Genomic DNA, 57252 nt, shown 5'->3' on the forward strand with positions numbered 1-57252 from the left:
TTTATAACGAACGGCGAATGCATTCGGCGCTAGGCTATCAATCACCCAATAAATTCGAAGCACAACTCGCTCGGCAAGCGGCTTAAATCTGGAAACCCGATTGGTCCAGCCCAAGGGGTTCAGTCCAAAAGTGAGTTAGTTTTCAGTGCAATCAACATTCTTTGGCACGGTATTCACAAAAAAAATCCCTCAATGCGATATTGAGGGATTTTAACAATTGGATGAATTTTCTACATTTTAATAGAACGGGTAAATTTTACAGATGCCGGTTTTTTTTATTTCCGGCTATCTAGATACTGCGGAAGGTTTAACGGCGGTTAGGATCGTTCGGTGCCCTGTCGACTGCGTTTGGCACACCGTCATGGTCGCGGTCGCCGCGTCCCCAGTTTCCTTGCTGGTAGTACCAGCGGCCTTCACGCTCGGTCCAGCGCGGTTCCTGATACACATAGCCGTGGCGTTCGCGTATCCATGTGCCACGTGCCCATACGTGGTGATTGCCGCGCCAGTCCCAATGTCCGGGAACCCAGATAAAACCGCGGCGCGCTTCCGGTATGGGCTCGCTGCGTGGTGGCGGAGGTGCAACCCTGACGACTATTTCTGCACTGGCAGGCATGGTCATGGCTCCCAGGGAAGCTGTCAGCATCGCTGCCAAAAGAATTTTTTTCATCATTATGATTCTCCTTATCAGGACTTTGGTATGGTATTTATACCCCTACCGATAAAGAAGATATGTGCGCTAGCTAGCATAGTGCTGAAAGAAACATTATTGCTTGCGAGGGACACTTTTCGCTGTTACGGCGGGCGCCAGCAAGACAGTCCCGGTGCATTCAGGAATGGACGTTCCATCAACATGCATCGTTTCCCACAAAGGAAAACGATGCCTGCAATCGCCGTCAGGCGGCCACGGCAACCAGCCTGCTCAGCGTATCCGTATCCTTGATCAGGCTGGCGCTATCGGACTGGTGCACGATCCTGCCGCGCTCCAGGACGATCGCCTTGCTGGTCATCGACAGCGCCAGTTTGGCATGCTGCTCCACTACGATCACCGCCAGACCTTCTTCGGTGATCAGGCGGCGTATCACCTTTGCCAGGTCTTGCACGATGATGGGAGCCAAACCCTCCATGGGCTCGTCCAGCAGCAGCAGGCTGGGATTGGTCATCAGCGCGCGCGCGATTGCCACCATCTGCTGCTCGCCGCCGGACAACTGGTTGCCCATATTGCTGCGGCGTTCCTGCAGGCGCGGGAATATGTCATAGATTTTCTTGATATTCCAGGGCCCCGGCCGCGCTACCACGCTCAGGTGCTCTTCCACCGTCAGCGATGGAAACATGAAGCGCTCCTGAGGTACCCAGCCCAGACCGGCATGGGCGCGCTGATAGCTCGCGACACGGCTGATGTCCTTGCCCTTCCATGATATTTTGCCGCCATGCAGCCGCGTGAAACCCATCAGGCTGACCAGCAGCGTCGATTTTCCAACGCCATTGCGGCCCAGCAGGGCCAGGCTGTCGCCCTGCTGCATGCTGAAGGAAACATCTTCCAACACGATGGAATCTCCATAGCCGGCAGTCACATTGTCCATCCTCAGCAGCTCAGTCATGTTCAGACTCCCCAAGATAGACTTCCTTCACGCGCGGATCGGAAGCAATTTCAGCAGGCGTTCCTTCCACCAGTACCTTGCCGCCAACCAGCACGGTAATTCTTTCGGCAAAACGGAAAACGAGGCCCATATCGTGCTCGATAAAAAGGATGGTGACGTCGCGCGGCAGCTTGGCGATAACGTCAAACAGCTCCGCGCTTTCTGCGGAAGGGATGCCGGCGGCCGGCTCGTCCAGCAACAACACCTTGGGTTTAGTGGCCAGGGCCAGCGCAATTTCCACCAGCCGCTGCTTGCCGTAAGGCAGGCTGGAAGTGATCTGGCCCGCATCCTGTTCCAGCTTCAGGCTGGCCAGCAGCGCCATCGCTTCATCGATGACAGCGTGCTGGCTGGCGACGGTAGAGGTCCAGCGGCGGCTGATGCCCTGCTGCTCGCAGATGGCCAGCACGACAGATTCCAGCACGCTGAGGCCGGCAAACAGCGTATTGATCTGGAAGGTGCGTGTCATGCCACGCTTCACTCGCTCGTGCTGCGGCAGCTTGCTGATGTTTTCCTCACCCAGGAAAACTTCACCGCTAGTGGCAGGGAAGGATCCTGTCAGCAAGTTGATGAAGGTAGTCTTGCCTGCGCCATTCGGCCCGATCAGCGCATGGCGGCTGCCTTGCTCAAAGGACAGCGAGATGTCGGTATTGGCCTTGAAGCCGCCCCACTGCTTGGACAGATTTGCGGTCCGCAATGCAATGGACTTCGCGATTGTTTTTTCACTCATGCCTGCGGCCCTCCTGTCTTGCCGACCTTGCCAGTCTTGCCAAACCGCGCGCTGACATGCAGATAGAGCTTATCCAGTCCGCCCAGCACACCGCCTCGCGCAAACAGCACGATCAGCACCAGCAACAGGCCTATCCAGAATTGCCAGTAGGCTGGGTTGATGCCGGCAATATAGTCCTGCGCCATCATGAACACCGCGGCCCCGATCAGCCCGCCGTACAGGCGGCCGCTGCCGCCCAGCACCAGCAGGATCAGCAGTTCGGCAGAACGCGGAAAACCCAGTACATCCAGCCCTACAAATTGCGTGGTCTGCGCCAGCAAGGCGCCGGCAACCCCGGCAACGCCTGCACTGACGGTAAAGATCGTGACCAGCTGACGGTTGACGTTGGCGCCTATCGCCGGCATGCGCTTGCCACCTTCCTTGATGCCGCGCAAACTTAGCCCGAAGGGCGAATGCACGAGCCGCCGCAATACGACAAACAGCACAAACAGCACGATCAGGCTGTACCAGTAGGCGGTCTGTCCGTTCAGGTCAAATTCAAAACCCAGCAGTTTCCACATCGCCATGCCGGACAAGCCGTCAACACCTCCTGTGAGGAAAGATGCCTTGTTGGCTGCTTCATACAGCATCAGGCCGACGCCTAGCGTCACCATCAGCCGCGTCAGGTCATGGCCACGCACCACGAGGAAGCTGACCAGAAAGCCGCATAGCGCCGCTACCAGCGCTGCCACCAGCAAACCGCTGACAGGTTCGCCCCAGCCGTGCACGGACAGCAGCCCCGCAGTATATGCGCCGAGCCCGAAGAAAGCGGCATGACCCAGGGATACTATGCCGGCATAGCCCAGGATCAGGTCCAGCGATACTGCCAACAGGCCGACGATCAGTATCTGGCTACCCAGGATCAGGTAGTTGGGGAAGAGGAAGAAAGATGCCACCGGGATCAGCCAGAAGATAATCTCCAGCCTGGTCCAGCGGTCATTGGGAAGTTGCGGCAGATTCTGCAGTCGGCTCATGATTTTTTCCCCATCAGGCCAGCTGGAAACAAAATCAGCAGGACGACCATCAATGCATAGATGACAAAGGCGCCAACGGAAGGTACGTAATATTTACCAGCCACATCGAAGATGCCCAAGATCAGTGCCGCCACCAGCGGCCCCTTGATGGAGCCGGCGCCGCCAACCGCGACGACCAGCAGGAAGTACACCATGTATTTGATGGGAAAAGTGGGATCCAGCCCCAGCACGTCTATACCCAGGCCGCCGCCCAGGCCCGCCAGGCCGGAACCCAGTGCAAAAGTCAGTGAAAATACGCGGCTGACATTGATGCCCAGGCCTGCGGACGCCACGCTGTTATCGACCGATGCGCGTATCTGCGCGCCAAAGCGGGTGCGCTCTATCAGATAGGCCAGCGCAGATGTGATGACGATGACGACACCGATCAGGAACAGGCGGTAAGAACCGACGTCCAGCCCCAGCAGCGATACCTGCCCGTGCAACCAGTCCGGCAAGTTTACCGGCTGCTGCGTAGGGCCCCAGATATAGGTGGCCGTGGCAACCGCCATGAAGGTCAGGCCGATGGAAAACAGCACCTGGTCCAGGTGTGACGCCTTGTACAGCCGGCGATATAGCACGCGCTCCAGCACCAGGCCCACAATAGCGCTGGCCAGGAAAGCCAGCGGCAGTGATAGCAGGAAAGGAATGCCCAGCCGGTTCATCACCACCACGCAGACATAGCCGCCAACCATCGCAAACGCGCCGTGCGCCAGGTTGATGAAGTTCATCAGCCCCATCGTGACTGACAGGCCGACGCTGATCAGGAACAGCAGTGATCCATAAGCGATGCCGTCGAATAAGACGCCTGCGAGATTGCCTAACATGATGGCAACCTTTGCGGCAGCCTAGATGAAATATCCATTTCTTGTCTCCTTGTTATATTTATGTCGCATACAAAGCCCCCTCACCTGCATTGGATGAGGTAGCCGCTGTTAGCAGGCGGAGGGCTTGTTGCAGTGAAGCTTTTTATAGACCGGGCGATTCGGTAAGCTTGGCAGCCTCGGCATCCATGGCCTTGAATATCTCTTCGGCCATGTGAAAGGCGGAATTGGCCGCAGGAACGCCGCAGTAGATACCTGTCTGCAGCAGCAGCTCCTTAATTTCATCGCGGCTGACGCCGTTGTTGGAGGCGGCGCGCAAATGCAGCTTCAGTTCTTCATTACGGTTCAGCGCCACCATCATCGCTATCGTCACCAGGCTGCGGGTATGGCGCGGCAGGCCCGGGCGTGTCCAGATTTCGCCCCACGCATAGCGGGTGATCAGCTCCTGGAATTCTTCATTGTGTTCGTTGATATTTTTTCTGGTCCGGTCCACATGCGCGTCGCCCAATACCGCGCGGCGCACTTCCATGCCCTTGTTATAGCGTTCACTTTCGTCCATGCTTAACCCTTAAAGAATTCAATGACATGCCGGTTGAATAAGTCAGTCTGTTCCCAGTTGGACAGGTGCGCCGCATCCAGCTCCACATACCGGGCGCCGGGTACGCGTTCGGCAATCAGCTTGCCGTCTTGCGGCGGCGTCGATTGATCATGCGTGCCCGCGATTACCATGACCGGCAAACTGATGCCGGCAATCTCCTCGCGCACGTCCAGGTCGCGCAAGGCGGCACAGCAGCCGGAATAGCCTATGCGGTCCGTGCTGGCCAGCATGTCGCTGACAAATTTGACGTTTTCAGGTTCTTTTTCCTGAAAGGACTTGGTGAACCAGCGGTCTATTACCATGGGCACGATGGCTTCCATGCCTTCACGCGTCACCTGGTCGATACGGGTGTTCCAGGTTTGCAGCACACCTATCTTGGCGCCGGTATTGCACAGTGCCAGTTTCAGGAAACGCTGCGGATGGTGCAGGCCCAGCCACAGGCCGGTCATGCCGCCCATCGACAGTCCGCAAAAATAAGCCTGCTGTATGCCGAGTTCATCCATCAGCGCGATGACATCGCCGCCCAGCTGTGCAAAGCTGTAGGGGGCCGGCGTCACCCAGGAGGATCCGTGGCCGCGGGTATCGTAGCGTAGCACGCGGAAGTGCTCCAGCAGGGCCGGCATCTGCGGCTGCCACATTTCCAGTGTCGTGCCCAGCGAATTGGAAATCACCAGCACCGGCGCATCCTCGCGGCCTTCCAGCTTGTAGTTGATACGTCCTGTCGTCATCATTGTCATCCTTGAATATTTTTATGGAAGATAATCGTCCGGCTTATTGATGTTATTTTTTACTAGCCCTCAGGCCTCGCGGCGGCCGCTCCAGGTTGCCAGAACCTTGTCAACAAACGCGGCGGCCTGCCCTGTGTAAAGCGCGGGATCCATCAGCCTGTCCAGTTCTTCAGCGGACAGGTGGGCCGTGACAATGGCATCCTGCGCCAGCACTTCGAGCAAGTGCTGTTGCCGGCTGCCGGCTTCACGGCAAGCTTTCTCCACCAGCTGGTGCGCCGGCATGCGGCCTATGCTGCCGCCCAGCGCCAGCGTGACAGCCTCTGCCATGATCTGACCATGGGTGGCATCCAGGTTCTGCCGCATGCGGTCGGTGTCCACTGTCAGCCCTGCCGCCACTTGTTTCATCTGCGCCAATGAGCCGGCTGTCAGCCGCATGATGTCCGGCAGCGTATCCCACTCCGCCTGCCAGCCGCCAAGGGCGCGCTCATTTTCCTGCACCATGCCGGATAGCATGGTCGACACCAGGCCGGGAACCCGCACCGCGGCCGATAGCGCAACGGCACAGCCCACCGGGTTGCGCTTGTGCGGCATCGCCGATGATCCTCCCCTGCCTGCCTGCTCCGGCTCTGCCACTTCGGCGACATCGGTCTGGCTCAGCAGCGAAATATCGCGGCCCATCTTGCCGAGTGAGCCTACCAGCAACCCCAGTACGGTCGCCACTTCTGCAACCCGGTCGCGCTGTACATGCCAGGGCATGTCAGGCAAGCCCAATTCCAGTTCTTCGGCCAGCGCCGCCGCCACGCCACCAGCCTTGTCCGCCAGGCTGGCCAATGTACCGGCAGCGCCGCCGCATTGCACAACCAGCACCTGCGCCCTCAGTGCCGACAGGCGCCCGCGGTGGCGCAGCATGGCGTCCAGCCAGCCGGCCACCTTCATGCCGAAGGTGATGGGCAAGGCATGCTGCATCCATGTACGGCCGACCATCACCGTATGTTGATGGCGCTGCGCCAGCTCTGCCAGCGCGGCATTCAGTTGCTGTAAATCCGCATCGACCAGATCCAGCGCCTGGCGCAACTGCAATACCAGCGCCGTGTCCATCACGTCCTGGCTGGTGGCGCCCCAGTGCACATATTTTGCCGCTTCCGAATTACTCTTTGCGACATTGGCTGTCAGCTGCTTGACCAGCGGAATCGCCAGGTTGCCGGCACTCGCCGCCGCATGCGCCAGCGAAGCGAAATCAATCGCCTCGACTTCGCAGGCGTCTTCTATGGCAGCCAGCGCCTGCTCGGGAATCACGCCGTTTTTGACTTCGGCCCGCGCCAGCGCCGCCTCCACATCCAGCATGCAGGCAATGCTGTTGTGATCTGAAAACACCGCCAGCATCGGTTCGGTGGAAGAGATCAGCGAGGTGAGCATGCTGCTATTTTTCATACCGGCTCGCCCTGATCCTGGTCCTGATTCATGTGCTTTACACTCTTTCTATGACGATGGCGATGCCCTGTCCCACGCCTATGCACATGGTGCACAGCGCATAGCGGCCACCACTGCGGTGCAGCTGGTACATCGCTGTCGTCACCAGGCGGGCGCCGCTCATGCCCAGAGGATGTCCCAGCGCGATTGCGCCGCCGTTCGGATTGACGCGGGCATCATCATCGCGCACACCGAGCTGGCGCAATACTGCCAGGCCCTGTGCAGCAAATGCTTCGTTCAGCTCTATCACGTCCATCTGGTCTATTGTCATGTTCAGGCGCTGCAGCAGTTTCTGTACTGCCGGCACCGGGCCTATGCCCATCACGCGCGGCGGCACGCCGGCGGTTGCCATGCCGACGATACGCGCCCTGGGAGTCAGTCCATGTTTGTTGGCCGCATCGCCGCTTGCCAGCAGCAAGGCACAGGCGCCATCGTTGACGCCGGAGGCGTTGCCGGCAGTGACTGTGCCGTCTGCACGCACGATCGGTTTCAGCTTGGCCAGCGCCTCCATCGACGTTGCCCGTGGATGTTCATCCTGGGTGACAACAATGGCATCGCCTTTTTTCTGCGCGATGCTGACCGCAGTAATTTCCTCAGCCAATGTGCCATTGGCCTGCGCTGCCGACGCCTTGTTCTGACTGGCCAGCGCAAACATATCCTGGTCGGCACGGCTGACCTGGTAATCGGTGGCGACATTTTCCGCTGTTTCCGGCATCGCATCGACGCCATATTGCGCCTTCATCAACGGATTGACGAAACGCCAGCCTATCGTCGTATCAAAGATATTCGCATTGCGCGAAAAAGCGCTATCGGCCTTGCCCATGACGAACGGCGCACGGGTCATCGACTCTACACCGCCGGCAATCATCAGGTCGGTTTCGCCGGACTTGATCGCGCGCGCGGCGATGCCTACCGCATCCATGCCGGAACCGCACAGGCGGTTGACCGTGGAACCGGGCACGTCCAGCGGCAAGCCAGCCAGCAGCAGGGACATGCGCGCAACGTTGCGATTGTCTTCACCGGCCTGGTTGGCACAGCCGAAAATCACGTCCTGCACGGCGGCCCAGTCCACATTGGGATTGCGCTGCATCAGCGCGCGCAGCGGAATGGCGCCGAGATCGTCGGCGCGTACGTCTTTCAATACTCCGCCGTAGCGGCCTATGGGGGTGCGAATCGCGTCGCAGATAAAGGCATCAATCATTTTTTCGCAATCGTTATGGTGAGTTTATTTACTTGCCGCCGAGACTTGTCTCCCTCGGCTACTGCATATTGCTATTACCTGCCGCTACCGTACATCGCCACGGCAAATCTTATTGCGGGGCGAGTCAAACCGCTTTACGCATCTTTTTTCTGAAAATCCGATATCAGCGGCACTGCCGTCATGGACTGCAGTTCATCAAATGATAAACCAGCCACCATTTCGTGCACGACCAGCCCTTCGGAAGTCACGTCCAGCACCGCCAGGTCGGTGTATATGCGGTCCACACAGCCTATGCCGGTCAGTGGATAGGTGCATTCAGGCACAACCTTGCTGTCGCCCTGCTTGGTCTGGTGCTCCATCATGACCAGCACCTTCTTCGCGCCTATCGCCAGGTCCATTGCGCCGCCTACCGCTGGAATGGCGTCCGGCGCGCCGGTATGCCAGTTGGCAAGGTCGCCGTTGGCCGATACCTGGAAAGCGCCCAGCACGCAGATATCCAGGTGGCCGCCGCGCATCATCGCAAACGAATCGCCGTGATGGAAATAGGCGCCGCCGTCCAGCAGCGTCACCGGCTGTTTGCCGGCATTGATCAGGTCTTCATCTTCCTCTCCCGCAGGCGGCGTTGGCCCCATGCCCAGCAGGCCATTTTCGCTATGCAGCAGAATTTCCCTGTCTTTGGGCAGGTAGTTGCTGACCATGGTCGGCAAACCTATGCCGAGGTTGACGTAGGCGCCTTCAGGAATATCTCGGGCGACACGGGCCGCCATCTGGTCGCGGGTTAAACGCTGGTAAGTCATTTGTTTTCTCCTGGCTGGCCGGCATTTGCCTGAACGACGCGCTGCACAAAGATACCCGGTGTGATGATAGTTTCCGGATCCAGTCCTCCCAGCTCTACGATATCACTGACTTGTGCGATCGTGCATTTGGCCGCCATTGCCATGATGGGGCCGAAATTGCGCGCGGCCTTGCGGTACACCAGATTGCCCCAGCGGTCGGCGCGCAGCGCCTTGATCAGCGCAAAATCGGCATGAATGGGAGATTCCAGCACATAGTGCTTGCCGTCTATCACTCGGGTTTCCTTGCCTTCGGCCAGTAGCGTGCCGTAGCCGGTCGGCGAGAAGAAGCCGCCTATGCCGGCGCCGGCAGCGCGTATCCGTTCCGCCAGGTTGCCCTGCGGCGTCAGCTCCAGCTCGATTTCCCCGGCGCGGTACAGTGCATCGAATACCTGCGAATCCGCCTGGCGCGGGAAAGAGCAGATAATCTTGCGCACCCTTTTGGCTTTCAGCAGTGCCGCCAGGCCGGTTTCGCCATTGCCGGCATTATTGTTGACGATGGTGAGCTCGCGCGCACCGTGCGCTATCAACGCGTCTATCAGCGCGGAAGGCATGCCTGCATTGCCGAATCCGCCTATCATGACCGTCGCACCGTCATGGATGTTCGCGACTGCCGCTTCCAGCGACTCAACTATCTTATTGATCAATTGTTGCCTCTTGGCTTTTAGGGGAGATTCATACGAAATTGTTTTTTTCGCTTGAATTTGTTCGATAATCGCACTAATGTTTGTTTATAGAACAGGTCCAGTGTATGCAAGCACGCCGGAATTCGTCAATATAGGTTTTAGCAAATGTGTGCGGTCGCCGCACAAATCATCGAAACGATATGTCTACTTCAAGCCCGTCTCCCAAATCCGTCCCGACCATTTCGGAAGAAATCGATGCGATGACGGGCGACCCGAATTTCATGTCCTCGCTGGCGCGCGGCATTGCCGTGATACGCGCCTTCAGCGACCAGCAACGCACGCTGACGATCTCGCAGATCAGCCACAAGACCGGCATTCCGCGCGCTGCGGTAAGGCGCTGCCTGCATTCGCTGAAGCAACTCGGCTATGCCGATTCGGAAGCGCACAACTTCCGGCTGACGCCCAAGGTACTGACGCTCGGCTACTCCTATCTGTCTTCAACGCCGCTGGCGGTCTCCGCGCAGCCCTGCCTGAACAACATCAGCCGCATCCTGAACGAATCCTGCTCGCTGGCGGTACTGGACAGCAATGAAGTGCTCTACGTGTCACGCTCCGCCACATCGCGCATCATGTCGGTCGCGCTCAATGTCGGCAGCCGCCTGCCGGCTTATTGTACGTCGTTGGGGAGAGTGATACTGGCGCACATGCCTGAGGATGCGCTGGCCCAGTATTTCAGCCATGTGACGCTGCGCGCCTATACCGACAGGACAGTCGTATCGCAAGCCAAGCTGATGGAGATTTTTGCGGCCATCCGCCAGAACGGCTATGTGATCATAGAAGAAGAACTGGAAATAGGCTTGCGCTCAATGGCGGTGCCGGTGCGCGGCGCATCAGGCCGTGTCACCGCCGCGCTGAACATCAGCGCGCAAGCCACCAGGATCAGCAGCAAGCGCATGCGCGAGGATTTCCTGACGGTATTGCAGAGTGGCGCGCAAGAATTGTCGGCGATGCTGCCGTAGGTTCACCACCTGCTTATTTGGCGTAGGCCTTGCGCGAACCGTCTTCAAACACCTCATCATCCCGGACCAGCTTGCCAGCCTCATCCCAGCCGCGCTCATGCTTGAGGCGGCCACGCTCGTCGTAACTGGTTTCTGCCACCAGTTTCCCTTGCTGGTTATAGGATTTGTGAGTGCCCGTCGCCTGCTGCTGGTAGCCGCCCGCGCGCAGATACGTTTCTTCACTGGCCAGCGTGCCGGAGTCGTAATAACTCTTGATGCCGACGCTGCGCTGCTTGCCGCTTGTTGTGTATTCAGACACGGTGCGCAATTGCCCGTTCAGGTAGAAGACCTTTTCCATGCGCAGATCGCCGTCTACCCACTGCTTGTCGCTGACCAGTGTGCCGCTGTCGGAAAATTCCTGCTGCCTTTCCTTGACCGGTGTTTTTCCGCCGAGTTTGGACACGATTTCCCTGCGCTTGACACCCTCTCTGGAGAAAAACTGCTCGGTGCGGCGGTCCGCCGTATTTTCTTCCAGCTGCGCAGTCTTGCCGTCATCCCCCATGGACTCAAAACGCATCCGCTTGCCGGCCTCGTAAGTACCGCGTGCGCGCAGTTCAGCTTTTTCATTGAAAAATTCCAGCCTGGACGGTGATTTGCTGAAGCCGCATAAAGTCGCATCGTTGACGACCGGCGACAGCACTGGCTTGTCCGCGCAGCGCAAGGCGCGCAGCAGCCCGCTTTCATTAAACTCCGCATAGGCTTGCTCTCTTGTGTCGTCGCCGTAAAAAGTGGCGCGCCGCAGTTTGCCGTTCTGATGAAAACTTTTTGAGATGCCGGTCTGCTGGCCATTGACGTAAATATCTTCCCGCAATACCTGTCCATTCGGCGCAAATTCACGCGCGATGCCGTCGTGGTTGCCCTTTTCGTTTTCCATATACTCAGTCGCCAGCTTGCCGTCTTTGTAGAAACGCACCAGCCCCACGAATTTGCCGTTGCGCAGCTCCTGCTCCCGCATCAACACGCCGGACTCTTTTTCCTTGCAGCGCATGATGCCTGTCTTGCCGGCAGTCGAAGAGCCGTTGTTCTGGTCTACCGGCTGCTGGTTCAACTCGCAGACCTGTATCGCCAGCGCCGCACTGGAATACAGCAGCATGCCGCCCACAGAAAAACGCAAAGACAGACGCAAGAGGGATTGTAGCAACATGGGATGTATCCTGAAGAAGTTGAAAACGCTTCCTGTGCTTGCGCTGCACATAGTCCGCACAAAAAATTCTCGTCAAATTTCGCTTACCAAAGATACAATAGTTGAACGAGCTCTGCAAACATTGATTCGGCAATCAAGGAAAACCGCAACATGATCATTCTCGAAACCGGACGCCTGCGCTTGCGCACGATGAACCTGGACGATGCACAGTTCTACCTGGACCTGACCAATGACCCCGCGTGGATCAAGAACATCGGGGACAAAGGCCTGAAAACCATTGAAGCCGCGCGCGAGTCGCTGCAGAACGGTCCAATCGCGATGCAGCAAAAGCTGGGGTTCAGCCTGTATGTCGTAGAACAGAGAGTGGATAGCGCACCCACGGGCCTGTGCGGACTGATCAAACGCGATTCTCTCGAAGATGTCGATATCGGCTATGCTTTTTTACCGCAATTCCGCGGCCAGGGTTATGCACGGGAAGCCGCCGCTGCCGTGCTGCAATACGGCAGGGAACGCTTTGCTTTTAAGAAGCTGGCCGCCATCACTTCTCCAGCCAACCATGCTTCTTCGAGGCTGCTCGAAGAATTGGGGTTTACACTGGAAAAGCTGACGGTGCTAAAAGGAGAGACCAGGGAAACCAGGCTGTACGGCTATCACTACCCGGCGGCCACTTAGACAATGCACACTCAACAGAGAGGAATGATCATGAAATCCGCCCTCATCGTCATCGATGTTCAACGGGGCCTGTTTGATGCCGAGCCAAGGCCGGCGGATGCGGACGCAGTGATCTCCCGCATCAACTCGCTGACTGCCAGGGCGCGCGCGGCTGACGTACCGGTCATCTTCGTCCATCACGAAACTGCAGGCGGGGAACTGCAATACGGCACGCCCGGCTGGGATCTGGAGCGGCACTTGCAGGCAGCCCCCACCGACCACCACATCCGCAAAACCACGCCAGATTCTTTCCTGAAGACAGACCTGGAGGAATTGCTGCAATCGATGAATGTAGAAGAACTGGTGCTATGCGGCTATGCGACCGAATTCTGCGTCGACACCACGACACGCCGTTCCGCCGCGCTGGGTTTTCCTGTGACCATCGCCGCCGACGCGCATACCACGCACGACAAGACGCATGCCACGGCCGCACAGATACGCGCCCACCATAATGCCACGCTGGCGGATATCGGAAGTTTCGGGCCGGTGATATCCGCGGTCAATGCCGCGGATATCCGGTTCGGCCCCTAGTGGCTGTATAACGAGGGCTGGCTAGGGATAACCTATAGGAAGCGGTCCAATATCTTGCGGCTGTGCTTGTCGATGTCAAACATGTCGCGGATCAGGTAATGGATGCCGTGATTGTCCGAGATCAGCAAGGATGCACGGCCGCCTATGCGGCGTATGTCTTCATCGCCTTTCAGCACGAATTCGGTATCGCCCCTATCGGTTTTCACATGCCAGGTGCATGGCGTGGCAAAACTGCTCACGCTGACGATCTGCGAGATTTCCGGCATGAACTCGCGCCCGCTCAGTTCTTCGTCCAGCAACAGGCGGTTGGTTTCCGGCAAATCGGACAGGCGGTCTATCCATGCCACCTCTTTGCCATCAGTCAGCACCATGGAGATGCCATCCTGCGGCGCCTGTATCGGGAAGGCACGTACCGGGCTGACGTTTTCATGAACCTGGCCGTCTTCCGTCGTCAGCACCAGGTGGCCGAATGCATTGCGGCTCAGTTGAAAGTTGCTAGTCGCCATTCTTATTCTCCGTCCGCCATTTCTACATCCACATTGCGCGCCTGCGCTTCATACAGGCGGAAATAGGCGCCCTCACGCGCCATCAGGTCGTCGTGGCTGCCCTCTTCTACCACCACCCCACGGTCCAGCACGACCAGGCGGTCTGCCTTGTGCAGCGTGGACAGGCGATGCGCAATCGCAATCGTGGTGCGGCCCTTGACCAGGTTGTCCAGCGCCTTCTGGATTTCTTTCTCGGTTTCGGAATCCACCGATGATGTCGCCTCATCCAGGATCAGGATGCGCGGATTGATCAGCAAGGCGCGCGCAATCGAAATGCGCTGGCGCTCGCCGCCGGACAAACCCTGGCCGCGTTCGCCGACCATGGAGTCATAGCCTTGCGGCAGGCGCAAAATGAACTCATGCGCATGCGCGGCACGGGCTGCGGCAATGATCTCTTCCCGTGTGGCATCCGGCTTGCCGTAGGCCAGGTTCTCTGCAATCGTGCCGAAGAACAGGAAAGGTTCCTGCAGTACCAGGCCGATGTTGCGGCGGTAATCCGCCACCGGGAACGAGCGTATATCCACGCCGTCCAGCATGATGGCGCCTTCGGAGACATCGTAGAAGCGGCAAATCAGGTTGACCAGCGTGCTCTTGCCCGAGCCGCTATGGCCGACCAGGCCTACCATCTCGCCCGGCTTGATCGACAGCGTGATGCCGCGATTGACTGCGCGGTTGCCATAGCGGAAACCAACTTCGCGCAAATCTATCTGCCCCTTGACTTCCTTCAGGTGCACAGGCTGCGCCGGATCGGGAACGCTGGACACGTGGTCCAGGATATCGAAAATCCGTTTTGCGGCGGAAGCCGATTTCTGCGTAACCGACACAATGCGGCTCATCGAATCCAGCCGGCCGTAGAAGCGCGTGCTGTAGGCAATGAACAGCGTCAGCGTACCTACGGTGATTTCACCCTTGGACACCGAAAAGATGCCGAAGCCCCAGACCACCAGCAGGCCCAGTTCCGTCAGGAAGGAAATGGTAGGAGAAAACAGCGACCATACCTTGTTCAGTTTGTCGTTGACCGCGAGGTTGTGCTTGTTCGCTTCACGGAAGCGGGTTGCCTCGCGCTTTTCCTGCGCAAAGGCCTTAACGACCCGAATGCCTGGAATCGTGTCGGCCAGCACATTGGTAACCTCGCCCCAGACCCGGTCTATCTTTTCAAAGCCGGTACGCAGCTTGTCGCGCACGATATGGATCATCCATGCGATGAAAGGCAATGGCGCCAGCGTAATCAGCGCCAGCCAGGGATTGGTGTTGAACAGTATGACACTGGTCATGATGATGGTCAGCACATCGGAAGCAAAGTCCAGCAAGTGCAGCGACAAAAAGACGCAGATACGGTCGCTCTCGCTGCCTATGCGTGACATCAGATCGCCGGTACGCTTGCCGCCGAAATATTCCAGCGACAGCTTCAGTAAATGCTCATAGGTAGCAGTGCGCAGGTCGGCGCCGATGCGCTCGGATACCAGCGCCAGCACATAAGTCTTGGCCCAGCCCAGCACCCAGGCCAGGAAAGCTGCGCCCACCAGCCCTGCCAGATACATGGGCACCAGCTGGGGATCAACCGGTTTTCCGCTCTGGTAAGGAATCAGCACATTGTCCATCAGCGGCATCGTAATGTAGGACGGGATCATGTGCGCGGCCGTACTCAGCAGCATCAGCACGAAACCGGTCAGCAGTTGCCACTGGTAGGGCTTGGCAAAACGCCACAGCCGGAACAGCGTCCATGTGGAAGGCGGAGTGTAGATGACCTTGGTGCAGACCGGGCATTCTTCCTGGTCCGGCTCCAGTACGGCCTTGCAACTGGGGCACACATTCTGCTCCACCGGCTGCACCGGCCTGCCTGTCAAGCGGCTTTGCAGTTGCTCTTTGAACTGGTCCAGCAAACGGATCACCAGCAAATTCTGGCCCAGCGTGAAACGCCAGCTGGCCAGCCGGCCTTTGTCATTCATCAACTCCAGGTGGCCAACGCCTGCATGGTCATGATGTTTAAGCTGCAAGCCGCCGGTGGCGGCATACGCCCAGTCTTTCCATTCCGTCTCGCCGGGCGCCTTGCTCAACAGGCGCTGGTCGGTGACAACGATCAGGCCTTTGACGAAATGCAATTTGATGTCCAGGTCAACCTCTACCGCACTTAAAACGTTTTCCTGTGCGGCAAGTTGTTTTTCCAGGTCCAAACGCCAGCGTTCGGGAAGCAAGTTGAGAGGATGGTCGGGACTTATTTGAGTAGTTGTCATTATTAAACGGGCTTATGCCCGATGTCTGGCCCGGGTAGGGACTGAGATAGTGAAAAATTAAGGGATCCGGCGGCTCTTGACCGTTCCGTATCGCTAACGACCGGCGGGCGAGTCTCGTTGACATGGCACTACAGCAGCAATTTACGGTATTCTATCGAAAGAAAGTAATCAGACCTCAGCCTGACCGGGACGATAAATTGGGTTTGCGCTAAAAGCGCAAGTATACAGTAAGAGTTTCGGGACGTCCTTGTTTCCGCCAAGAAAATTGGCCTGCATTGCCCCTGAAATTCATCTGCGAAGATTTTTTCACCGCAATTGCTGCCGTAGCTTGGGCAAAACGCCGGCAATCAGGCAATCTGCGGGTTTGCATACTGAAAGAAGCTTCTAAAGATTTAAGGGATAGTCGTTTATCAACTATTCTGTTATCAAGAAAATAAATACATGACGACGAAGAAGAAAGACATCGAATTTCTCCGTGTAACACATTTGCGCGGACCGAATATCTGGACCTACCGCCCGGTGATTGAGGCGTGGCTGGATATAGGCGAGCTGGAAGAATTTCCCTCCAATACCCTTCCCGGCCTGTATGAACGGCTGATCGCATGGCTGCCGGGTCTCATAGAGCACCGCTGCGGCGTCGGCGAACGCGGCGGCTTCCTGGAACGCCTGCGCGAAGGCACCTGGTCCGGCCATGTGCTGGAACATGTTGTACTCGAATTGCAAAACCTGTCCGGCATGCGCACCGGCTTCGGCAAAACCCGCTCCACCAGCGAACGCGGCATCTACAAGATGGCCTTCCGCACGCGCCAGGAGCAGGTAGGCCGTGCAGCGCTGAATGTTGGCCGCGACCTGTTGATGGCCGCCATCAACGACACGCCGTTTGACCTCGACGCCAAAGTCGCGACATTGCGCGACATGGTGGACTCGCTTTGTCTGGGCCCCAGCACCGCGCATATCGTCGATGCCGCTACGGAGAGGCGCATCCCATCCATCCGCCTGACGGACGGCAATCTGGTGCAACTGGGCCACGGCGCCAGCCAGCGCCGCATCTGGACCGCAGAAACCGACCGCACCAGCGCGATTGCCGAAAGCATCGCCAGCGACAAAGACTTGACCAAATCCCTGCTGCAATCCTGCGGCGTGCCTGTGCCGGAAGGCAGCCTGGTGCGCAGTGCCGAAGAAGCATGGGAAGAAGCGCAGGACATCGGCCTGCCGGTCGTTGTCAAACCCTATGACGGCAATCATGGCCGCGGCGTATCGCTGAACCTGATGACGCAGGCCGATGTGGAAGCTGCGTACCACCTAGCCAGCCGCAAGGGTGACAGCAAGAGCGTGCTGGTGGAACGCTACATCACCGGCAACGAACACCGTATCCTCGTGGTCGGCAAGAATGTGATCGCTGCCGCCAAGGGCGAAGCGCTGTGGGTCACCGGCGACGGCACTTCCAATATCATTGAACTGGTGGACAGCCAGATCAATACCGACCCGCGCCGCGGCACCGGCGAAGATTCGCCGCTGAATGCGCTGGCGCCGGAAAAAGGCGCAGAAATTATCCTGGAACTGGAAAGGCAGAACCTGACGGCGTACTCCATCCCGGTCGCCGGACAGAAAGTGCTGATTCAGCCGAACGGCAACGTTGCCATTGACGTCACCGATGATATCCATCCCAGCATTGCCTATGCAGCAGCACTCGCAGCGCGCGTGGTCGGTCTGGACATTGCCGGCATCGACCTGGTGGCGGAAGACATTTCGCGTCCGCTGGAAGAGCAGCGCGGCGCCATCATAGAAGTCAACGCCAGCCCCGGCCTGCTCGCGCACCTGAAGCCGGCCGAAGGCAAACCCCGCCCGATAGGCACTGCCATCATCAACCACCTGTTCGCAGATGAAGAAAGCGGCCGCATTCCGGTAGTCGGCGTAACCGGTACGCACGGCACCAGCCTGATTTCCCGCCTAGTTGCCGCAATGCTGCAAATCACCGGCAAGCATGTCGGCGTGGCTTGCGGCCAGGGCCTGTACCTGGATGGCCGCCAGGTCGTCAAGGGCAATTCCATCGACTGGGACGCGGGACAAAGGCTGTTGCTGAACCGCTCCGTACAGGCGGCGGTATTTGAAAGCAATGCCCGCATGATACTGGCCGAGGGCCTGCCTTACGACAAGTGTACTGTGGGCGTGGTCACGGATATGGACGGCCATGAAGACCTGGCCGAGTTTTATATCCACGAAGGCGACCAGATGTTCAACGTCGTACGCACGCAGGTGGACGTGATCCTGCCGCACGGCGCAGCCGTGCTGAACGCCGCCGACGCGCGCGTGGTAGAACTGGCGGAACTGTGCGACGGCAAGGTCATTTTCTACGGCCAGGACCCGGAACTGGAAGCCATCGTCAGGCATCGCGCCGCCGGCGAACGTGTCGTCTTTTTGCGCGATAGCAGCATCGTGCTGGCAAGCGGCACGGAAGAAACCGCGCTGCTGCCGTTATCTTCGCTGAAGCCGGCCAAGGCAGCACAGCCGGAAAGTGTCATCGCAGCGGTAGCCGCAGCCTGGGCGCTGGACGTTACACCAGAACTGATAGGCGCAGGTCTCCGGACTTTCGACTCCAATCCGAAGAAAACGGATTACTGATATTTTTACTCAACAAACTGAAGGGTGTGGCTTTTGCCGTTGACCGGCAGGAGCCTTCCGTAAACAGTGTTAGCAACCAGGTTTTAAAAAGCAGCATCGCCGCGCATCATGGATCATCAAAATGCGACGGCACCAGCGGCTTTTGACAGCATCGATATAGAGGATCAAGTTTTATGGAAGTATCACGCATACGGGCACTGCGAGGCCCCAACCTTTGGAGCCATCATACCGCCGTCGAGGCCATCGTCACCTGCAGCAATGCGGAACTTTCGGTGGGCGACCTGCCCGGTTTTGAGGTCCGCCTGCGTGCCCGCTTCCCCGAGATTAGTCCCCTGCAGCCCACAGGCCACAACGACGCGATCCCCTTGGCGCATGTACTGGAACTGACGACCCTTGGCCTGCAGGCGCAGGCTGGCTGCCCCGTCACGTTCAGCCGCACCACGCAAACACTGGAACCCGGCATTTTCCAGGTTGTGGTCGAATATACCGAAGAATCGGTAGGCCGCCTGGCGCTGGAACTGGCGGAAGCCCTGTGCCGCGCCGCATTGGAAGACAAACCCTTCGACCTCGCAGGTGCGCTGGCACAACTGCGTGACCTGGACGAAGACGTGCGTCTAGGGCCCAGCACAGGCTCCATCGTGCAAGCAGCGGTGGATCGCAATATCCCCTACCGCCGCCTGACCGAAGGCAGCCTTGTGGTATTCGGCTGGGGCAGCAAACAGCGCAAGATACAGGCAGCGGAAATGGACGGCACCAGCGCCATTGCCGAAGCCATCGCACAGGACAAGGAACTGACGAAGAAGCTGCTGCATGCCGCCGGCGTGCCGGTGCCGCTGGGCCGCTCCGTCACCGATGTGGATGACGCCTGGGCAGCCGCCTGCGAAATCGGCCTGCCGGTCGCAGTCAAGCCCAAGGACGGCAACCAGGGCAAGGGCGTGACGGTCAACGTCACCACCCGCGAACAACTGAACGCCGCCTATGCGGCAGCGATAGAGTTCCGCGACGACATCCTGGTGGAACGCTATCTGCCGGGTAATGATTTCCGCCTGCTGGTGATCGGCAACAAGCTGGTCGCCGCCGCGCGCCGCGATCCGCCGCAAGTGGTCGGTGACGGCGTGCATTCGGTGCGCGAACTGGTGGAACAGGTCAACAAGGATCCGCGCCGCGGCAGCGGCCACGCAACCTCGCTGACCAAGATACGCTTTGACGATATCGCATTGGGCAGCCTGGCAAAACAGGGCTACGTGGCCGACTCCATTGCGCCGAAAGGCCAGCGCGTCATTCTGCGCAACAACGCCAACCTGTCCACCGGCGGCTCCGCCACCGACGTGACCGATGACGTGCATCCGGCTGTGGCGGCACGCGCCGTGGCTGCGGCACAAATGGTCGGTCTGGATATCTGCGGTGTGGATCTGGTCGCCGACAGCGTGCTGAAGCCTATCGAAGACCAGAACGGTGGCATCGTCGAAGTCAATGCGGCACCTGGTCTGCGCATGCACCTGTCCCCATCCTACGGCAAGGGCCGCCCGGTCGGCGAAGCGATTGTTTCCGCGATGTTTGAAGACGGTGAAGACGGCCGCATTCCCATCGTTGCTGTCACCGGCACCAATGGCAAAACCACCACCGTGCGCCTGATTGCGCATTTGCTGACAGCCAGCGGCCTGCGCACCGGCATGACCAATACCGACGGCGTCTACATAGAAGGCCGCCAGATCGACTCCGGCGATTGCAGCGGCCCGCGCAGCGCCAGGAACGTGCTGCTGCATCCCGACGTCGATGCCGCCGTATTTGAAACTGCGCGCGGCGGCGTATTGCGTGAAGGCCTGGCCTTCGACCGCTGCCAGGTTGCGGTAGTCACCAACATAGGCTCCGGCGATCACCTGGGCCTGAACTACATCACTACCGTGGAAGACCTCGCAGTACTGAAACGCGTGATCGTGCAAAACGTTGCCGACAGCGGCGTTGCTGTGCTGAATGCCGCCGACCCCATCGTTGTCGGCATGGCTGCCAATTGCCGTGGCTCCGTCACCTTCTTCGCCGCCGATATACAGCTCCCTGAAATGGCTGCGCACCGGGCCCGCGGCCATCGCGTGGTCTACGTCGAGGGTGGAAACCTGGTCGCGGCCCAAGGCAAGGCCAGGCATATCGTCCCGCTGGCGGACATCCCGATTACCCGTAACGGCAGCATAGGCTTCCAGGTAGAAAACGTGATGGCGTCAGTAGCCGCCGCCTGGGGCGTGGGCATAGAATGGGATGCCATTCGTGCCGGCCTGAGGTCGTTTGCCAATGAAAGCGACAATGCACCGGGCCGCTTCAATGTATTTAATTACCGCGGCGCCACGCTGATTGCCGACTATGGCCACAATCCGGACGCCATCCTGGCGCTGGTGCGCGCGGTAGAAAGCATGCCGGGCAAACACCGCTCCGTGGTCATCAGCGGCGCCGGTGATCGTCGCGACCAGGACATCCGCCAGCAGACGGAAATTCTCGGCGATGCGTTTGACGATGTAGTGCTGTACCAGGATCAATGCCAGCGCGGCCGCGCCGATGGCGAAGTAGTCGCGCTGCTGAGGCAAGGTCTTGCCAATGCGCGCCGCACCAAGCTGGTGGATGAGATCAACGGCGAATTCATCGCGATTGATACCGCGATGGACAGACTGTCGGAAGGCGACCTGTGCCTGATCCTGATCGACCAAGTGGAAGAATCGCTGGCGCACATTGCCAAACGGATTGCGGAAGCGCAGCCCGCCTCTGCCTGAGTGGCGACAGCATCACGCTGATAGTACATCGCACTTGCAGCACAAAAAAAATGCCGGGCTCAGTTCATTCACGAGTCCGGCATTTTTCATTCATGCAGCGGTTCACGCAAAAGTTCAGCGACCATGCATCGCCAGAAAGCTCTCCAGTGCCGGCACGGCCGTGGCGCGCGCACCTGCCAGCGGCAGGTTTTTATCGGTGGAAATATGGCCGTCCACCATCAGCGACAGGTAGCGCAGGCAGCATACCCGCAGGAAAGAAGAAAAATTATCGACGCCGCCGCGATATTCGACCAGCTCGTCATACAGCTTGGTAATCAGTTGGTTGACGTTCATGCCGTCGCGCTCGGCAACTTCCTGCAGCACGTGCCAGAACAGGTTTTCCAGGCGGATAGAGGTGACCGCACCATGCAGGCGGATGGAACGGGCCTTGGACTCATACAGCGCCGGATCGGCTTTGACGAAAATTTCACACATGAAGCACTCCTTGAGGACAGGCTTGCAGGCAGGCTGAAATTATATACCCCTGCTTGCCCGCCCGCCGTCTGCAACGCTACAAGGAGATTTCCGTGCCCAGCAACTTCAGGTATTGCGCTATCCAGGCCGGATGCGCGGGCCAGGCGGGAGCGGTGACGAAGTTGCGGTCGGTTACCGCATCGGTGACGGCGATATCGGCATAGGTGCCGCCCGCGGCTTCCACTTCGGGCCGGCAGGCAGGATAGGCCGAACAATGCACGCCTTCCAGCACGCCAGCCGCCGCCAGTATCTGCGCGCCATGGCAAACGGCAGCGATAGGCTTCTTCGCTTCGGCAAAATGCCGCACCAGCGCAATGACCTTGGGATTAAGCCGCAGGTATTCCGGAGCACGGCCGCCGGGAATGACTAGGCCATCATAGTTGCCGGCTTCCACCTTGTCGAAATCATGGGTGATGTTGAAACGGTGGCCGGGCTTTTCGGTATAAGTCTGCTGCCCTTCGAAATCATGGATAGCCGTGGCAACGTAGTCGCCGGCTTTCTTGTCCGGGCAGACCGCATGCACATTGTGGCCCACCGCCAGCAGCGCCTGGTAAGGCACCATGGTCTCGTAGTCTTCGACAAAATCGCCGACCAGCAATAAAAGATTTTTCGCAGCCATGATATCTCCTGTATGTTTTTAGGGAAATACCATTGTTCATCCGATCTCGACGCGGCGGGTAATTGCCGGTTACTACATCGGGCTTTGTTATATCATGGGATTGCCAAGACGCAAGCTACCATGCTTTAATTTAACGATCCGCCAACGCCAAATACCAGATACAGATCATGAAACGCGTACTCTTTATCTGCAGTCGCAACAAATTGCGCAGCCCCACCGCCGAACAGGTTTTCGCGCGCTGGCCGGACGTGGAAACAGACTCCGCCGGCTTGGCCGACGATGCGGTGGTGCCGCTGTCCGGCGACCAGCTGGAATGGGCCACGCTGATAGTGGTCATGGAGGAAGCGCACCGCAGAAAGCTGAACCGCCAGTTCGGGCGCCATCTGAAGGGCGAGAAAATAGTTTGCCTGGGAATTCCGGACAACTATACGTTTATGCAACCTGAGTTAATTACCCTGCTGGAATCGCGGGCCGGCGGGTTATTGAAATAACACGCCAGCGCTGCAGCTACCTGCCGGCCAGCGACGCAATATTGTCGTGGCCGCCCGGTCCGAAAATTTGCTCTTTCAGATGCCCCAACTGGTCGCGCACCTGCGCTGCCTTTTCGAACTCCAGGTTTTTCGCATGGTCCAGCATCAGCTTTTCCAGGCGCTTGATTTCGCGGCCTATCTGCTTCTCGCTCATCATTTCATACTTGGCATGCTCTTGCGCCACGGCCAGTTCTTCCCGGGCTTCCTGCGGGCTATAGACGCCGTCGATCAGATCCCTGATCTGCTTCTTGATGCCGACAGGCGTGATGTTGTTGGCCAGGTTAAAGGCGATCTGCTTGTTGCGCCTGCGCTCCGTTTCATCGATGGCCTTGCGCATCGAATCAGTGATCTTGTCGCCATATAAAATCGCCATACCGTTCAGGTTACGCGCTGCCCGCCCTATCGTCTGTATCAGGCTGCGCTCCGAACGCAAAAACCCTTCCTTGTCCGCATCCAGAATCGCTACCAGCGATACTTCGGGGATGTCCAGCCCTTCGCGCAACAGGTTGATGCCGACCAGCACGTCAAAGGTGCCCAGGCGCAAATCGCGGATGATTTCTACCCGCTCCACTGTATCAATGTCGCTGTGCAGATAGCGGACCTTGACGCCGTTATCGCCCAGGAACTCGGTCAGCTGCTCCGACATGCGCTTGGTCAGCGTCGTCACCAGCACGCGTTCATTCTTTTTGACGCGCATGCTGATTTCAGACATCAGGTCATCCACCTGCGTCATCGCAGGACGCACGATGATCATCGGGTCCACCAACCCGGTAGGCCGCACTACCTGCTCCACTACCTGGTCGGAATGCTTGTTCTCGTAATCCGCCGGCGTGGCGGAGACGAATACCGTCTGCCTCAGCTTGCTTTCAAATTCCTCAAACTTCAGCGGCCGGTTATCCAGCGCTGAGGGCAGGCGAAAACCGTAATCCACCAGGTTGGTCTTGCGCGCGCGGTCGCCGTTGTACATGCCGTTCAGCTGGCCCGTCAGCACATGCGATTCATCGAGAAACATCAAGGCATCGGCCGGCAGGTAGTCCACCAGCGTCGGCGGCGGCTCTCCCGGTTGCGCGCCGCTCAGGTGACGCGAATAGTTTTCGATGCCCTTGGTAAAGCCGATCTCGGTCATCATTTCCAGGTCGAAGCGGGTGCGCTGTTCCAACCTCTGTTCTTCGATCAGCTTGTTCTCCTTGCGGAACCATTCAAGGCGGTCGCGCAGCTCATCCTTGATGGTCTCGATGGCCCGTAACACGGTCGCGCGCGGCGTCACATAGTGGGAACCAGGATAGACGGTAAAGCGCGGAATCTTTTGCCTTATGCGGCCGGTAAGCGGGTCGAACAGCTGCAGGTTCTCGATCTCGTCGTCAAACATCTCTACCCGCACTGCCAGCTCGGCGTGTTCCGCCGGGAAGATGTCGATGGTATCGCCGCGTACGCGGAAGGTGCCGCGGCCGAAATCCACTTCATTGCGCGAATACTGCATCTGGATCAGGCGCGCGATCACATCGCGCTGGCTGACCTTGTCCTTGGCCCGCAAGGTCAGGATCATCTGATGGTATTCATTGGGATTGCCGATACCGTAAATCGCCGAGACGGTGGCGACGATGATGACGTCGCGCCGCTCCATCAGCGACTTGGTGCAGGACAGGCGCATCTGTTCAATATGTTCATTGACCGCGGAATCTTTTTCAATAAAAAGATCACGCTGTGGCACATAGGCTTCGGGCTGGTAGTAGTCGTAGTAGCTGACGAAATATTCGACGGCATTGCGCGGAAAAAACTCGCGGAACTCGCTGTACAGCTGCGCCGCCAGCGTCTTGTTGGGCGCAAAAATAATCGCAGGCCGGCCAAGGCGTGCGATCACGTTTGCCATCGTATAAGTCTTGCCGGACCCGGTCACACCGAGCAGGGTCTGGAAGAACAGTCCGTCTTTTATGCCCTCCACCAGTTTGTCGATCGCCTGCGGCTGATCCCCCGCAGGCGGGAACAGCTGGCATAGCTGGTACGGCGAATCGGGGAAAGTCACGAACTTTGCCTCGTCGGCATTGCTGGAAACTTCTGATAAATCAGCCATTTAGTCTTACCTTTGCTAAAATACGCTTTGGAATGTGGAACCTCTGATTCATTTCAGATTTATCAATCTGCTGCACAGGGCTATGTTTGGTCTGCGAATTTACAAGATTCGCTGCTTTATGAAGTACGGTTACCTGCTTGCATGACAAGGGCAGGAGCCGCCTCTGCAAATCATTGTTCCCGCAATCAGGACAAATCCTCTATCTGCCCGGGCTGGAGATACGCACTGCCCGCTGCACTCTTGGAAACCGGCAATACTAGACTCATTTCTAGCCTTTTTAGCATTATATCAACCGCACCACTAGATAATTTTCCATACTATCACGATGAACGCTCCTCTTTCCTCCCCCTTGTTTTCAGCCATCGAAATGGCTCCACGCGACCCGATCCTGGGCATCACTGAAGGTTTCAATGCCGATAAAAACCCTGCCAAGGTCAACCTGGGCGTAGGCGTTTATTATGATGATAATGGCAAGGTCCCTCTGTTAGCGTGCGTACGCAAGGCGGAAGCCATTCTGATGGAAAAACTGGCGCCGCGTACCTACCTGCCCATCGAAGGCCTGGCAGCGTACGACAAGGCAGTGCAAGAACTCGTATTTGGTGCCGACAGCGCCGTAGTTCAAGAGAAACGTGCGGTCACCGTACAAGCCATCGGCGGTACTGGCGCACTGAAGATAGGTGCCGACTTCCTGAAACGCTTCTCGCCGGATTCACAAGTATGGATCAGCGACCCGAGCTGGGAAAATCACCGCGCATTGTTTGAGTCAGCAGGCTTTGTCGTCAACAACTATCCGTACTACGATGCAGCTACCCGAGGCGTCAATTTCGCCGGCATGCTGGACGCGTTGAAAACCATGCCAGGCGGCTCCATCGTACTACTGCACGCCTGCTGCCATAACCCGACAGGCGCCGACCTGACAGACGACCAGTGGACCGAAGTGATCCAGGTGGTCACCCAGCGCGGTCTGGTTCCTTTCCTGGATATGGCCTACCAGGGCTTCGGCGACGGCATCGAATCCGACGGCAAGGTAGTACGCCGCTTTGCCGAAGCCGGCGGCGCCCTGTTCGTGTCCAACTCCTTCTCCAAATCCTTCTCGCTGTATGGCGAACGCGTAGGCGCGCTGAGCATCGCCGCAGCCACTGCGGAGGAAGCCTCCCGCGTGCTGTCTCAACTGAAACGCGTGGTCCGCACCAACTACTCCAACCCGCCTACCCATGGCGGCCAGGTCGTGGCTACCGTGCTGGCAACGCCGGAACTGCGCGCACTGTGGGAAGAAGAACTGGCCGGCATGCGCGTCCGCATCCGCGAAATGCGCCAGCTGTTCGTGCAGCAATTGAAAGAGAAAGCACCGGCGCATGATTTCGATTTCGTCATCAAGCAGCGCGGCATGTTTTCTTATTCCGGCCTGACCAAAACCCAGGTAGAAAAACTGCGCGACGACAACTCCATCTACGCCGTAGACACAGGCCGCATCTGCGTCGCTGCGCTGAACAGCAAAAATATCAATACCGTTATTGACGCGATCGCCAAGGTCTTGTAAGCCGATCTGGCCGCAGTTCCGGCACAGCTAAACCGGAGCCGCGGCCATGCAAAAAATTCTTCCATATCAAGAGTTTTCCAGCAAAAAGTTTTTGACAAGAGTAACAAAGCCGCATATAATCTTTGTCTCTGTTCCCTGATAGCTCAGTTGGTAGAGCGACGGACTGTTAATCCGCAGGTCCCTGGTTCGAGTCCAGGTCGGGGAGCCACAGAATTCGCAGCATGTAATACGCAAGAAAAAATGCAGTAAAAAGTTTAACGAAGATCATCATTTCTTCTATTCCCTGATAGCTCAGTTGGTAGAGCGACGGACTGTTAATCCGCAGGTCCCTGGTTCGAGTCCAGGTCGGGGAGCCAAATTAAAAAGCACTTAGATTAATCATCTAAGTGCTTTTTTGTTTTGGTTTTTATCTTTTGTCTTCGTAGAGCGCCACCATGCTCGCGTGATGGCCGACATGGGCATACTGATGTCGAACTGGCTAACAAAAACGTACACTCATATTTTTGCATACAAACCATCCGGATAGCGTTGACGAGCCATCGATAAAACCTTCCAAAGAATGCACTATGCGAACTTTGGCATTTAGAAGATTCAACATATCCTCATTTCAATAATTCGCTTAATTTTTTTATTCCTTCAACCTGTATCGCCATCGAAATCACGGTATCCAGGACGATGACATTGTCTACATCCCTGTACGGCAGCTTGACGTGCACTTTCTTATCATTCGCCTTGGCAAGGTAGAAGCAGCCATCTGCCGCCCACATAACTACCTGAAGCCAGGGCACGAAAGTAATTTTGTTTTTAGCCATCAGTCGATGCGTGATTACCGTAATACCCTCGTCCTGGACAATAGCGTCGCCGAACTGGATGCGCTTACCTTGCTGCATCGCGATAAGAAAATTTTCCGTCATGCGCGCGCCTATGGCCTGCGAAAGCACTTCGGCAAATTGTGAGTAGATTTTATAGTTGCTGAATACAGCAACTGCTTCAGAACTTTCATCTCCGAAAGCAACAAAGAAAACAGGGCGGTTGAAGTTAAACAGGCTGCGACCGGTATATCCCCTGCGAAAGCGGGTAATTTCATTGAGCTTGTATTTTTTTTTGCCCCAGCTTAGCTCCCCTGAAGAAATACTCAGCAATCTTCTGAAGACACCAATTTTGGCGCTATAGCTGATTCCGTCTTCCCCGGCCAAATCCGCTGCTTTTCCAGCTTGTATTTCTCTTTCCGCCTGCTCAAGGGCCACACTATCCTTTGCGAGCCTTTGCATCAATCCCGGTAAACAGGAAAAAGACTCCTTAAGCAGGCTGAAAAGGCGCACGGCGCTGTCCTGCATGTCATGCTCGTTAAACAGTTCGACGGCAAGGACGTGAATCTGGTACGTCACTTCCTCGCTTTCCTTGTGCTCTTTACCGCTGGAACTGGCGCTATACTGCAAAGGCCGTGCTATATAATCCCAATTGCGCGCCACGCGCTGCAGCTCGTCGACAAACCGGTTTATTCCAGCCTCTCCATAGCCGGAGAAATCCCGGATGGCCTGGATGAGTTTCTGGATGTTTTCTTTTTCCTTGTTCAGAAAATTTCGGCTTTCGGCTTCGTAACTGGTGACAAGCTTGTTGATCAATGGCCTCGCTTTCTTCAGGCCATGGCCGGTCGCGCTATCAACTAACTTAGTCATGATGTCAATCAGCGAATCAGTGGGAAACCGGCTCAACGTCTCACTCATCGCTTGATGAAAATAAAACTTGCGCTCCTCCAGCCCCTCTTTCAATTCTTCCGCGGTGCTGACTTCAGTGAATTCCGCCATCCGGCGATCTGCGTTGATATCCGCTCTGACATCTTCCAAGTCAATGGTTTCGACAATATGAGCCGTCTTTTCGATGTGGTTCACCACGTCAGCGGTCGGGAACCGTGAATCTATCTGTTCAAAGGCGGCAACTATCAGATTGGCATATGCCAACGAAGGCAAGTTTTTTTCAATGCGGACAGACGAAGGATCTCGTATAAGCAAGTCTAATAATTGAACCGCTTTGTCAGCAGGAACACCTGGCAGCCACGCCATTTCAAAGTGCAGGCGGCTGCGCGGATCCGAAAGAACGGCTCTGGCCTTTTGGCAAACCTCGCTCCCCAGCTCATGGGATTTTTCTTTTGCCAAAGCATCAATCCGTTGCTGTCTATCTCGCGGACTCGCGTCCAATAGCCAAAACGGATTCCTATGCAGCGAGCTCCCCTTGCCTGCGGGTAGTTCGACGTATTTTGTCGGAGACGCTCCAAGGTGCACGCCAGAGGCAGATACACGCACAGGGACTGTAGACACTATCCCATCTGGTGAATACCTAAGTATTTCCGGGCCCTCGCTTTGCCCTTCTTCAATATCCAGAACCTGCTTCAGGTACAGCGTGCCTCCACAATCTGCATGCATATATGTATCTCCGGCATCGTTGGCACCGGAAGCCGGCAACGCATCGACGGCATGCCCGCAATTGAGGCAGTTGCCCTGCCTGCGGGCATGGCTTGTCGCCCATTCTTTCCATAGCTGCGCATACGCGACGTATTTTTCGGCGAGCTTTTTTAAAGCAAGCGTATATCGATCAAACCCGCCCTCACCCGAAAGCAGTTTTTGATAGCTTGCAACCTGCTTTTCGATATCAGACAAAGACGGAATACGCTCAGCCTGTGTCAGCAACTGACAATGCTCGCACCACGCCTGCCTTCTCAAGAGCGGCGCTATGCGGTCCTGGCCAAATTCATAAACGCGGGCCACAAACCGCACTTCCGGGGAAAATTCAGCACAAGTGAAATCGCATTTGGAACAGTTATAGTGATGAATAGCAGTCATGGGCAATCGTATTATTTTTTACCGGATTGGGAAGCAGACTAAGGATCGGCACAACGCAGACAAATAAAGTAACCGATACATTTTTATTTACTACGCTGTTTCGACCTCGGCAGATCAGAAAAATCAATGGCGTGCGGTGCGAAGGCTGCCAGTGCATCTGCTGCAAAAGCCTGCCGCTGCCGCTCAACTTCCTCGGCAACAATTCGCAACTCTGACTTACTATACAAATAGTTAAGGCAGCGGCTGTTGTACGCATCAACATAGGTATTAAAAAGATCAACCGTCTCGCGGTTGGGCATCGCCAGTGGCAAGCCAGCCTCAATTCTGATTTTTAGAATCAGGCAGTATCTGAGCTGCGATTTTGAAAGCTCATGCCCCGTCCCGATGGGAGCCAGCTCTACCTGTAAACCGTGGGCATCAAAAGGCAGCGATGGTGCCTGCTTCCTTACAACCGGTACAACTGGTACAGTCGGTACAGTCGGCACGGCAGCAGGCTTATTCGCAGGCACAGCATTTTCCCCGGCACTTGACATGCCAGAAGAGTTTTTGATGGAGTACATAAAATCGATTGCCGTATACACCACCCATATAAGCACCACAGCGCCAATGCTGAAGATCACCAGCCCGCCCAGGGACCGAAAAAATAGCTGCAGCCGCACGGTGCCATTCGCTTCATGTACAAGCCTGGTATCCGGCCATCCGGCCTCGCTCCTGCCCTGTTTCGGCATAGCCTTCGCCGGGGCAACGGCAATGTTCAAATCGGACGCCATCGCAGACAAGCCGGCAAACCCTCTCAAGGGCTTTTTGTCGTTCTCAGCAGTCAAGCGAATTCCCCTTTTGTTTTTTGGTTGATGCATCCAATGGGAGTTGCGGCCATATGCTTAGGACGTCAGGAATATCTTTGGACATGTTCAACTCTACAGATTAGATAAGGCTTCAATGGATCATTCTTGGCATTAAAAATTTACTCGCAGGAGCCTCTGAAATAGTAATCCCTGACCTTATTTACGATGGCTACTCGTGGCTTTATTTACAAGAACGGCCTGGTTCACTCTGGCCGACCGCATCCCAATCGCCAAGCAGCGCGGATGAAAGCAAGCCCCGGTACGATCTAAGGTAGCAAGTGTATTTTTTAAAATCATTTTCTTGCCAGAAGGAGTTATCAGAAGCGCCAGCCTTCAGAAATAATATAATGCAAACATTTCAAATAAACAATAGTTTTTAAGGAGAAATGATGTTTTTATTATTAAGATCGTCAATTTCATACTTTGACGGGCGCCAAGGCGATACTTGCCAAAAGGTCTTACTGTGCGAGATGATGCGAAGTTATATAGGCAGCCGCAAATGATCGCTTGCGCGCGGCGACACTAACAATGCAATGCATATTCCAAAGCACTCAATGAAGCCAATTTACGTGACCGAGCCGGCCCTGCCGCCGCTGGAAGAATTCATCCCCTATCTGCAACAGATCTGGGACAGTAAGACCCTGACCAATGGCGGGCCCTTCCATCAGCAGCTGGAAAGCGCGCTGTGCGAATATTTGGGCGTCAAGCACATTGCATTGTTCACCAACGCGACGATTGCGCTGATCACGGCATTGCAGGCGCTGCGCATTACCGGCGAAGTGATTACCACCCCCTACTCTTTTGTCGCAACAGCGCACTCGCTGTTGTGGACCGGGGTGAAACCGGTGTTTATCGATATCGATCCAGTGACGCTGAACATGGATCCGGACGCTATCGAAGCAGCCATCACGCCTCAGACTACCGCCATCATGCCGGTGCACTGCTACGGCCACCCCTGCGATGTAGAGCGCATCCAAAAGATCGCCGATACTTACGGACTGAAGGTCATTTACGACGCGGCGCATGCGTTTGGCGTGCAGAACGATAGCGGCAGCATCCTCAACTATGGTGACCTGGCAGTGCTCAGCTTCCACGCAACCAAGGTGTTCAATACCTTTGAGGGCGGCGCCATCATCTGCCCCGATGCGAAGACCAAGCAGCGTATAGACCACCTGAAGAATTTCGGCTTTGTCGATGAAGTGACTGTGGTCGCGCCGGGCATCAACGGCAAGATGAGCGAATTCAATGCGGCGCTAGGCCTGTTGCAGTTAAAGGGCATACAGGGCGCGCTGGAAAAACGCAAGGTGATCGACGCACATTACCGCAATGCACTGGCGGACGTGCCAGGCATCTATTGCGTGCCCGGCGCCGGCGAGAAGGTCGCCAACTACGCCTATTTCCCTATCATGGTAAAACCGGAATACCCGATGAGCCGCGATGCGCTGTACCAGAAGCTGCGGGACAACGGTATTTTTGCACGCCGTTATTTCTATCCGCTGATCAGCGATTTCCCCATGTATCGCGGGCTTCCTTCGGCGGCGCGCTCCGGGCTGCCGGTGGCGCGCGAAGCCGCGGATCAGGTAATCTGCCTGCCCATCTATCCCACACTGGAATTGGCCGACCAGGAAAAAATCATCTCCGTGATTCGCGGAAACTGATATGGCAAACCGTCTATTGCACATTGGCGCTGCAGCCTCTGCTACGCCGGGTTTTATCAGCGTAGGCCAGTTTCCCGGTGCGGAAGTACCCTGCGACGTGACGCAGGGCCTGCCTTTTGCAGACAGCTCTGTGGACGGCATCCATTGCGAGCATTTCATTGAAACGCTCAGCCAGGCACAAGGCTTGGCTTTGCTGCGAGAATGCAGGCGCGTGTTGACACAGGAAGGCCTGTTGCGTATCGATACGCCTGATCTGGATACGATTATCGCTACCTACGTGGCAGCAGATTGGCAAATGCAAGGCGGGGCCGGCGAAAGCAGCGCGGACAGAGGATGGCTGGGCAGCCGCTCTGAGTATCTTGACGAGCAAATACGCGGCCACGGCCGGCAACGGCTTTACAATGCGGAGGATCTCCGCCGTGCAGCCCAATTTGCGGGCCTGGATGGTGGGGTACGTCACGACAGTGGCACCGGAAGCCTGGCGATGGAATTTTCGGCAAGAAAACATCCCCTCGATACCGAACCCTTGGTAAGCATTGTTATTCCAGGCTACAGGGCCAGGTATTTTGGGCCGGCAATTGCCAGCGCCCTGAACCAGACTTACCCGCACATCGAAATTCTGGTGCTGGACGATAGCGGTAACGACGACATCTACCAGCTTATCCAGGCAAGCGGCGCTCCGGACCGGATACGCTATCTGAAAAATACGCCGCGCCTGGGCGAGGCGATGAGCCTGACTCGCGGCATATCCGAAGCACGCGGCCAGTTGATCAAACCGCTGTATGACGACGATTTCCTTTTGCCGGATTGTGTGGAGCGCATGGTGGCCGGAATGCAAAAGTGCCCCGCCGCGAATTTACTGATCTCAAGGCGCTTTACCATCAATGCAGCCGGGGAGCGAATAGAATCACAAGCCATCTCGGTAGCTACTGCCAGCTGCGAAATCAGCGGACTTAGCCTGGCCGCCTTTACACTCGCGACAGGACGTAACTTCATCGGGCCGCCATCATCAGTCATGTTCCGCCGCGATGATGCGCTGACCATACCGGAATGCGTCATGACTTTCGCAGGAACGCCGATGTATGGTGCTGGCGATGTGGCAATGTATATGAACTTGCTCAGCAGGGGCGATGTCGTATTTCTGATGGATATGCTGAGCGAGTTCCGCATCCACGATGACCACACTTCCAGCGACCCTGCCATTTTTCCGCAGGAACGCAGAAGCTGGATCAACCTGAAACATCACGGGCAAAGGCTGGGCTTGATCCCCGCCGACGCCAATATCAAGATCAAGCGCGCAATCTGACTGGATCCGCTATTGCGGCGCACTCTCCGCTTTCCTGAGCGTGCGCCACAGTACCTCTTTCCAGGCCCCGCTAGCCGCCTGTACGCTGTGCGACAAAGCCATCGCAACGGTATTTTGCTGGCCCGCCCGGCGCACATCGGCACCATTGCTACTGCACCATTGCATCGCCGTGCGGAAGGCTTCAGTCGAGCGCTCGACCAGTAAGCCCTTCTGCCCGGACTCTTCCTGACCGATGAGCAGACTGTGATTTTCACCGCGCACACTGACAGGGAAGACCCCGCAGGCCATCGATTGCATGAGTAGAGGCAGATGCGGCTCAGCATCAGACAAAATCAACAGCACATCAATCGATTGAAAAAACTGCGCCATGACGTGCGGCGATTGTCCGGGCTCGGCAATGGCGACCTTGATGTCCTCGCCCATGGCCGGGATCAACAGATCGAAAACCTCCTGTTTGTTATGGTTGACATTGCCCACCCAGCCGAACAGCACCGGGCCGCTACGATAGGCATCGGCCTTGGCCTCGGCCTTATACACAGCAAAATCGACGCCCGCCTCGCCATGGCTGATATCGTGGCTGGCAGCATACCGCGCCACAATCTCCTGCGAGGAAGCGATATAGCTTGCAGCATTGTCCGGCGTGAGGTCCGGCGGCGCACCCGCATCAAGGTAACGCACGCGCCGCTGCGGCGACATGCCCCACTCCTTGGGCAAGCTCTCGCGTCCGGAAAAATCCAGCACGATATCGATGCCGGGACAGGACAGGTCCGGTTCCTCCTGCGCATACACTATTTGCACACGAAAATCACTGCCCAGCTCATGCGCCAGCTTCGCTACCCAGCCTCCTTTTGGATCACCGCGCTTGTCCATCAGCACGCCAAGTGCCGGACGGCCCGGCGCCGGTTTTTCTACGGCGCCACTGAAAACCGCGTCGCTTGCCTGGCTTTGCCGATTTTGACTCCCAAGCAAGAGCGCTTGCCTTATCGTTGTCTGCGCCGCCTGCATGCGGGCGGCCAGCTCCGGTCCGGGAACAAATTCACGCTGCAGCTGGCCATGTTCTATCAGGTCCGTCCATCCGCGCAGTACCACCGGCCATGAATAACATTGTTCCCAGTGAGCATAGCTGATCTGCCCCAGCTCGCGGCGGATGGCGGGATAATCTGCCAGTACGCGCAGCGTTTGCTTGAAATCCTTCAGGTCGCAAATCTGCCCTCCCAGATGGTCATTGGCGGCGCCGCATTGCGGCGTGGCCAGCCAGGGTTTGCTGTGCGACATCGCTTCCAATAAGGTGATCGGAGAGCCTTCGCCGTGCGATGCCAGCACAGCGACATCGCAGGCCTCCATCGCCGCCGATATCCACTCCGGCGGCAGTCCGGGAATGAATAAAATATCAGGCCGCGTTGCCAGCTTTGCCTGCACCGTGCTGACGCAATCGGCCGCCCCGGTCAGGTTGCCTATCATGACCAGCTGCCACGATGCAGGCAGATCAGGCAATGCATCGATCAGGCCCACATGGTTCTTGACCCAGTACAGGTTTGCCACGTGCAGGATCATGAAACGGTCTTCGGGAATGCCGAACTGGCGGCGAAAATCGCCCGCCGGCGCCATCTGGCTGACTGCGTTCGGCAAGTAGACCGGCTCTATGCCGGCTCCCTGCATATAGCGGGTATCGGGGCCGCTCCTGGTCATTACCAGCGCGGCATCGGCCGCCTTCAGGATGGCCGTCAGGCGACCGCTGAAATCGGCATTGTCCTTCCAGCGGGCATAGCCGTCTTCATTGATGATGGGCTGGATAAAAACGCTGGTCTGAGGCGGTGGATCCAGGCCCTCCACGCTCCAGACGATATTGCCCAGCGGATCCTGGATCAGGATACAGGCGCCGAATTCGCCGGAAGCCACCGCATTACGTATCGCCAGAGAAAACTCAGGCGCGTTGACGCTGGCAATTCTTACCCCATTGTGAACATCGCTGGCGCGGCCAGGGAACATCAGCGTCATCACGGTGACACTGTATCCAGCGCGCACCAGTTCGCTGCTCAGCTGGCCCATGCTGACCTCCAGCCCGCCTATGGAAGGCCAGAAGTGGCTACAGACGATCAGTACGTTCTTGCTAACAGGGAGCGCGATAGGCATTGCGGGATTCTTATATCTGGGTAAGATTGACGATGAGGATATCATCGCGCGCCGGCACAGGCAATTTTTGCCCGTCTGCAGAGCCGGAGATTTGCGGCGGCGCGCAGATTATCCGGTAAACTATGCGACGGCTAAAGCAGGCTTTATCTTGATCAATGAAAGTATCATCCATGGAGTGCAGCATGTTTACCATTATCGTTCCTACCCACGATCGTCCGCTGCTGCTGCGCCGCACTTTGCAATCGCTGGTCGCGCAAACGTACAAGGATTTCACGGTGGTGATCGTCGCCGATTCTTCCGCCTATCTACCCCCTTATGAAGAACTGGCGCAGCTGGCCGACCGCTATGTGTACCTGATACGCGGCAGCGGTATTGGCGGCCCGGCGGAGAGCCGCAACATGGGCCTGGATATTGTCCGGTCAAAGTATGTGATCTTCCTGGATGACGACGATACCTTCGAACCGGGCCACCTGCAATCGCTGGCTGACGGCATAGGAAACACATCTCCGGACATCCTGTTTTGCGACTTCAAGATCCGCAATGAAGACCGCACGGTATCGCCGCCGCAGCACCTGTCTACTGTCGATGTCTCGATTGCCGACGTGACGCAAGACAGCGTCTATGTGCGCAACCGCATTCCCAATAGCTGCCTGGTTTACGATAAAAGAGTGGTCGCCCCTATCAGATACGATACCGGCCTGATCATCTATGAAGACTGGGATTTTTTGCTGGATTGCCTGAAAGGAAAAAAGCTGGGCTACCTGCCTGTGAACTCGGTTGTCATCCACAAGAGCGGCGCCACTGCCCCGGAAAATATGCGCCGGGGGAATACGCATGATGAGAAAATTGTCGAGGTCATGCTGCTGCTGTACAGCAAGCACGCTGCGCCGAACCAGGAAACGCGGCTTGCCCGGCAGACGCTGCTGGCCGGCGCCGGCGTCGACCTCCCGATAGAGCATTTCTGACGCAAGCGGCTAACGCCGTGCAGCCTGCATAAAATGGAAACGGGCCGTATACGGATACGGCCCGTTTGATTTACTGCCTTGCATCGCTCACGCGATGCAATACCCATCCAGCTTATTGCTTGTTGGGGATATCGACGCTGTCTTTGACTTTGGCATTTGCCTTGGCTTCCGCCTTGACTTCAGCGCGTGTCCTGCCGCTGTTTTTGTCGCCTTTTTTCACTGGCAAAGGATCGAGGTCGAGATTCTTGTCGAGTTCGCCGGACTTGCGCGCTGTTTTGACGTCGTCTTTCACTTCCGCGCGGGTATTGCCGGAACCTTTGGCTGCTTTTTTCGGCAATTCAGGCACGTCCACGTTTTTGTTCAGTTCCCCTGACTTCGCAGCAGCCTTGGTTTCCGCTTTGACTTCGGCCCGTGTCTTGCCCGCTTTAGCGCTGGCAGAAGCAGGGCTTGTCGTTTCTGCTGGTGCAGAAGCCTGTGCAAAAGCAGACATACTGAATGCCAGTACGACAGGTGCTACCAGAATCGGCAAAATTCTTTTCATCATCATTCTCCTTTTGTTGAGAGACAAACGCACTCCGTTAGTGTTGAGCACAGACCTTTATATCATAAATACAAAACGGATACCCCACCTCGCAGGGGCACTATGGCAAGTTTGCCACACTAGCTCACGACATTTACAAATTGACACGGATTTTAATTCGTTTGTCGGCGTAAAACCGTCTCGCAGAATAGCCTGATGCGCCTGTCACTCAATGCGGCAATAGCAAATTGCGCGGCAAGCCAGAAATTGAAAAAAGAGGATATGCAACGAGGAAATACAACGGCAACGAACACTCTCCGCATCCACTGCGAAGAGCATAGGCACCGGTGCTTGCTTACCTGGCCAGAAGAGAAAGGATGGACGTCAGTTCGTCGCGGATGGCGAGCAGGTTCATGGGCGGGGCCACGGCATCCAGTTGTGCATCGTTGGCGCTACCGTTAACATGCATGTTCAGCTTGTTGCGGGCGCCATTAATGGTAAACCCCTGCTCATACAGCAACTCGCGGATGCGGCGTATCAGCAGCACTTCATGATGTTGGTAATAACGGCGGTTACCACGACGCTTGACCGGCTTGAGCTGCGTAAACTCCTGCTCCCAGTAACGCAGCACATGCGGTTTGACGCCGCATAGATCGCTCACCTCACCGATCGTGAAATAGCGCTTCGCCGGGATAGGCGGCAACACAAAAGCTTCTATCTTATGTTCGCTCATAGATCAGGTCAGGCGGCATGGGCGAGAGGCTGGTCACCGACGTCGTCCACCATGCCCTTCAGTTTCTGGCTGGCGTGGAAAGTCACAACGCGACGTGCCGTAATAGGAATTTCTTCCCCGGTTTTAGGGTTACGGCCAGGACGTTGCGGCTTGTCGCGCAACTGGAAATTACCGAATCCGGACAGCTTGACTGCCTCGCCTCTTTCCAGCGCATTACGGATCTCGTCAAAGAAGGTTTCCACCATGTCTTTGGCTTCGCGTTTGTTCAGGCCGACTTGCTCAAACAGCAGTTCCGCCAGCTCGGCCTTGGTCAAGGTCGGCAGGTCTTTTTCAGCCTGTGAGCGCGCCTTGGCTTCACGCATCGCACGATTCAAATCTGCATCCAGAACCGATTGAAGCTCAGCGGAAGTCACTTCATTCATTATTTTTAATCCCTACTTGCATATATTTAATTCAGCAACATTCACTACCGTGCCTGTCGCTGAGGCAGCTCCCTGCCTGTGTTTTTAATGATCCCGGCAAAACGAATTTGCTCATTAATTCGGCTTATCGAAACAGCCGGGAATCAAGTCTCCCTCTATCAACGCAATCTTGCAGCACACTTTGCATTTGCAATCGCGATAAAGGCAGCCATTGCCGCTTCCACTTTATCATCTTGCAAGGTACTTTGAGTATCTTGCAAGGTAAAGCGGAAAGCAAGACTTTTTTCGTCATTTTCCAAACCCTTGCCGCGATATTCATCAAATAAAACAACGGCTTGCATGATTTTACACGCTTCACTGGAACTTGCCTCGGCAGCGAACGCATCCAGCAAATCCTGCACGGAAACGGCCTGCTTGACGACCAGCGCCAAGTCGCGTGTGACAGCCTGGAATTTCGCAATATCACGGTACTGCGGCAAACCCAGAGACTGCAATGCCGCGGTATCCACTTCAAACACCACGGGTGCCAGAGGCAGGTCGTATTTCTGCTGCAGGCGCGGATGCAATTCACCTATCACACCGACGGACTTGCCTTCGCACTCGATCAGTGCGGAACGTCCTGGATGCAGGGCAGCGTGTTCAGTCTTAACAAAGCGCAATGCCTTCGGCGCAAACAAGGTTTCCAGGTCGGCTTTCACATCGAAGAAATCGACGTTGCGCGTATCCTGGCCCCATTGTTCATCCGCCACCGGTCCGTAAGCCAGCGCTGCCAGGCGTTTAGGCTGGTCGTAGCCTGCCACTGTCAGCGGGCCGTCCGGTACGTCTGCATTGCGCAGGTATATAGCACCGATTTCAAATACGCGGATACGGCTGACCTTGCGGTTCAGGTTGTACCGCGCGTTGGCAATCAGGCTGCCAACCAGACTCGAACGCATCACACTCATCTGGCTGGCGATAGGGTTCAGCAATTTGATCGGGTTGCTGTTGCCGGCGAAATCTTTTTCCCAGGCCTCTTCAACGAAGCTGTAGTTGATGACTTCCTGGTAATCCAGGTCGGCGATCTGGCGGCGTATCGTGAACAGCGAGCGATGCTCTTCCGGCGCCACGCGCATCGCGTTGGCAGCCACGGGAGGCAAGGCAGGAATGTTTTCAAAACCGTACACACGCGCGACTTCTTCGATCAGGTCTTCTTCAATTTCCAGATCGAAGCGGTACGAAGGCGGCGTCACCAGGAACTCGCCCGGCGTCTGCGCAAATGCCAGTCCCAGGCGGGTAAAAATGTCGGCAATCGTTTCGTCTGTCAGCGGCACGCCGATGACCTTGACGGCGCGCGCAGTACGCAGTTTCACCGCCGGACGTTGCGGCAGGTTGACGATCTGGTCATCCACCGGACCGACCTTGACCTGGCCGGCGCCACCGCAAATTTCCACGATCAGCGCGGTGATGCGTTCGATGTGTTCCACCGTCGTCGCAAAATCTACGCCACGCTCAAAACGGTGCGCTGCGTCGGTGGAGAAGTTGTAGCGGCGTGCCCTGCCCTGTATCGACTGCGGCCACCAGAAGGCGGCTTCCAGGTAGATGTTTTGCGTATCCAACGTCACTGCAGTCGAGTCGCCACCCATGATGCCGGCCAGCGATTCGATTTCCTTGTCGTCGGAAATAACACCCACCCACTCATCGACGCTGACAGTATTGCCGTTCAGCAGTTTCAGCGATTCGCCGGGCTTTCCCCAGCGTATATCCAGCCCGCCATGAATCTTGTCCAGGTCGAATACATGGCTAGGACGGCCCAGCTCCAGCATCACGTAGTTCGAGATATCCACCAGCGCGGAAATGGAACGCTGGCCGCTGCGCTCCAGCCTTTGCTTCATCCAGTCCGGCGTCGGCGCCTTGGCATTGACACCGCGTAGGATGCGTCCACTGAAACGGCCGCACAGGTCCGGCGCAGAAATCTTGACCGGCAGCTTGTCTTGCAGCGTAACGGCAACCTGCTTTTCTTCAGGCATTGTCAGCGGTGTGCCGGTCAACGCCGACACCTCACGCGCCACGCCCAGCACCGAAAGACAGTCAGCCTTGTTCGGCGTCAGCTTGATGGTGAACTTCAGGTCATTCAATTGATAGTAATCGCGGAAATTCTGGCCCACGGGCGCATCGGCCGGCAGGTCCAGCAAACCACCATGGTCTTCCGACAATTTTAATTCGCGCGCGGAGCACAGCATGCCTTGCGACTCAACGCCGCGCAACTGGCCCAGCTTGATTTCAAATGGCTTGCCGTCTTCGCCCGGAGGCAGGATGGCACCCACCATCGCGCATGGCACTTTCATGCCCACACGCACATTCGGCGCACCGCAAACGATGTTCAGGATCGCGCCGGTGCCGGCATTGACCTGGCAGACATTCAACCTGTCTGCATTAGGGTGCTTGGCGATTTCCAGTATTTCAGCGACGACGATATTGGAGAAAGGCGGAGCGACAGGATCAACATCCTCCACTTCCAGTCCTGACATAGTCAGCAAGTGCGCCAATTCATCCGAAGTCATCTTCGGGTCTACCATGGTACGGAGCCAGTTTTCGGAAAATTGCATAATTCAGCCGTGGAAATGTGCTTGATTAAGGTACTTAAATCCAGATCGCGATGATGCAGAGAGACATCCCTGCACCCGCGGCTTTATTTAATTGAATTGTTTCAGGAAGCGCAAGTCGCCTTCATAGAACAGGCGCAGGTCGCTGATGCCGTAACGCAGCATCGCCAGGCGTTCCAGCCCGGAACCAAAGGCGAAACCGATGTATTTATCAGGATCCAGGCCCATATTCCTTACCACGGTAGGATGCACCTGGCCTGAGCCGGACACCTCCAGCCAGCGGCCTTTCAGCGGGCCGCTGCCGAAGGCAATATCAATCTCCGCCGACGGTTCTGTAAATGGGAAATAGGAAGGACGGAAACGTACTTGCAGGTCGTCGGTTTCAAAGAAGGCCTTGACGAAATTCAGGTACACGCCTTTCAGGTCGGCAAAGCTGATATGTTCGTCTATCCACAAACCCTCCACCTGGTGGAACATCGGCGAATGCGTTGCATCGCTGTCCACACGGTAGGTGCGTCCCGGGGCGATGACCTTGATCGGCGACTGGTTCATGCGCGCATAGCGCACCTGCATAGGGCTGGTATGCGTGCGCAGCAGCAGCTGCTTGCCCTGCGTATCCTTGCCATCGATGTAAAAGGTATCCTGCATCGAACGCGCGGGATGGTTTTCCGGGCTGTTCAGCGCGGTGAAATTGGTCCAGTCGGTTTCAATTTCCGGGCCATCGGCCACATCGAAACCGATGGAACGGAAAATTTCTTCCACACGCTGCCAGGTGCGCATTACCGGATGGATGCCGCCCATGCCGCGACCGCGGCCGGGCAGAGTCACGTCGATGGCCTCAGCGTTCAGGCGTGTCTGCATCTGCGCATTGGCCAGCGCTTCGCGCCTGTCGGTCAATGCGTTTTCTATCTGTTCCTTGATGGCATTGATGATCGCGCCCTGCGCCTTGCGCTCATCGGGCGCCAGCTTGCCCAGGCTTTTCATTTGCTCGGTAATCTGGCCGGTCTTGCCCAGGTAAAGCGCTTTCGCATTTTCCAGGGCGGCAGCGTCCTGGGCAGCAGCGAAATCTGCGCGTGCTTGAGTTACGAGATGATCTAAGGGATTCATGCGATTTTTCCCGCTTCGGGGAGCCGAAAACAAAAAGTTGTTGAGAGATTAGCCTGGCCAATCGTGCGCAAGGGTAATTCCGCAACAGCCTCAAGCTGAAAATAAAACGGGGCACAGGAATTAACCTTTGCCCCGCTCACTGATTGCCGTTGCGCCTGAAGCGCAGCGGCATCGAATCACAACAATTACGCAGCCAGGTTAGCCTTAACTTGATTAACAATCGCGGCAAACGCCGGTTTGTCCATCACTGCCATATCAGCCAGGACTTTACGGTCCAGTTCGATGGAAGCTTTTTTCAGGCCGTTCATGAACACGCTGTAAGTCATGCCATGTTCACGGGTTGCTGCATTGATACGGGTAATCCACAAAGCGCGGAATACGCGTTTTTTGTTACGACGGTCACGGTATGCATATTGACCAGCGCGCATGACTGCTTGCTTGGCAATACGGTATACCTTGCTGCGGCGACCACGATAGCCTTTGGCTAAGTCGAGGACTTTCTTATGACGGGCACGAGCTGTAACCCCACGTTTTACTCTAGGCATAGTAACTCCTTAAATATTGAGTATGAGGTTAAGCTGTTGGCATCATGCGAGTAACGGAAGCCATGTTTGAATCATGGACACCGACTGCACCGCGCAACTGACGTTTGTTCTTGGTAGTTTTCTTGGTCAAGATGTGGCGCTTGAAAGCCTGACCACGTTTGACAGTTCCACCCGGACGTACACGGAAGCGCTTTTTGGCGCTGCTTTTCGTCTTCATTTTTGGCATAACACTATCTGTCTGTTACGACAGCTCCACTTTTAACATGATTGTAGGTGGCAACGATTACGATGCACTTGGATGCCTACTCTCACTTGTTGGGCGATGAAATCGGGTCCATCGCCATTTGGACAGTTACGGTTGCCCGTAACGATCACAAATCTTATCTACTTACTTTTTCTTCTTAGGCGCCAGAATCATGATCATCTGACGGCCTTCCATCTTGGGAAACTGCTCTACCTGGCCGTACGGCTCCAGATCCAGCTTCAGACGTTCCAACATACGCATACCGATTTCCTGGTGGGCCATTTCGCGGCCGCGGAAACGCAGAGTAATCTTGGTCTTGTCGCCTTCGTCCAGGAATTTGGTCAGATTACGCAATTTGATATTGTAATCGCCATCATCCGTACCCGGACGGAACTTGACTTCCTTGACCAGAATGATCTTCTGCTTCAGCTTGGCTTCGTGCGCCTTCTTCTGTTCCTGATACTTGAACTTGCCGTAATCCATCAGACGGCAGACAGGAGGCTGCGCAGTTGGCGCTATTTCAACCAGATCAACGTTGGCTTCTTCAGCCAAGCGAAAGGCTTCCGCCAGTTTAACGATGCCAAGGGCTTCATTTTCAACGCCGCTCAGGCGCACTTCTGGCGCAGTAATTTCACCGTTGATGCGATGTGACTTGTCAGTAGCTATTGTAGTTTCCTTCAAAAATTAAATAAATTGGCTGTGCTCTACCGCCTGGCATTATCCGGTCAGGCCTTGGCTTCTATCTCGCTTTTCAAGCGGTCCACCAGGGCATCCAGAGGCATAACCCCCAGGTCCAGATTGCCACGCGTACGCACAGCCACTGTGTTTGCATCCCTCTCCTTATCACCAATCACGATGATATAAGGCAGTTTTTGAACGGAATGCTCGCGTATTTTATAGGTAATCTTCTCGTTACGCAAATCCAAATGCACTCTAAACCCTTGTTTCTTCAGGTTTTCTGCAACAGACCTGGCGTAGTCGGCCTGCGCATCCGAGATATTCAGCACTGCAATTTGCAATGGAGATAGCCATAATGGCATCGCGCCGGCATAATTTTCTATCAAGATGCCGATAAAGCGCTCCATGGAGCCAACAATCGCCCTGTGCAGCATGACCGGCACTTTGCGGGAGTTGTCATCCGATACATATTCGGCATCCAGCCGGCCCGGCATCGAGAAATCAACCTGCATGGTGCCGACCTGCCATGGGCGGCCCAGGCTGTCTTTCAGGTGATATTCAATCTTCGGACCGTAAAACGCGCCCTCTCCCGGCAATTCCTCCCAGCTTACGCCGCATTGGCGCAAGGCGGAACGCAAAGCCTCTTCCGCAGTGTCCCATACCTCATCGGAGCCGATGCGGTTATCGGGGCGCAAAGCGATCTTGATGAAGATCTGTTCAAAACCGAAATCCGCGTACACCTTCATGGCCTGCGGATGGAAGGCAGTAACCTCCGCCAGGATCTGCTCTTCCGTACAGAAGATATGGCCGTCATCCTGGGTAAAACCGCGCACGCGCATGATGCCGTGCAGCGCGCCGGAAGGCTCGTTGCGGTGGCACTGACCGAATTCGCCGAAGCGCAACGGCAATTCGCGGTAGCTGCGCATATTGGAATTGAAAATCTGCACATGGCCAGGGCAATTCATCGGCTTCAGCGCGTAGTGGCGGTTTTCCGATTCTGTGGAGAACATGTTTTCACGGTAGTTTTCCCAGTGGCCGGTTCTCTCCCACAAAGTGCGATCCAGGATCTGCGGACCTTTGACTTCCTGGTAGCCGCAATCCTGGTAGACCTTGCGCATGTATTGCTCCACCTGCTGCCAGATGGTCCAGCCCTTAGGATGCCAAAAAATCAGGCCCGGCGCCTCGTCCTGAAAGTGAAACAGATCCAGCGCCTTGCCCAGCTTGCGGTGGTCGCGCTTTTCCGCCTCTTCCAGCATGTGCAGGTAGGCTTCCTGATCTTCCTTCTTCGCAAACGCTGTGCCGTACACACGCTGCAGCATCTCGTTCTTGGAGTCGCCGCGCCAGTAGGCGCCGGCCAGCTTCATCAGCTTGAATACTTTCAGCTTGCCGGTGGATGGCACGTGCGGACCGCGGCACAGGTCGGTGAAGCTGCCCTCTGTGTACAGCGATACATCCTGGTCTTGCGGGATGGACTCGATGATCTCGGCCTTATAGGCCTCGCCTATGGATTTGAAGTAAGCCACTGCCTCGTCGCGCGGCAATACCTTGCGGGTGACGGGCTCATCTTTTTTGGCCAGTTCCAGCATTTTCTTTTCTATCGCCTGCAAGTCGTCCGGAGTGAATGGACGCTTGTATGAAAAATCGTAGTAAAAACCGTTCTCGATCACAGGGCCGATAGTGACCTGTGCATCCGGGAACAATTCCTTGACGGCGTACGCCAGCAAGTGGGCGGTGGAGTGGCGAATGACGTCCAGGCCGTCCGCATCCTTGTCAGTGACGATGGCCAGGTCAGAATCAATATCGATCAGGTGCGAAGTATCCACCAGCTTGCCGTTGACCTTGCCGGCCAATGCTGCTTTTGCCAGGCCTGCGCCTATGCTGGCTGCTACCTGGGCTACGGTGACTGGCGCCTCAAACTGACGCTGCGAACCATCGGGAAGTCGGACTGAAATCATTTTGCTCTCCATGCCAGCAATGTCTTGCTGAAAAACACTACTCAAAAAATGCGGACGAAAAAAAACGCGGCATAGCCGCGTTTTTTTCAATACATACAGACGAAAAAGAACCCCGACTAGCGTCGCTCACAAGTTGCAGTGATCGTAGTTCGCGGTGTCATAACCATGATGCCTTTCTCGCTCTTATATGTAATGAATTACAAATTAATATTCTGGTGGGCGGTGCAGAATTCGAATCTGCGACCCCTTGGATGTCGACCAAGTATTCTAACCAGCTGAACTAACCGCCCGAAGAACGAAACTATAGCAAAGTTCATCCGGGGGGTAAAGTTTTTTTAGGCAATTTTTTACGAAATATTTAGCAAAACTTCACCGCACACCAGTGCTTGCCGCTTGTTTGCCTGTTTTTTCGGCAAAAATCACGCATGGCAAAAGCATATTTTTTGACGGGCTTTCACCGGGCGTTCACATTAAACGGATACACTAGCGTTCGATCCCGCCAGCAATTTAATTTCTCATGCACGCAAAAACTTCTGCAGACAAAAGCACTGAACTGCATGCGCATCGCCACGGCGACGCCAAGCACCAGCACTTCTTTGAACATCGCAGCCAGGCAGTGCTGGCCTGGGCGCTGGCGCTGACGCTGGGTTTTGCCGTTGTCGAAGTCGTTTTCGGCTTTCTGTCCAACTCGCTGGCGCTGATCTCAGACGCCGGCCACATGGTCACGGACGCTGCAGCGCTTGGCCTGGCGCTGCTGGCGCAAATGATCGCCAAGCGCCCACCCACCTCAAAGAACTCCTTTGGCTTTGGCCGTGCGGAAGCGCTGGCCGCCTTCGTCAATGGCCTGGCAATGCTGGTGGTTGTCGGATGGATTGCCTATGAAGCCCTGCAAAGGCTGTCCCAGCCGGAAACTGTGCAGGGCGGCTCCGTGATGCTGGTGGCCACCATCGGCCTGGTCATCAACATCATCGTTGCATGGGTGCTGTCGCATGACCAGGAAAGCGTCAATACGAAGGCGGCCCTGGTGCATGTAATGGGCGATCTGCTGGGCTCGGTCGCGGCCATTATTTCCGGCGCGGTGATCTACTTCAGCGGCTGGATGCAGATAGATCCGCTGCTCTCCATCTTCGTGTCGCTGCTGATTTTGAAATCGACCTTCGGCGTGCTGATGCAGTCTTATCACTTCCTGATGGAAGGCGTACCCGACAAGATCGACTATGTGCAGGTAGGCCAGGACCTGAAAGCCATAGACGGCGTGCTGTCCGTGCATGACCTGCATGTATGGGAAATGTCGCCGGGTTTTCCGGCACTGATAGGCCATCTGGAAATACGCAACCTGGATATGTGGCCGGAAATACTGGCCAATGTCAAAGCCATGCTGCTGGCCAGCCATGGCATAGACCACATTACCTTGCAGGCGGAGACGCCGCAAATGGCGGACGACCACGAAGAGTGGGTGCATTCGCTGGTGGAAAAGCAGTAGCACATTACTATCGCCAAAAAACCGCGGCATATAGCCCGGATGCAGCCTAGCGTAGTCTGAGGGGTCCACCGCCCTCTCAGTAAGCGCAGGCTGAATGCCCGCCTTGCGGGCCAACCCGGATTGCGCTGCGCTGCATCCAGGCTACTCTGGTGGACTCAGCCTATTGCCGGCGCACCTCTATCACCCCGCTGACCTCGCTGATCACTGTCAACGCCTTTTGCAGTTGCGACGTGCCGCCTATCTCGGCAGTGAACGACATGCGCGCCTGCGACTTGGCGCTCTGCGTATTGACGCCGATGACATTGATCTTTTCGCGAGAGAACACCTCGGAAATATCCCGCAGCAAACCCTGCCTGTCCTGCGCCAGCACGAAGATATCCACCGGATAAACGGTCTCCCGCGTATGGTCGCCCCACGTGGTCTGGATTACCCGTTCCGGCGCCTTGTTGCGCATCTCGGCGAAATTCTTGCAGCTCAGCCGATGGATGGAAACACCCTTGCCGCGCGTGACAAAGCCGACGATTTCGTCCGGCGGCGCCGGTTTGCAGCAGCGCGCCAGCTGCGTCATCAGGCCTTCGGTACCGACCACCAGCACGCCGGATTTGGCACCCTGCGTGACGCTGGAAGCGCGGCTCTTGTTGGTGATGCTGAGTTCGTCCGGCTCAGGTTCTGCGCCAGTATCACGTAGCAGGTTCTCTATCTGGCGCAGGCTGAATTCATCTTTGCCTACCGCCAGAAATAACTCATCCAACGCGCCGAAGCCCAGCCTTTGCGCCAGCTCTTCCAGGTTGATCGCTGTCTTGCCCTCGCGCTGCAAGGTTTTTTCCACCAGTGCACGGCCATTGGATAAGGTTTCCTGCTGGTCTATTGCGTTGAACCAGGCGCGGATTTTTGTGCGCGTACGGGTGCTGGCGGAATAATCGGCATTGAGCCAGTCGCGCGACGGGCCGGTCTGGCTGGAGCCGCTTTTGATCGTAATGATCTCCACAGTCTGGCCGTTTTGCAAAGGCGTATTCAGCGGCACCATCACATTATCGACACGCGCGCCGCGGCAGCGGTGGCCGACGTCGGTATGCAGATGGTAGGCAAAATCGACAGGCGTGGAACCGCAAGGCAGTTCTATGACCCTGGCCTGCGGCGTCAGCACATAGATGCGGTCGTCCAGCGTGGCCGACTTGAGCTTTTCCACCCATTCGCGCTGTAGCTGGTCCTGCCCCACAACACTGTCGGCCACTTCGGTTTTCCATGCCAGCAGTTGCCTCAGCCAGGCAATTTTTTCATCGTATTCCTGCGCCGAGAAATTGGAGCCGCCGCTTTCCTTGTAGCGCCAATGGGCGGCCACGCCGTATTCAGCAAATTGATGCATTTCACGCGTGCGTATCTGTACTTCCAGCGGCCTGCCGTCTTCCACGACGACAACCGTATGCAACGACTTGTAGCCATTCGGCTTCGGACGGGAAATATAATCGTCAAACTCTTTCGGCAAGGGCGTCCACGCATTGTGCACGATGCCCAGAACGGTGTAGCAATCCTTGATGTCGTCAACGATGACACGGAACGCGCGCACATCGTACAACTCGTCAAAATTGACATCCTTGCCCTTCATCTTCTTCCAGATGCTGTAGATGTGCTTGGGTCGGCCGCTGACTTCTGCCTTGATGCCGGCTATCTTCAGTTCCTTGTTCAGGCGCTCTATCGCAGAGACGACGAAGCTTTCGCGCTCCAGGCGCTTTTCTTCCAGCATCTTGGCGATGCGCTTGTACTGCTCCGGCTCCAGGAAGCGGAAGGAAAGATCCTCCAGCTCCCATTTCAGTTGCCAGACGCCGAGGCGGTTGGCCAACGGCGCATACAGATCCATGGTTTCGCTGGCATACTGCGCGGCGGCGCCGTCGGCGCGCTTGGTTTCGGCAAAGAAACGCAAGGTTGTCACGCGCGAAGCCAGGCGCACCAGCACCACGCGCATGTCGGTGGCCATTGCCAGGACCATCTTGCGCAGCGTTTCCATCTGCGTAGAGGCCTTTTCCGCCGCGTTTTTGCCGCGGCTGAATTCATGCTGCGTCAGCGCTGCTTCGCGCAAGCGCATCAGGCGGCGTATGCCGGATACCAGGTCGGCGATTTCGCGACCAAACTTGGCTTCTATCTGTTCCGCGGCAAGAGGTGCGAGCTCCGGCAGCTCAAACAGCAGACCGGCGATGCGGGTATCGACATCGGTGCGCAGCATCGCCAGCGTGGACACCACGCCTTCGACGAATTGCAAGGCATTTTGCTCCGTAACCACCTGCTTTGTCGCATATAAAGGGACGACAAACTGCAGCGCCTCGTGGACACGATCGCATTCCGCTTCCGACAAGCCTTCCAGAAGCTGCGACTGCGAGGCCATTGCCAATGTTGATACCATATATTTATTTCTGTGCCGCAGTAACGACGATTTCGATCAGCAGTTCAGGCCGCACCAGTTGCGCCTGCACCGTCGCGCGAGGCGGCGTATTACCTGCCGGCACCCAGGCATCCCATATTTCGTTCATGATCTTCATATTGGCCGTGTCGGTGATATAGATCTGGCACATCAATATCTGCGTTTTATCGCTGCCGGCTTCCGCCAGCAAGCGGTCGACGTGACCCAGCACTTCGCGGGTCTGGCCGGCAAAATCCTGGCCGGTGTCTTCGGCAATCTGTCCGGCCAGATAGACAGTCTTGTTAAAAATCGCCACTTCCGACAATCTCGGCCCTACATGTAAACGCTGTATGTTCATAGTTTCTTTATGTTCTCTTTATCTCTGTACTGTCTATCTTGCCTTCACGAACGCTGAGCACGGATCATGCCAATCCGCTGCCGCAGGCATCCGCCAACCCTTCAGGCCAGTAAAAAATCCCTGGCAATCTGTATCTGGTCCTGATGCAGAAAAGTGGGTGCGTGCCCTACTCCGGCAATTTCCACCAGCCGGGCTTTCGGCCCGCGCTGCGTCATTTGCTGCGCTACATCCGGACTCAGCAAATCCGATTCGCTACCGCGCACGAGCAGCGTCTCGCAGCGCACTGCGTCATAGGCAACCCACAAGGCAGCTTGCGCGGCAACCGCCATTTCCGGCGTGGTCGCCTTGATCGGCGCTGCCAGTCCCAGGTCGTAATGCCGCGTCCACTGGCCGTTGCTATCCTGCTTCAGTACGTCCGCAGCCAGCTTGTTCCACTCTGCATCGGTATGTGGGCCGAAGGACAGCGAAATTGCCCTGATGTAGGCGGCGCCTTCTTCAAAACTGGCGAAGCGCACGTCCTGCCCCAGGTACTCGCCGATACGCGCAATCGCAGCCGCATTGATGGTCGGCCCGACGTCGTTGAGCACCAGCTTGCGGATAGGCGTATCCGGCAAAGCCGCCAGGCCCATACCGATCAACCCACCCATCGAGGTGCCGAACCAGTCCACCGTTTCCGCATCTGCGCGCGCCAGCAGCGTCACCATGTCGCTGACATACTGCGGGATCTGGTAATGCTGCGCATTGCGCAGCCAGCCAGACTGGCCACGACCGACAACATCCGGGCAGATCACACGGTAGGAGTCGCTCAGCGATGCCGCCAGTGCATCAAAATCGTCCGCCACCCTGGTCAGTCCGTGCACGCACACCAGCACTTTGGCATTGCGCGGATCGCCCCATTCCTTATAAGAAAGCTTGTGCAATCCTGAAGGGGAAATACATTGGACCGATTTGCGCTGGACTTGCATGGAAAACCTTTCTGGATACTGCTGCACAATGGCCGGGAAGCTGTTGCAAACGAAACAGCTCAGGTGTAACGGCAACACCTTAGGATGATCATCCTGAAATCAGCGTGAATGCCAGGATACACGCCAGGATACTTTTAAAATGACGTCCAGCCAGTATTTCTACTAGCGTCCCCGTACCGCCATTTTACCGGTCGTTGCGCTTAAAATCATTGATGTCTTTCACATAAGCCGTTTTTTAACAAAATTATATCGTTCAGGAGATTTCATGGCAGGCAACACACTCAAGGGTAAAACAGCGTTGGTGACAGGATCAACCTCGGGCATAGGCCTGGGCATTGCCAGGTCGCTGGCAGCAGAAGGCGCCAACATCCTGTTTAACGGTTTCGGCGACAACAAGGAAATCGATACCCTGCAAGCCGCTACCGCCGCCGAGTTTGGCATACAAACCGCCTACCACAATGCGGACATGAGCAAACCTGCGGAAATCGAGGCACTGATGAAATTTGCCGACGAGAAATTCGGTGGCGTCGATGTGCTGGTCAATAACGCCGGGATACAGTACGTTGCCAACATCGAAGACTTTCCTGTCGACAAATGGGATGCGATCATCGCAATCAATCTGACATCCGCCTTCCATACCACGCGCCTGGCCTTGCCAGCCATGAAAGCCAGGAACTGGGGCCGCATCATCAACATCGCTTCTGCGCACGGCCTGGTGGCTTCGGCGCAAAAATCTGCGTATGTTGCAGCCAAGCATGGGCTGGTCGGTTTTACCAAGAGCACTGCACTGGAAACGGCGCAAACCGGCATTACGTGCAATGCAATCTGCCCTGGCTGGGTACTGACACCTCTCGTGCAAAAACAGGTGGATGACCGTGCCGCCCGGGAAAGCATCTCCAACGAGGCAGCGAAAAAAGCCTTGCTGGCCGAAAAGCAGCCGTCCGGCGAATTCGTGACGCCGGAACAGCTGGGCGGCCTGGCGGTGTTCTTTTGCAGCGAGGCAGCCAATCAGGTGCGTGGCGTGGCATGGAACATGGATGGCGGCTGGGTCGCGCAATAACTTCCGCGCAGGAAATGCCGGCATGGACCAGTATTCCTGTCCTCCATCCGATTAGGCAGTGAATGCAGAAAGCTGTATATTGACAAGCCTGAACAAGATTCCAGAATCAGGAGACAGGCATGAAACAAGCAAAAACCTTCCCTATTACTCAATTATCAATGCTGGCATTGCCCCTGCTGTGCGTGGCGGCATACAGCCACGCCGCAGGCACCATCAAGCCGGGCTTGTGGGAAATGCGGATGGAAATGGATCCTGCACAAGCACAGATGGCCGCCCAGATGGCCAAGCTGCCGCCCGAGCAGCTGGCGCAGATGAACAAGATGGGCATCAAGCTGCCGCAGATCCAGGGCAACACCGTGGTGCAGAAGGTGTGCCTGACCAAGGAAATGATAGAGAGCGAGCATCCGCCGGCCATGTCGAAGGAACAGTCGATGTGCCAGCCGCGCAATTTCGTTAAAAGCAGCGGCGGCTATTCCATGGACATTACCTGCGACAGCCCGGATTTTAAAGGCACCGGCAGCACACGCAGCACCTTTGTCTCGCCGGAAAGCATTACCTCCGTCTACGACTTTAAAGGCACCGCGCGCAACATGCCCATCAACCAGCACCATGAAAGCAAGGGTAAGTGGCTGGGCGCCAGTTGCGGCGACGTGCAACCGCTGACAGCGCCGCCGGCAGCAAAATAAGCTCCGCGGCAAAAACGCTGCGCATAAAAAAACGCCTGGACTCGCCAGGCGTTTCATTTGGTGTTGCCGCAACGCAGGCAACTGCCCTACATCATGCTACTGCACTCACGTCCAACGCAGCTTCGGTTTTCGCCACGATTTCTTCCTTGCTGACGCCGGATGCCAGTTCCACCAGCTTCAGGCCGGCAGGCGTTACGTCGATGACGCCGAGGTCCGTCACGATACGGTTCACGACGCCAACGCCAGTCAGCGGCAGGTCGCATTTTTTCAGTATCTTGTGCGCATCGCCTTTGGCAACGTGCTCCATCAGTACTACTACGCGGCCTACACCGGCTACCAGGTCCATCGCGCCGCCCATGCCTTTAACCATCTTGCCGGGGATCATCCAGTTGGCCAGATCGCCGGTTTCGCTGACCTGCATGGCGCCGAGAATAGCCAGGTTGATCTTCCCGCCGCGTATCATCGCAAACGAATCAGCCGAGCTGAAAATGGACGAGCCGGGCAAGGTGGTCACCGTCTGCTTGCCGGCATTAATCATATCTGCATCGACTTCGTCTTCGGTCGGAAACGGACCTATGCCGAGCAAGCCGTTTTCCGATTGCAGCCACACGTCCATGCCTTGCGGCACGTGGTTGGCCACCAGCGTGGGCAAGCCTATGCCCAGGTTGACGTAAAAGCCGTCTTCCAGTTCTTTTGCCGCGCGCGCGGCCATTTCATCACGATTCCATGCCATGTTGAGTCTCCTGCCTTCTTATTAGGATGGGCGCACAGTGCGCTGTTCTATGCGTTTTTCCGGATTCGCGTTGACGACAATGCGCTGCACGAAAATACCGGGCGTATGGATTTCATCCGGATCGAGTTCGCCGATTTCCACCAACACTTCGACTTCCGCTACGGTGATCTTGCCGGCCATGGCGACGTTAGGATTGAAGTTACGCGCAGTCTTACGATAGACCAGGTTGCCCGCCTTGTCGGCCTTATAGGCCTTGACCAGCGATACGTCGGATACCAGCGCGCGCTCCATCACATATTGATGGCCGTCGAATTCGCGGATTTCCTTGCCGTCGGCAACGATGGTGCCGACGCCGGTCTTGGTGAAAAATGCCGGGATGCCCGCGCCGCCTGCGCGCAGCTTTTCCGCCAGCGTGCCTTGCGGGGTGAACTCAAGTTCCAATTCGCCGGCCAGGTACTGGCGCTCGAACTCCTTGTTTTCGCCCACATAGGAAGAAATCATTTTCTTGATCTGGCGCGTTGTCAGCAATTGCCCCAGGCCAAAACCATCGACACCGGCATTATTGGAGATCGCCGTCAGGTTGCCGACACCGGAATCCCGCAGCGCGGCGATCAGCGCTTCCGGAATGCCACAGAGTCCAAATCCGCCAACCGCTATCGTCTGGCCGTCTTTGACTACGCCTGCCAGAGCTGCTTGAGCGTCAGGATATACTTTATTCATACCTGTCCCCTTTCATTATTGTTGAAATTCCTGGAGCTATCTGCCCCTGCCTCCCGTATCCGCGCAAGGCAGATGTGACAAGGCAATTTTATCTGTCGTACAGGATAAGATGCTACGCTATACTGCGCAATACCGTAAAACTACCTGAGATTTCTTCCACGAGTTTGCGGTAACTACGCCAACCACGCCGGAACAACGACGACATGAATGCACCGCAGGCTATTGATTTCGAATCCATATTCCAGTTTGCCCCCGTCGGCATGTGCGTCTCCCAGAACCGCATTATCAGGGCCTGCAATGAAGACCTTGCCAGGATGTTCGGCTACCGCAAGGAAGAGCTACTGGGCCAGTCCTTCCTGGTGCTGTACCCTACCCCGGATGAGTTTGAACGCACTGGCGCGCGCATCACGCCCATCATGAATGCCAAGGGCTATTATTCGGATGAGCGGATCATGAAGCGGGCCAACCAGGAACTGTTCTGGTGCCATGTTTCCGGCCGCGGCCTGCATAAGGAAGACGCGCATGCGGAAGGCATCTGGACGTTTGAAGACCTGAGTTCCAAAAGGCCGGTTACAGCGGAGCTGACGCCGCGCGAACGGGAGATCGCTGCGTTGCTGGTGGACGGCAAGACCAGCAAGCTGATCGCCCGCCAGATCGGGCTGAGCCCTCGCACCGTGGAGATGCACCGCGCCAAGCTGATGCGAAAATTCAGCGCAGCGACTTCCAGCGAACTGGTGCACAAACTGCTGGGAATAATCCGCTAGACCGCCTATCGGCGACCCGGCGGCTGCCCTGGCGTCGGGGCGGCACGCCTTACTTCTTTTTTTTGTTTTCCGCCTTTAGTTCCGTCAGTTTCTGGCGGATTTCATCCGGCAAGGGCGCGGATTTTTCCGTCTTGGCGTCCACCCACACCACCTTGGCGCCGCCTTCGGCATAGATGGCATAGTTATTATTGACGCTGCGCATTTCCTGTATCGTCTCGAAACTGCTGCGGCCCGCCGTGCCGATATAGGTGCAGACTTCCACCTGGTCCGGATACTTCAGCGGCTTCTTGAACGTGCAATGGGCATTGACGATGACGGGCCCGTTGCCGTTCTCGTCCGGCAGGCAGGCAAGCATGGACAGCCACTCTATGCGGGCCTGTTCCATGAAGCGAAAATAGACGGTATTGTTGACATGGCCCATCGCATCCATGTCGCCCCAGCGGATGGGGATGGTGACGGTGTACACCAGCTTTTTTTCCGTCACTTTGGTTTCGGTTGCCGGTGCCTGGGTCATTGCGCGCTCATGCCGTCGTCAGCAGTAACGATGGCGCCGTTCAGGAAGCGCGATTCTTCCGCCGCCAGCAGCAACAGCAGGCCATCCAGGTCTTCCGGGTTGCCGACGCGTTTGCGCGGCAGCATGTCGATCAGTTTCTGGCCCTGCTCGGTGGCGAAATGCTCGGCATTGATTTCCGTGGAGATATAGCCAGGGCAGATTGCATTGACGTTGATGCCGTATTTGCCCCATTCGACTGCCATCGATTTGGTCATGTGCACAACCGCGGCCTTGCTGACGCAATAGATGCCTATCTGGGGCAATACGCGCAAACCGGCAACCGAGGCAATGTTGATGATGCGGTGCTGCTTCTTGGGGTCGCCCTTGTAGCGCGCGATCATACGTTTTGCGGTTTCCTGCGCGACAAAAAAAGCGCCGCGCTGGTTGGTGTCCATCACATACGAATAATCTTCCGGTGTGACATCAATCAATCTCTGCGTCGTGGAGACGCCGGAATTATTGATCAGAATATCGATCGGGCCGGCTTCTGTCTCGGCATGCGCAATCGCAGATTTGATACTGGCATAGTCGGTGACGTCCAGCGTCACTACATGGGCGGCACCGCCTTCAGCTTCAATCTCGGCACGCAGCTCCTTCAGGCGGTCGATGCGGCGCGACGCCAGCACAACCTGTGCGCCGGCCTGTGCCAGCACCTTTGCAAAGCGCGCACCCAGGCCGCTGGATGCCCCCGTTACCAGTGCAATTTTTCCTTCAAAATTAACTTCAATACCCATCTGTTTCTCCGGCTTATTATTTGAATGATTCCACTACTCTAAAAACCTGCTGCGACCCGGTCGCGACCCGGTCATCTAAACGTGCCGCTATGATGACATACAGATCCTGACTATGTTTCACAAATTCGGGGGATTGGCCGTATTTTTTACGGTCGCGCAGGCGTATGCGGCATGAAATTGCTGCATGCCGGGCACCGCTCTGCGATAATCCTAAAAGTTTTTCCTGAGGGACGGAAGAGACAGCAGGCAGGCGCCCGCTTGCGAAATAAAGTCACAGCATATACCATGCTGACAGCAAATAAGCACGTTCGTTCGAAAATTATTAGAAAGCGACTATAGCCATGACACAAAGCCTCATAGAACAATACGGCCCGCGCGACGCAATGGAGTATGACGTCGTTATCGTTGGCGGCGGCCCTGCCGGTCTGTCCGCAGCGATCAAGCTGAAACAGCTGGCGGCCGAAAAAGGAAAAGAGGTTTCTGTCTGCGTCCTGGAAAAAGGCGGCGAAGTCGGCGCGCACATCCTGTCCGGAGCCGTCATGGACCCCAAGGCTTTGACAGAATTATTTCCCAACTGGAAAGAGCTGGGCGCTCCGCTGAATACCGAAGTCACGGAAGACCGCGTACTGGTGCTGACCGAAACCAAGGCGTATAAAACGCCGAACTGGATGCTGCCGGCCTGCTTTGAAAATCACGGCAACTATATCGTGTCGCTGGCCAACGTCACCCGCTGGCTGGGCCAGCAGGCTGAAGCGCTGGGCGTGGAAGTATTTCCCGGCTTCCCGGCGGCTGAAATCCTGTATAACGAAAACGGTTCGGTGCGCGGCGTTGCCACCGGCAATATGGGCGTGAACCGTCACGGCGAGCCGTCGGACGCCTTTCAACTCGGCATGGAACTGCATGCCAAGTACACGCTGTTCGCGGAAGGCTCGCGCGGCCACCTCGGCAAGCAGCTGATGGCAAAATACGACCTGAACAAGGGCAAGGACCCGCAATCCTACGGTATAGGCATCAAGGAACTGTGGGAGATCGATCCCAAGCAGCACAAGCCCGGCCTGGTGATCCACACGACAGGTTGGCCGCTGATGGACCAGTACAGCGGCTCCTTCCTGTACCATCTGGAGAACAACCAGGTGGCGGTCGGCTACGTGGTCGGCCTCGCGTATGAAAACCCTTATCTGTCTCCGTACGAAGAATTCCAGCGCTTCAAGACGCATCCTGAAATCCGTACTTTCTTTGAAGGCGGCAAACGCATTTCCTACGGTGCGCGCGCGATCACGGCCGGTGGCCTGCAATCGCTGCCCAAACTGACTTTCCCCGGCGGCGCGCTGATAGGCTGCGATGCAGGCTTCCTGAACATGAGCCGCATCAAGGGCAGCCATGCCGCGATCAAGACCGGCATGCAGGCTGCTGAAGCGGCGTTCGATGCATTGGGCGCCGACCGCCAGCACGACGAGCTGACTGCATACACGCAGGCTTTCGAACAGTCGTGGCTGCATGAAGAATTGCACATTGCGCGCAACGTCAAGCCACTGCTGAAAAAAGGTACCTACGGTTCGCCGCTGGTCTGGATGGACCAGGTGCTGTTGCGCGGCAAAGCGCCGTGGACGCTGCATCACAGCAAGGCCGACCACGAAGCACTGAAACCTGCATCGCAGTTCAAGCCTATTGTCTATCCGAAGCCAGACAATAAACTGA

At 56.5% G+C, this 57252-nt stretch carries 52 protein-coding genes and 3 tRNA genes (1 of these 55 only partly in view); 17 read left to right on the forward strand and 38 right to left on the reverse strand.

Annotated elements, in window-relative coordinates:
- Positions 1 to 307: 307 nt before the first annotated feature.
- The 11 genes from ACO0LO_RS20970 to ACO0LO_RS21020 form a co-directional block, all read right to left on the reverse strand.
- Entirely contained in the window at positions 308 to 670 is a 363-nt protein-coding gene (locus tag ACO0LO_RS20970; protein WP_422967048.1) for a YXWGXW repeat-containing protein, read from the reverse strand.
- Between the two features lie 223 nt (positions 671 to 893).
- Positions 894 to 1598 (reverse strand): ABC transporter ATP-binding protein, encoded by a 705-nt coding sequence (locus tag ACO0LO_RS20975; RefSeq protein ID WP_422967050.1) that lies wholly within the window; start codon positions 1596 to 1598, stop codon positions 894 to 896.
- Positions 1591 to 2364, reverse strand: coding sequence for an ABC transporter ATP-binding protein (locus ACO0LO_RS20980; RefSeq protein WP_422967052.1), 774 nt, complete (start codon positions 2362 to 2364; stop codon positions 1591 to 1593). Before ACO0LO_RS20980 ends, ACO0LO_RS20975 begins: the two co-directional genes overlap by 8 nt.
- Positions 2361 to 3377 (reverse strand): branched-chain amino acid ABC transporter permease, encoded by a 1017-nt coding sequence (locus ACO0LO_RS20985; RefSeq protein WP_422967054.1) that lies wholly within the window; start codon positions 3375 to 3377, stop codon positions 2361 to 2363. Before ACO0LO_RS20985 ends, ACO0LO_RS20980 begins: the two co-directional genes overlap by 4 nt.
- Complete coding sequence (locus tag ACO0LO_RS20990; RefSeq protein WP_422967056.1) at positions 3374 to 4240, reverse strand: branched-chain amino acid ABC transporter permease; 867 nt, start codon at positions 4238 to 4240, stop codon at positions 3374 to 3376. The genes ACO0LO_RS20985 and ACO0LO_RS20990 overlap by 4 nt, the downstream gene beginning before the upstream one ends.
- Positions 4241 to 4382: 142 nt before the next feature.
- Positions 4383 to 4796 carry a 4-carboxymuconolactone decarboxylase gene (gene pcaC, locus ACO0LO_RS20995; protein WP_422967057.1) on the reverse strand — a complete coding sequence of 138 codons (414 nt, stop codon included), beginning with the start codon at positions 4794 to 4796 and terminating at the stop codon, positions 4383 to 4385.
- Between the two features lie 2 nt (positions 4797 to 4798).
- Positions 4799 to 5566 (reverse strand): 3-oxoadipate enol-lactonase, encoded by a 768-nt coding sequence (gene pcaD, locus ACO0LO_RS21000; RefSeq protein ID WP_422967059.1) that lies wholly within the window; start codon positions 5564 to 5566, stop codon positions 4799 to 4801.
- A gap of 66 nt (positions 5567 to 5632) precedes the next feature.
- Complete coding sequence (locus tag ACO0LO_RS21005; protein ID WP_422967061.1) at positions 5633 to 6994, reverse strand: 3-carboxy-cis,cis-muconate cycloisomerase; 1362 nt, start codon at positions 6992 to 6994, stop codon at positions 5633 to 5635.
- A 37-nt stretch (positions 6995 to 7031) separates the two neighbouring features.
- Entirely contained in the window at positions 7032 to 8234 is a 1203-nt protein-coding gene (gene pcaF, locus ACO0LO_RS21010; protein ID WP_422967063.1) for a 3-oxoadipyl-CoA thiolase, read from the reverse strand.
- A 134-nt stretch (positions 8235 to 8368) separates the two neighbouring features.
- Complete coding sequence (locus ACO0LO_RS21015; protein WP_422967065.1) at positions 8369 to 9031, reverse strand: CoA transferase subunit B; 663 nt, start codon at positions 9029 to 9031, stop codon at positions 8369 to 8371.
- The gene (locus tag ACO0LO_RS21020; protein WP_422967067.1) at positions 9028 to 9714 is read right to left on the reverse strand and encodes a 3-oxoacid CoA-transferase subunit A; all 687 of its coding nucleotides are present in this window, start codon (positions 9712 to 9714) and stop codon (positions 9028 to 9030) included. The genes ACO0LO_RS21015 and ACO0LO_RS21020 overlap by 4 nt, the downstream gene beginning before the upstream one ends.
- Before the next feature lie 179 nt (positions 9715 to 9893).
- Between ACO0LO_RS21020 and ACO0LO_RS21025 the strand changes: the two genes are divergently transcribed.
- Positions 9894 to 10712 (forward strand): IclR family transcriptional regulator domain-containing protein, encoded by an 819-nt coding sequence (locus ACO0LO_RS21025; protein ID WP_422967068.1) that lies wholly within the window; start codon positions 9894 to 9896, stop codon positions 10710 to 10712.
- Positions 10713 to 10725: 13 nt separating this feature from the next.
- On the opposite strand, the gene ACO0LO_RS21030 is transcribed toward ACO0LO_RS21025, so the two are convergent.
- Positions 10726 to 11895: a toxin-antitoxin system YwqK family antitoxin gene (locus ACO0LO_RS21030; RefSeq protein ID WP_422967070.1), complete on the reverse strand. Its 1170-nt coding sequence runs from the start codon at positions 11893 to 11895 to the stop codon at positions 10726 to 10728.
- Positions 11896 to 12045: 150 nt separating this feature from the next.
- Here ACO0LO_RS21030 and ACO0LO_RS21035 point away from each other — a divergent pair, with 150 nt between their 5' ends.
- Positions 12046 to 12567: a GNAT family N-acetyltransferase gene (locus ACO0LO_RS21035; protein WP_422967072.1), complete on the forward strand. Its 522-nt coding sequence runs from the start codon at positions 12046 to 12048 to the stop codon at positions 12565 to 12567.
- A 30-nt stretch (positions 12568 to 12597) separates the two neighbouring features.
- Positions 12598 to 13137, forward strand: a complete 540-nt coding sequence (locus tag ACO0LO_RS21040; protein WP_422967074.1) for a cysteine hydrolase family protein — start codon at positions 12598 to 12600, stop codon at positions 13135 to 13137.
- Positions 13138 to 13169: 32 nt separating this feature from the next.
- Here the strand turns inward: ACO0LO_RS21040 and ACO0LO_RS21045 are convergent, their stop codons facing one another.
- Together ACO0LO_RS21045 and ACO0LO_RS21050 are read right to left on the reverse strand one after the other, a co-directional pair.
- Positions 13170 to 13643: a DUF1854 domain-containing protein gene (locus tag ACO0LO_RS21045; RefSeq protein ID WP_422967076.1), complete on the reverse strand. Its 474-nt coding sequence runs from the start codon at positions 13641 to 13643 to the stop codon at positions 13170 to 13172.
- A 2-nt stretch (positions 13644 to 13645) separates the two neighbouring features.
- The gene (locus ACO0LO_RS21050) at positions 13646 to 15916 is read right to left on the reverse strand and encodes an ABC transporter transmembrane domain-containing protein (protein ID WP_422967078.1); all 2271 of its coding nucleotides are present in this window, start codon (positions 15914 to 15916) and stop codon (positions 13646 to 13648) included.
- A 441-nt stretch (positions 15917 to 16357) separates the two neighbouring features.
- Between ACO0LO_RS21050 and cphA (ACO0LO_RS21055) the strand changes: the two genes are divergently transcribed.
- Both cphA (ACO0LO_RS21055) and cphA (ACO0LO_RS21060) read left to right on the forward strand, forming a co-directional pair.
- Positions 16358 to 18538: a cyanophycin synthetase gene (cphA, locus tag ACO0LO_RS21055; protein WP_422967079.1), complete on the forward strand. Its 2181-nt coding sequence runs from the start codon at positions 16358 to 16360 to the stop codon at positions 18536 to 18538.
- A gap of 173 nt (positions 18539 to 18711) precedes the next feature.
- Positions 18712 to 21297, forward strand: a complete 2586-nt coding sequence (gene cphA, locus ACO0LO_RS21060; RefSeq protein ID WP_422967081.1) for a cyanophycin synthetase — start codon at positions 18712 to 18714, stop codon at positions 21295 to 21297.
- A 114-nt stretch (positions 21298 to 21411) separates the two neighbouring features.
- Here the strand turns inward: cphA (ACO0LO_RS21060) and ACO0LO_RS21065 are convergent, their stop codons facing one another.
- Together ACO0LO_RS21065 and ACO0LO_RS21070 are read right to left on the reverse strand one after the other, a co-directional pair.
- Positions 21412 to 21771: a ribbon-helix-helix domain-containing protein gene (locus ACO0LO_RS21065; RefSeq protein WP_422967083.1), complete on the reverse strand. Its 360-nt coding sequence runs from the start codon at positions 21769 to 21771 to the stop codon at positions 21412 to 21414.
- Between the two features lie 76 nt (positions 21772 to 21847).
- A complete protein-coding gene (locus tag ACO0LO_RS21070; protein ID WP_422967084.1) occupies positions 21848 to 22429 on the reverse strand; it encodes a DJ-1/PfpI family protein in 582 nt (193 codons plus the stop codon).
- A gap of 167 nt (positions 22430 to 22596) precedes the next feature.
- Here ACO0LO_RS21070 and ACO0LO_RS21075 point away from each other — a divergent pair, with 167 nt between their 5' ends.
- Positions 22597 to 22920 (forward strand): low molecular weight protein tyrosine phosphatase family protein, encoded by a 324-nt coding sequence (locus tag ACO0LO_RS21075; RefSeq protein WP_422967085.1) that lies wholly within the window; start codon positions 22597 to 22599, stop codon positions 22918 to 22920.
- A gap of 16 nt (positions 22921 to 22936) precedes the next feature.
- On the opposite strand, the gene uvrB is transcribed toward ACO0LO_RS21075, so the two are convergent.
- Positions 22937 to 25030 (reverse strand): excinuclease ABC subunit UvrB, encoded by a 2094-nt coding sequence (gene uvrB, locus ACO0LO_RS21080; RefSeq protein WP_422967087.1) that lies wholly within the window; start codon positions 25028 to 25030, stop codon positions 22937 to 22939.
- Positions 25031 to 25355: 325 nt separating this feature from the next.
- Between uvrB and ACO0LO_RS21085 the strand changes: the two genes are divergently transcribed.
- The 3 genes from ACO0LO_RS21085 (at position 25356) to ACO0LO_RS21095 (ending at position 26926) form a co-directional block, all read left to right on the forward strand.
- A complete protein-coding gene (locus ACO0LO_RS21085; RefSeq protein WP_422967089.1) occupies positions 25356 to 26570 on the forward strand; it encodes an aromatic amino acid transaminase in 1215 nt (404 codons plus the stop codon).
- A 132-nt stretch (positions 26571 to 26702) separates the two neighbouring features.
- A tRNA-Asn gene (locus ACO0LO_RS21090) sits at positions 26703 to 26778 on the forward strand.
- 72 nt (positions 26779 to 26850) lie between these two features.
- Positions 26851 to 26926: transfer RNA gene (locus ACO0LO_RS21095), tRNA-Asn, on the forward strand.
- A 246-nt stretch (positions 26927 to 27172) separates the two neighbouring features.
- Here ACO0LO_RS21095 and ACO0LO_RS21100 read toward each other — a convergent pair.
- On the reverse strand, positions 27173 to 29410 hold the full coding sequence (locus tag ACO0LO_RS21100) for a hypothetical protein (protein WP_422967091.1): 2238 nt from the start codon (positions 29408 to 29410) through the stop codon (positions 27173 to 27175).
- A gap of 83 nt (positions 29411 to 29493) precedes the next feature.
- Positions 29494 to 30234, reverse strand: a complete 741-nt coding sequence (locus ACO0LO_RS21105) for a hypothetical protein (RefSeq protein WP_422967093.1) — start codon at positions 30232 to 30234, stop codon at positions 29494 to 29496.
- Positions 30235 to 30809: 575 nt separating this feature from the next.
- Between ACO0LO_RS21105 and vioA the strand changes: the two genes are divergently transcribed.
- Together vioA and ACO0LO_RS21115 are read left to right on the forward strand one after the other, a co-directional pair.
- The gene (gene vioA / locus ACO0LO_RS21110; protein WP_422967095.1) at positions 30810 to 31913 is read left to right on the forward strand and encodes a dTDP-4-amino-4,6-dideoxy-D-glucose aminotransferase VioA; all 1104 of its coding nucleotides are present in this window, start codon (positions 30810 to 30812) and stop codon (positions 31911 to 31913) included.
- Between the two features lies 1 nt (position 31914).
- Complete coding sequence (locus ACO0LO_RS21115; protein WP_422967097.1) at positions 31915 to 33219, forward strand: glycosyltransferase; 1305 nt, start codon at positions 31915 to 31917, stop codon at positions 33217 to 33219.
- 9 nt (positions 33220 to 33228) lie between these two features.
- On the opposite strand, the gene ACO0LO_RS21120 is transcribed toward ACO0LO_RS21115, so the two are convergent.
- Positions 33229 to 35352, reverse strand: a complete 2124-nt coding sequence (locus ACO0LO_RS21120) for a glycosyltransferase family 4 protein (RefSeq protein WP_422967099.1) — start codon at positions 35350 to 35352, stop codon at positions 33229 to 33231.
- Positions 35353 to 35362: 10 nt separating this feature from the next.
- Entirely contained in the window at positions 35363 to 35545 is a 183-nt protein-coding gene (locus ACO0LO_RS21125) for a hypothetical protein (protein ID WP_422967101.1), read from the reverse strand.
- On the opposite strand from ACO0LO_RS21125, the gene ACO0LO_RS21130 reads away from it, so the two are divergent.
- Complete coding sequence (locus tag ACO0LO_RS21130; protein ID WP_422967103.1) at positions 35535 to 36317, forward strand: glycosyltransferase family 2 protein; 783 nt, start codon at positions 35535 to 35537, stop codon at positions 36315 to 36317. The genes ACO0LO_RS21125 and ACO0LO_RS21130 overlap by 11 nt on opposite strands.
- A 112-nt stretch (positions 36318 to 36429) precedes the next feature.
- Here ACO0LO_RS21130 and ACO0LO_RS21135 read toward each other — a convergent pair whose 3' ends face one another.
- From ACO0LO_RS21135 to ACO0LO_RS21180, 10 genes are all read right to left on the reverse strand, one after another.
- Complete coding sequence (locus ACO0LO_RS21135) at positions 36430 to 36861, reverse strand: DUF4148 domain-containing protein (RefSeq protein WP_422967105.1); 432 nt, start codon at positions 36859 to 36861, stop codon at positions 36430 to 36432.
- Positions 36862 to 37192: 331 nt separating this feature from the next.
- Positions 37193 to 37570: a MerR family transcriptional regulator gene (locus ACO0LO_RS21140; protein ID WP_422967107.1), complete on the reverse strand. Its 378-nt coding sequence runs from the start codon at positions 37568 to 37570 to the stop codon at positions 37193 to 37195.
- Positions 37571 to 37578: 8 nt separating this feature from the next.
- Positions 37579 to 37992, reverse strand: coding sequence for an integration host factor subunit alpha (locus ACO0LO_RS21145; protein WP_422967109.1), 414 nt, complete (start codon positions 37990 to 37992; stop codon positions 37579 to 37581).
- Between the two features lie 158 nt (positions 37993 to 38150).
- The gene (gene pheT / locus ACO0LO_RS21150) at positions 38151 to 40577 is read right to left on the reverse strand and encodes a phenylalanine--tRNA ligase subunit beta (protein ID WP_422967111.1); all 2427 of its coding nucleotides are present in this window, start codon (positions 40575 to 40577) and stop codon (positions 38151 to 38153) included.
- 87 nt (positions 40578 to 40664) lie between these two features.
- Entirely contained in the window at positions 40665 to 41681 is a 1017-nt protein-coding gene (gene pheS, locus ACO0LO_RS21155) for a phenylalanine--tRNA ligase subunit alpha (protein WP_422967113.1), read from the reverse strand.
- Positions 41682 to 41866: 185 nt separating this feature from the next.
- Positions 41867 to 42226 (reverse strand): 50S ribosomal protein L20, encoded by a 360-nt coding sequence (gene rplT, locus ACO0LO_RS21160; protein ID WP_188565803.1) that lies wholly within the window; start codon positions 42224 to 42226, stop codon positions 41867 to 41869.
- A 28-nt stretch (positions 42227 to 42254) separates the two neighbouring features.
- Positions 42255 to 42452, reverse strand: a complete 198-nt coding sequence (rpmI, locus tag ACO0LO_RS21165; protein WP_422967115.1) for a 50S ribosomal protein L35 — start codon at positions 42450 to 42452, stop codon at positions 42255 to 42257.
- A gap of 162 nt (positions 42453 to 42614) precedes the next feature.
- A complete protein-coding gene (gene infC / locus ACO0LO_RS21170) occupies positions 42615 to 43151 on the reverse strand; it encodes a translation initiation factor IF-3 (protein WP_422967117.1) in 537 nt (178 codons plus the stop codon).
- A 44-nt stretch (positions 43152 to 43195) separates the two neighbouring features.
- A complete protein-coding gene (thrS, locus tag ACO0LO_RS21175) occupies positions 43196 to 45103 on the reverse strand; it encodes a threonine--tRNA ligase (protein ID WP_422967119.1) in 1908 nt (635 codons plus the stop codon).
- 213 nt (positions 45104 to 45316) lie between these two features.
- Positions 45317 to 45393, reverse strand: a tRNA-Val gene (locus tag ACO0LO_RS21180).
- A 227-nt stretch (positions 45394 to 45620) separates the two neighbouring features.
- Here ACO0LO_RS21180 and ACO0LO_RS21185 point away from each other — a divergent pair.
- Entirely contained in the window at positions 45621 to 46586 is a 966-nt protein-coding gene (locus tag ACO0LO_RS21185) for a cation diffusion facilitator family transporter (protein WP_422967121.1), read from the forward strand.
- Between the two features lie 160 nt (positions 46587 to 46746).
- Here ACO0LO_RS21185 and ACO0LO_RS21190 read toward each other — a convergent pair whose 3' ends face one another.
- From ACO0LO_RS21190 to ACO0LO_RS21200, 3 genes are all read right to left on the reverse strand, one after another.
- The gene (locus ACO0LO_RS21190) at positions 46747 to 48984 is read right to left on the reverse strand and encodes a RelA/SpoT family protein (RefSeq protein ID WP_422967123.1); all 2238 of its coding nucleotides are present in this window, start codon (positions 48982 to 48984) and stop codon (positions 46747 to 46749) included.
- Between the two features lie 4 nt (positions 48985 to 48988).
- Positions 48989 to 49339: a RidA family protein gene (locus ACO0LO_RS21195; protein WP_422967125.1), complete on the reverse strand. Its 351-nt coding sequence runs from the start codon at positions 49337 to 49339 to the stop codon at positions 48989 to 48991.
- A gap of 101 nt (positions 49340 to 49440) precedes the next feature.
- Complete coding sequence (locus ACO0LO_RS21200; RefSeq protein ID WP_422967127.1) at positions 49441 to 50304, reverse strand: alpha/beta fold hydrolase; 864 nt, start codon at positions 50302 to 50304, stop codon at positions 49441 to 49443.
- A gap of 265 nt (positions 50305 to 50569) precedes the next feature.
- On the opposite strand from ACO0LO_RS21200, the gene ACO0LO_RS21205 reads away from it, so the two are divergent.
- Complete coding sequence (locus ACO0LO_RS21205; RefSeq protein ID WP_422967128.1) at positions 50570 to 51364, forward strand: 3-hydroxybutyrate dehydrogenase; 795 nt, start codon at positions 50570 to 50572, stop codon at positions 51362 to 51364.
- Positions 51365 to 51483: 119 nt separating this feature from the next.
- Positions 51484 to 52050 carry a DUF3617 domain-containing protein gene (locus tag ACO0LO_RS21210; RefSeq protein WP_422967130.1) on the forward strand — a complete coding sequence of 189 codons (567 nt, stop codon included), beginning with the start codon at positions 51484 to 51486 and terminating at the stop codon, positions 52048 to 52050.
- A gap of 91 nt (positions 52051 to 52141) precedes the next feature.
- Here ACO0LO_RS21210 and ACO0LO_RS21215 read toward each other — a convergent pair whose 3' ends face one another.
- Positions 52142 to 52783 (reverse strand): CoA transferase subunit B, encoded by a 642-nt coding sequence (locus tag ACO0LO_RS21215; RefSeq protein ID WP_422967132.1) that lies wholly within the window; start codon positions 52781 to 52783, stop codon positions 52142 to 52144.
- A 21-nt stretch (positions 52784 to 52804) separates the two neighbouring features.
- Positions 52805 to 53503 carry a CoA transferase subunit A gene (locus ACO0LO_RS21220; protein ID WP_422967133.1) on the reverse strand — a complete coding sequence of 233 codons (699 nt, stop codon included), beginning with the start codon at positions 53501 to 53503 and terminating at the stop codon, positions 52805 to 52807.
- Positions 53504 to 53706: 203 nt separating this feature from the next.
- On the opposite strand from ACO0LO_RS21220, the gene ACO0LO_RS21225 reads away from it, so the two are divergent.
- Positions 53707 to 54267 (forward strand): LuxR C-terminal-related transcriptional regulator, encoded by a 561-nt coding sequence (locus ACO0LO_RS21225; RefSeq protein ID WP_394780694.1) that lies wholly within the window; start codon positions 53707 to 53709, stop codon positions 54265 to 54267.
- 49 nt (positions 54268 to 54316) lie between these two features.
- Here ACO0LO_RS21225 and ACO0LO_RS21230 read toward each other — a convergent pair whose 3' ends face one another.
- Both ACO0LO_RS21230 and ACO0LO_RS21235 read right to left on the reverse strand, forming a co-directional pair.
- A complete protein-coding gene (locus tag ACO0LO_RS21230; RefSeq protein WP_422967136.1) occupies positions 54317 to 54781 on the reverse strand; it encodes an acyl-CoA thioesterase in 465 nt (154 codons plus the stop codon).
- Positions 54778 to 55554 (reverse strand): SDR family oxidoreductase, encoded by a 777-nt coding sequence (locus ACO0LO_RS21235; protein ID WP_188565817.1) that lies wholly within the window; start codon positions 55552 to 55554, stop codon positions 54778 to 54780. Before ACO0LO_RS21235 ends, ACO0LO_RS21230 begins: the two co-directional genes overlap by 4 nt.
- Positions 55555 to 55937: 383 nt before the next feature.
- On the opposite strand from ACO0LO_RS21235, the gene ACO0LO_RS21240 reads away from it, so the two are divergent.
- Positions 55938 to 57252: the 5' portion of an electron transfer flavoprotein-ubiquinone oxidoreductase gene (locus ACO0LO_RS21240; RefSeq protein WP_422967482.1), read on the forward strand. 308 nt of this gene lie beyond the right edge of the window; only the first 1315 of its 1623 coding nucleotides appear in the window; its start codon is at positions 55938 to 55940; its stop codon lies off the right edge, out of view.

The organism is Undibacterium sp. TJN25 (genome assembly GCF_049339885.1).
Classification (GTDB): Bacteria; Pseudomonadota; Gammaproteobacteria; order Burkholderiales; family Burkholderiaceae_D; genus Undibacterium.

Coding starts and splice junctions, on each gene's coding strand:
- pheS (WP_422967113.1), bottom strand. CDS start 41,681: ATGAATCCCTTAGATCATCTCGTAACTCAAGCACGCGCAGATTTCGCT.
- ACO0LO_RS21220 (WP_422967133.1), bottom strand. CDS start 53,503: ATGAATAAAGTATATCCTGACGCTCAAGCAGCTCTGGCAGGCGTAGTC.
- ACO0LO_RS21035 (WP_422967072.1), top strand. CDS start 12,046: ATGATCATTCTCGAAACCGGACGCCTGCGCTTGCGCACGATGAACCTG.
- cphA (WP_422967079.1), top strand. CDS start 16,358: ATGACGACGAAGAAGAAAGACATCGAATTTCTCCGTGTAACACATTTG.
- thrS (WP_422967119.1), bottom strand. CDS start 45,103: ATGATTTCAGTCCGACTTCCCGATGGTTCGCAGCGTCAGTTTGAGGCG.
- ACO0LO_RS20970 (WP_422967048.1), bottom strand. CDS start 670: ATGATGAAAAAAATTCTTTTGGCAGCGATGCTGACAGCTTCCCTGGGA.
- ACO0LO_RS21100 (WP_422967091.1), bottom strand. CDS start 29,410: ATGACTGCTATTCATCACTATAACTGTTCCAAATGCGATTTCACTTGT.
- pheT (WP_422967111.1), bottom strand. CDS start 40,577: ATGCAATTTTCCGAAAACTGGCTCCGTACCATGGTAGACCCGAAGATG.
- ACO0LO_RS21040 (WP_422967074.1), top strand. CDS start 12,598: ATGAAATCCGCCCTCATCGTCATCGATGTTCAACGGGGCCTGTTTGAT.
- ACO0LO_RS21025 (WP_422967068.1), top strand. CDS start 9,894: ATGTCTACTTCAAGCCCGTCTCCCAAATCCGTCCCGACCATTTCGGAA.
- ACO0LO_RS21065 (WP_422967083.1), bottom strand. CDS start 21,771: ATGTGTGAAATTTTCGTCAAAGCCGATCCGGCGCTGTATGAGTCCAAG.
- ACO0LO_RS21045 (WP_422967076.1), bottom strand. CDS start 13,643: ATGGCGACTAGCAACTTTCAACTGAGCCGCAATGCATTCGGCCACCTG.
- ACO0LO_RS21115 (WP_422967097.1), top strand. CDS start 31,915: ATGGCAAACCGTCTATTGCACATTGGCGCTGCAGCCTCTGCTACGCCG.
- ACO0LO_RS21185 (WP_422967121.1), top strand. CDS start 45,621: ATGCACGCAAAAACTTCTGCAGACAAAAGCACTGAACTGCATGCGCAT.
- ACO0LO_RS21125 (WP_422967101.1), bottom strand. CDS start 35,545: ATGGTAAACATGCTGCACTCCATGGATGATACTTTCATTGATCAAGAT.
- ACO0LO_RS21215 (WP_422967132.1), bottom strand. CDS start 52,783: ATGGCATGGAATCGTGATGAAATGGCCGCGCGCGCGGCAAAAGAACTG.
- ACO0LO_RS20985 (WP_422967054.1), bottom strand. CDS start 3,377: ATGAGCCGACTGCAGAATCTGCCGCAACTTCCCAATGACCGCTGGACC.
- ACO0LO_RS21005 (WP_422967061.1), bottom strand. CDS start 6,994: ATGAAAAATAGCAGCATGCTCACCTCGCTGATCTCTTCCACCGAACCG.
- ACO0LO_RS21030 (WP_422967070.1), bottom strand. CDS start 11,895: ATGTTGCTACAATCCCTCTTGCGTCTGTCTTTGCGTTTTTCTGTGGGC.
- ACO0LO_RS21135 (WP_422967105.1), bottom strand. CDS start 36,861: ATGATGAAAAGAATTTTGCCGATTCTGGTAGCACCTGTCGTACTGGCA.
- ACO0LO_RS21085 (WP_422967089.1), top strand. CDS start 25,356: ATGAACGCTCCTCTTTCCTCCCCCTTGTTTTCAGCCATCGAAATGGCT.
- ACO0LO_RS21235 (WP_188565817.1), bottom strand. CDS start 55,554: ATGGGTATTGAAGTTAATTTTGAAGGAAAAATTGCACTGGTAACGGGG.
- ACO0LO_RS21205 (WP_422967128.1), top strand. CDS start 50,570: ATGGCAGGCAACACACTCAAGGGTAAAACAGCGTTGGTGACAGGATCA.
- ACO0LO_RS21140 (WP_422967107.1), bottom strand. CDS start 37,570: ATGAGCGAACATAAGATAGAAGCTTTTGTGTTGCCGCCTATCCCGGCG.
- ACO0LO_RS21050 (WP_422967078.1), bottom strand. CDS start 15,916: ATGACAACTACTCAAATAAGTCCCGACCATCCTCTCAACTTGCTTCCC.
- ACO0LO_RS21145 (WP_422967109.1), bottom strand. CDS start 37,992: ATGAATGAAGTGACTTCCGCTGAGCTTCAATCGGTTCTGGATGCAGAT.
- rplT (WP_188565803.1), bottom strand. CDS start 42,226: ATGCCTAGAGTAAAACGTGGGGTTACAGCTCGTGCCCGTCATAAGAAA.
- uvrB (WP_422967087.1), bottom strand. CDS start 25,030: ATGGCTGATTTATCAGAAGTTTCCAGCAATGCCGACGAGGCAAAGTTC.
- cphA (WP_422967081.1), top strand. CDS start 18,712: ATGGAAGTATCACGCATACGGGCACTGCGAGGCCCCAACCTTTGGAGC.
- ACO0LO_RS21230 (WP_422967136.1), bottom strand. CDS start 54,781: ATGACCCAGGCACCGGCAACCGAAACCAAAGTGACGGAAAAAAAGCTG.
- ACO0LO_RS20975 (WP_422967050.1), bottom strand. CDS start 1,598: ATGACTGAGCTGCTGAGGATGGACAATGTGACTGCCGGCTATGGAGAT.
- ACO0LO_RS21225 (WP_394780694.1), top strand. CDS start 53,707: ATGAATGCACCGCAGGCTATTGATTTCGAATCCATATTCCAGTTTGCC.
- pcaD (WP_422967059.1), bottom strand. CDS start 5,566: ATGATGACGACAGGACGTATCAACTACAAGCTGGAAGGCCGCGAGGAT.
- ACO0LO_RS21195 (WP_422967125.1), bottom strand. CDS start 49,339: ATGAACATACAGCGTTTACATGTAGGGCCGAGATTGTCGGAAGTGGCG.
- ACO0LO_RS21200 (WP_422967127.1), bottom strand. CDS start 50,304: ATGCAAGTCCAGCGCAAATCGGTCCAATGTATTTCCCCTTCAGGATTG.
- ACO0LO_RS21210 (WP_422967130.1), top strand. CDS start 51,484: ATGAAACAAGCAAAAACCTTCCCTATTACTCAATTATCAATGCTGGCA.
- ACO0LO_RS21120 (WP_422967099.1), bottom strand. CDS start 35,352: ATGCCTATCGCGCTCCCTGTTAGCAAGAACGTACTGATCGTCTGTAGC.
- pcaC (WP_422967057.1), bottom strand. CDS start 4,796: ATGGACGAAAGTGAACGCTATAACAAGGGCATGGAAGTGCGCCGCGCG.
- ACO0LO_RS21015 (WP_422967065.1), bottom strand. CDS start 9,031: ATGACTTACCAGCGTTTAACCCGCGACCAGATGGCGGCCCGTGTCGCC.
- ACO0LO_RS21070 (WP_422967084.1), bottom strand. CDS start 22,429: ATGGCTGCGAAAAATCTTTTATTGCTGGTCGGCGATTTTGTCGAAGAC.
- ACO0LO_RS20980 (WP_422967052.1), bottom strand. CDS start 2,364: ATGAGTGAAAAAACAATCGCGAAGTCCATTGCATTGCGGACCGCAAAT.
- pcaF (WP_422967063.1), bottom strand. CDS start 8,234: ATGATTGATGCCTTTATCTGCGACGCGATTCGCACCCCCATAGGCCGC.
- ACO0LO_RS21190 (WP_422967123.1), bottom strand. CDS start 48,984: ATGGTATCAACATTGGCAATGGCCTCGCAGTCGCAGCTTCTGGAAGGC.
- ACO0LO_RS21075 (WP_422967085.1), top strand. CDS start 22,597: ATGAAACGCGTACTCTTTATCTGCAGTCGCAACAAATTGCGCAGCCCC.
- ACO0LO_RS20990 (WP_422967056.1), bottom strand. CDS start 4,240: ATGTTAGGCAATCTCGCAGGCGTCTTATTCGACGGCATCGCTTATGGA.
- ACO0LO_RS21130 (WP_422967103.1), top strand. CDS start 35,535: ATGTTTACCATTATCGTTCCTACCCACGATCGTCCGCTGCTGCTGCGC.
- rpmI (WP_422967115.1), bottom strand. CDS start 42,452: ATGCCAAAAATGAAGACGAAAAGCAGCGCCAAAAAGCGCTTCCGTGTA.
- vioA (WP_422967095.1), top strand. CDS start 30,810: ATGAAGCCAATTTACGTGACCGAGCCGGCCCTGCCGCCGCTGGAAGAA.